At 66.4% G+C, this 55,177-nt stretch carries 57 protein-coding genes, 1 tRNA gene and 1 pseudogene (2 of these 59 only partly in view); 29 read left to right on the forward strand and 30 right to left on the reverse strand.

The window, feature by feature from the left end:
* The 5 genes in view from ftsY to ABC347_RS16610 are tightly spaced (at most 54 nt apart) and all read right to left on the reverse strand, a layout consistent with a single transcriptional unit that may run on beyond the window.
* Nucleotides 1-708, reverse strand: the 5' portion of a protein-coding gene (gene ftsY / locus ABC347_RS16590) for a signal recognition particle-docking protein FtsY (RefSeq protein WP_413246818.1). The gene continues 231 nt to the left of window position 1, outside the view; the window shows 708 of its 939 coding nt (coding positions 1-708); it begins with the start codon at nucleotides 706-708; the stop codon falls past the left edge of the window.
* Nucleotides 705-1,976: a MiaB/RimO family radical SAM methylthiotransferase gene (locus tag ABC347_RS16595; protein ID WP_413246819.1), complete on the reverse strand. Its 1,272-nt coding sequence runs from the start codon at nucleotides 1,974-1,976 to the stop codon at nucleotides 705-707. The genes ftsY and ABC347_RS16595 overlap by 4 nt, the downstream gene beginning before the upstream one ends.
* Nucleotides 1,973-2,761, reverse strand: a complete 789-nt coding sequence (gene dapF, locus ABC347_RS16600; protein ID WP_413246820.1) for a diaminopimelate epimerase — start codon at nucleotides 2,759-2,761, stop codon at nucleotides 1,973-1,975. The genes ABC347_RS16595 and dapF overlap by 4 nt, the downstream gene beginning before the upstream one ends.
* Before the next feature lie 54 nt (nucleotides 2,762-2,815).
* Nucleotides 2,816-3,577 carry a hypothetical protein gene (locus ABC347_RS16605; RefSeq protein WP_413246821.1) on the reverse strand — a complete coding sequence of 254 codons (762 nt, stop codon included), beginning with the start codon at nucleotides 3,575-3,577 and terminating at the stop codon, nucleotides 2,816-2,818.
* Between the two features lie 37 nt (nucleotides 3,578-3,614).
* A complete protein-coding gene (locus ABC347_RS16610; RefSeq protein WP_413246822.1) occupies nucleotides 3,615-5,231 on the reverse strand; it encodes a putative bifunctional diguanylate cyclase/phosphodiesterase in 1,617 nt (538 codons plus the stop codon).
* 226 nt (nucleotides 5,232-5,457) lie between these two features.
* On the opposite strand from ABC347_RS16610, the gene ffh reads away from it, so the two are divergent.
* The 3 genes from ffh (at nucleotide 5,458) to rimM (ending at nucleotide 7,914) form a co-directional block, all read left to right on the forward strand.
* The gene (gene ffh, locus ABC347_RS16615) at nucleotides 5,458-6,948 is read left to right on the forward strand and encodes a signal recognition particle protein (protein ID WP_413247088.1); all 1,491 of its coding nucleotides are present in this window, start codon (nucleotides 5,458-5,460) and stop codon (nucleotides 6,946-6,948) included.
* A 64-nt stretch (nucleotides 6,949-7,012) separates the two neighbouring features.
* Nucleotides 7,013-7,432 carry a 30S ribosomal protein S16 gene (gene rpsP, locus ABC347_RS16620; protein ID WP_413246823.1) on the forward strand — a complete coding sequence of 140 codons (420 nt, stop codon included), beginning with the start codon at nucleotides 7,013-7,015 and terminating at the stop codon, nucleotides 7,430-7,432.
* 2 nt (nucleotides 7,433-7,434) lie between these two features.
* Entirely contained in the window at nucleotides 7,435-7,914 is a 480-nt protein-coding gene (rimM, locus tag ABC347_RS16625) for a ribosome maturation factor RimM (protein WP_413247089.1), read from the forward strand.
* A gap of 1 nt (nucleotide 7,915) precedes the next feature.
* On the opposite strand, the gene ABC347_RS16630 is transcribed toward rimM, so the two are convergent.
* The gene (locus ABC347_RS16630) at nucleotides 7,916-8,833 is read right to left on the reverse strand and encodes an NAD(P)/FAD-dependent oxidoreductase (protein ID WP_413247090.1); all 918 of its coding nucleotides are present in this window, start codon (nucleotides 8,831-8,833) and stop codon (nucleotides 7,916-7,918) included.
* An 87-nt stretch (nucleotides 8,834-8,920) separates the two neighbouring features.
* Here ABC347_RS16630 and ABC347_RS16635 point away from each other — a divergent pair, with 87 nt between their 5' ends.
* The 4 genes from ABC347_RS16635 to rplS are packed head-to-tail and all read left to right on the forward strand — an operon-like array spanning nucleotide 8,921 to nucleotide 10,701.
* On the forward strand, nucleotides 8,921-9,214 hold the full coding sequence (locus tag ABC347_RS16635; RefSeq protein ID WP_413246824.1) for an AbrB/MazE/SpoVT family DNA-binding domain-containing protein: 294 nt from the start codon (nucleotides 8,921-8,923) through the stop codon (nucleotides 9,212-9,214).
* The gene (locus ABC347_RS16640) at nucleotides 9,211-9,585 is read left to right on the forward strand and encodes a type II toxin-antitoxin system VapC family toxin (protein WP_413246825.1); all 375 of its coding nucleotides are present in this window, start codon (nucleotides 9,211-9,213) and stop codon (nucleotides 9,583-9,585) included. The genes ABC347_RS16635 and ABC347_RS16640 overlap by 4 nt, the downstream gene beginning before the upstream one ends.
* Nucleotides 9,582-10,310: a tRNA (guanosine(37)-N1)-methyltransferase TrmD gene (trmD, locus tag ABC347_RS16645; protein ID WP_413246826.1), complete on the forward strand. Its 729-nt coding sequence runs from the start codon at nucleotides 9,582-9,584 to the stop codon at nucleotides 10,308-10,310. Before ABC347_RS16640 ends, trmD begins: the two co-directional genes overlap by 4 nt.
* A gap of 4 nt (nucleotides 10,311-10,314) precedes the next feature.
* A complete protein-coding gene (gene rplS, locus ABC347_RS16650; protein ID WP_413246827.1) occupies nucleotides 10,315-10,701 on the forward strand; it encodes a 50S ribosomal protein L19 in 387 nt (128 codons plus the stop codon).
* Nucleotides 10,702-10,758: 57 nt separating this feature from the next.
* On the opposite strand, the gene ABC347_RS16655 is transcribed toward rplS, so the two are convergent.
* A complete protein-coding gene (locus tag ABC347_RS16655) occupies nucleotides 10,759-11,565 on the reverse strand; it encodes a DUF2189 domain-containing protein (protein WP_413246828.1) in 807 nt (268 codons plus the stop codon).
* 168 nt (nucleotides 11,566-11,733) lie between these two features.
* Between ABC347_RS16655 and ABC347_RS16660 the strand changes: the two genes are divergently transcribed.
* The 9 genes from ABC347_RS16660 to ABC347_RS16700 all read left to right on the forward strand — a co-directional run bounded on the left by ABC347_RS16660 (nucleotide 11,734) and on the right by ABC347_RS16700 (nucleotide 20,278).
* A complete protein-coding gene (locus ABC347_RS16660; protein WP_413246829.1) occupies nucleotides 11,734-12,759 on the forward strand; it encodes an aspartate-semialdehyde dehydrogenase in 1,026 nt (341 codons plus the stop codon).
* Between the two features lie 112 nt (nucleotides 12,760-12,871).
* Nucleotides 12,872-13,540, forward strand: coding sequence for a DUF2238 domain-containing protein (locus ABC347_RS16665; protein WP_413246830.1), 669 nt, complete (start codon nucleotides 12,872-12,874; stop codon nucleotides 13,538-13,540).
* A complete protein-coding gene (locus tag ABC347_RS16670) occupies nucleotides 13,537-13,983 on the forward strand; it encodes a GFA family protein (protein ID WP_413246831.1) in 447 nt (148 codons plus the stop codon). Before ABC347_RS16665 ends, ABC347_RS16670 begins: the two co-directional genes overlap by 4 nt.
* Entirely contained in the window at nucleotides 13,980-14,750 is a 771-nt protein-coding gene (locus ABC347_RS16675; protein WP_413246832.1) for an alpha/beta fold hydrolase, read from the forward strand. The genes ABC347_RS16670 and ABC347_RS16675 overlap by 4 nt, the downstream gene beginning before the upstream one ends.
* A 111-nt stretch (nucleotides 14,751-14,861) precedes the next feature.
* Nucleotides 14,862-15,554, forward strand: coding sequence for a PEPxxWA-CTERM sorting domain-containing protein (locus ABC347_RS16680; RefSeq protein ID WP_413246833.1), 693 nt, complete (start codon nucleotides 14,862-14,864; stop codon nucleotides 15,552-15,554).
* A gap of 141 nt (nucleotides 15,555-15,695) precedes the next feature.
* The gene (locus ABC347_RS16685) at nucleotides 15,696-17,543 is read left to right on the forward strand and encodes a M2 family metallopeptidase (protein ID WP_413246834.1); all 1,848 of its coding nucleotides are present in this window, start codon (nucleotides 15,696-15,698) and stop codon (nucleotides 17,541-17,543) included.
* Nucleotides 17,544-17,616: 73 nt separating this feature from the next.
* The gene (locus tag ABC347_RS16690; protein WP_413246835.1) at nucleotides 17,617-18,786 is read left to right on the forward strand and encodes a GGDEF domain-containing protein; all 1,170 of its coding nucleotides are present in this window, start codon (nucleotides 17,617-17,619) and stop codon (nucleotides 18,784-18,786) included.
* Nucleotides 18,787-19,367: 581 nt separating this feature from the next.
* Entirely contained in the window at nucleotides 19,368-19,802 is a 435-nt protein-coding gene (locus ABC347_RS16695; RefSeq protein ID WP_413246836.1) for an antitoxin Xre-like helix-turn-helix domain-containing protein, read from the forward strand.
* A complete protein-coding gene (locus ABC347_RS16700; RefSeq protein WP_413246837.1) occupies nucleotides 19,799-20,278 on the forward strand; it encodes an RES family NAD+ phosphorylase in 480 nt (159 codons plus the stop codon). Before ABC347_RS16695 ends, ABC347_RS16700 begins: the two co-directional genes overlap by 4 nt.
* Nucleotides 20,279-20,569: 291 nt before the next feature.
* Here the strand turns inward: ABC347_RS16700 and ABC347_RS16705 are convergent, their stop codons facing one another.
* Nucleotides 20,570-25,792, reverse strand: a complete 5,223-nt coding sequence (locus tag ABC347_RS16705) for a phosphorylase family protein (RefSeq protein WP_413246838.1) — start codon at nucleotides 25,790-25,792, stop codon at nucleotides 20,570-20,572.
* Nucleotides 25,793-26,381: 589 nt separating this feature from the next.
* Between ABC347_RS16705 and ABC347_RS16710 the strand changes: the two genes are divergently transcribed.
* Complete coding sequence (locus ABC347_RS16710; protein WP_413246839.1) at nucleotides 26,382-26,669, forward strand: hypothetical protein; 288 nt, start codon at nucleotides 26,382-26,384, stop codon at nucleotides 26,667-26,669.
* Nucleotides 26,670-26,739: 70 nt separating this feature from the next.
* Nucleotides 26,740-26,883 carry a helix-turn-helix domain-containing protein gene (locus ABC347_RS16715; protein WP_413247091.1) on the forward strand — a complete coding sequence of 48 codons (144 nt, stop codon included), beginning with the start codon at nucleotides 26,740-26,742 and terminating at the stop codon, nucleotides 26,881-26,883.
* 206 nt (nucleotides 26,884-27,089) lie between these two features.
* Here ABC347_RS16715 and ABC347_RS16720 read toward each other — a convergent pair.
* Both ABC347_RS16720 and ABC347_RS16725 read right to left on the reverse strand, forming a co-directional pair.
* Nucleotides 27,090-28,037: pseudogene (locus tag ABC347_RS16720) on the reverse strand (tyrosine-type recombinase/integrase); the annotation flags it as partial.
* A gap of 147 nt (nucleotides 28,038-28,184) precedes the next feature.
* A tRNA-Ser gene (locus tag ABC347_RS16725) sits at nucleotides 28,185-28,275 on the reverse strand.
* A gap of 103 nt (nucleotides 28,276-28,378) precedes the next feature.
* On the opposite strand from ABC347_RS16725, the gene ABC347_RS16730 reads away from it, so the two are divergent.
* Nucleotides 28,379-29,275, forward strand: coding sequence for a peptidylprolyl isomerase (locus tag ABC347_RS16730; protein ID WP_413246840.1), 897 nt, complete (start codon nucleotides 28,379-28,381; stop codon nucleotides 29,273-29,275).
* Between the two features lie 12 nt (nucleotides 29,276-29,287).
* On the opposite strand, the gene ABC347_RS16735 is transcribed toward ABC347_RS16730, so the two are convergent.
* Nucleotides 29,288-29,488, reverse strand: coding sequence for a hypothetical protein (locus ABC347_RS16735; RefSeq protein ID WP_413246841.1), 201 nt, complete (start codon nucleotides 29,486-29,488; stop codon nucleotides 29,288-29,290).
* A 146-nt stretch (nucleotides 29,489-29,634) separates the two neighbouring features.
* A complete protein-coding gene (locus ABC347_RS16740) occupies nucleotides 29,635-30,309 on the reverse strand; it encodes a hypothetical protein (RefSeq protein ID WP_413246842.1) in 675 nt (224 codons plus the stop codon).
* Nucleotides 30,310-30,452: 143 nt separating this feature from the next.
* On the opposite strand from ABC347_RS16740, the gene ABC347_RS16745 reads away from it, so the two are divergent.
* Entirely contained in the window at nucleotides 30,453-30,842 is a 390-nt protein-coding gene (locus tag ABC347_RS16745; RefSeq protein WP_413246843.1) for a DUF1489 family protein, read from the forward strand.
* Between the two features lie 130 nt (nucleotides 30,843-30,972).
* Here ABC347_RS16745 and ABC347_RS16750 read toward each other — a convergent pair whose 3' ends face one another.
* The 6 genes from ABC347_RS16750 to ABC347_RS16775 all read right to left on the reverse strand — a co-directional run bounded on the left by ABC347_RS16750 (nucleotide 30,973) and on the right by ABC347_RS16775 (nucleotide 35,844).
* A complete protein-coding gene (locus ABC347_RS16750) occupies nucleotides 30,973-32,148 on the reverse strand; it encodes a hypothetical protein (protein ID WP_413246844.1) in 1,176 nt (391 codons plus the stop codon).
* Complete coding sequence (locus ABC347_RS16755) at nucleotides 32,145-32,456, reverse strand: PadR family transcriptional regulator (protein ID WP_413246845.1); 312 nt, start codon at nucleotides 32,454-32,456, stop codon at nucleotides 32,145-32,147. Before ABC347_RS16755 ends, ABC347_RS16750 begins: the two co-directional genes overlap by 4 nt.
* 68 nt (nucleotides 32,457-32,524) lie before the next feature.
* Complete coding sequence (locus ABC347_RS16760; protein WP_413246846.1) at nucleotides 32,525-33,232, reverse strand: head GIN domain-containing protein; 708 nt, start codon at nucleotides 33,230-33,232, stop codon at nucleotides 32,525-32,527.
* Complete coding sequence (locus ABC347_RS16765) at nucleotides 33,220-33,954, reverse strand: head GIN domain-containing protein (RefSeq protein ID WP_413246847.1); 735 nt, start codon at nucleotides 33,952-33,954, stop codon at nucleotides 33,220-33,222. The genes ABC347_RS16760 and ABC347_RS16765 overlap by 13 nt, the downstream gene beginning before the upstream one ends.
* Nucleotides 33,955-34,066: 112 nt before the next feature.
* Nucleotides 34,067-34,588, reverse strand: coding sequence for a CarD family transcriptional regulator (locus ABC347_RS16770; RefSeq protein WP_413246848.1), 522 nt, complete (start codon nucleotides 34,586-34,588; stop codon nucleotides 34,067-34,069).
* A 188-nt stretch (nucleotides 34,589-34,776) separates the two neighbouring features.
* Nucleotides 34,777-35,844: a GNAT family N-acetyltransferase gene (locus ABC347_RS16775; protein ID WP_413246849.1), complete on the reverse strand. Its 1,068-nt coding sequence runs from the start codon at nucleotides 35,842-35,844 to the stop codon at nucleotides 34,777-34,779.
* Between the two features lie 113 nt (nucleotides 35,845-35,957).
* Between ABC347_RS16775 and ABC347_RS16780 the strand changes: the two genes are divergently transcribed.
* The 5 genes from ABC347_RS16780 (at nucleotide 35,958) to ABC347_RS16800 (ending at nucleotide 38,394) form a co-directional block, all read left to right on the forward strand.
* On the forward strand, nucleotides 35,958-36,419 hold the full coding sequence (locus ABC347_RS16780; protein WP_413247092.1) for a DUF2721 domain-containing protein: 462 nt from the start codon (nucleotides 35,958-35,960) through the stop codon (nucleotides 36,417-36,419).
* A complete protein-coding gene (locus tag ABC347_RS16785; protein ID WP_413246850.1) occupies nucleotides 36,416-36,826 on the forward strand; it encodes a DUF4345 domain-containing protein in 411 nt (136 codons plus the stop codon). The genes ABC347_RS16780 and ABC347_RS16785 overlap by 4 nt, the downstream gene beginning before the upstream one ends.
* Complete coding sequence (locus tag ABC347_RS16790; RefSeq protein ID WP_413246851.1) at nucleotides 36,811-37,335, forward strand: hypothetical protein; 525 nt, start codon at nucleotides 36,811-36,813, stop codon at nucleotides 37,333-37,335. The genes ABC347_RS16785 and ABC347_RS16790 overlap by 16 nt, the downstream gene beginning before the upstream one ends.
* Nucleotides 37,332-37,730: a GFA family protein gene (locus tag ABC347_RS16795; RefSeq protein WP_413246852.1), complete on the forward strand. Its 399-nt coding sequence runs from the start codon at nucleotides 37,332-37,334 to the stop codon at nucleotides 37,728-37,730. Before ABC347_RS16790 ends, ABC347_RS16795 begins: the two co-directional genes overlap by 4 nt.
* A gap of 157 nt (nucleotides 37,731-37,887) precedes the next feature.
* Complete coding sequence (locus ABC347_RS16800) at nucleotides 37,888-38,394, forward strand: HIT family protein (protein ID WP_413246853.1); 507 nt, start codon at nucleotides 37,888-37,890, stop codon at nucleotides 38,392-38,394.
* 362 nt (nucleotides 38,395-38,756) lie between these two features.
* Here the strand turns inward: ABC347_RS16800 and ABC347_RS16805 are convergent, their stop codons facing one another.
* Nucleotides 38,757-39,281, reverse strand: coding sequence for a hypothetical protein (locus ABC347_RS16805; protein ID WP_413246854.1), 525 nt, complete (start codon nucleotides 39,279-39,281; stop codon nucleotides 38,757-38,759).
* Nucleotides 39,282-39,395: 114 nt separating this feature from the next.
* Here ABC347_RS16805 and ABC347_RS16810 point away from each other — a divergent pair, with 114 nt between their 5' ends.
* Complete coding sequence (locus ABC347_RS16810; protein ID WP_413246855.1) at nucleotides 39,396-40,700, forward strand: metal-dependent hydrolase family protein; 1,305 nt, start codon at nucleotides 39,396-39,398, stop codon at nucleotides 40,698-40,700.
* Nucleotides 40,701-40,704: 4 nt separating this feature from the next.
* On the opposite strand, the gene ABC347_RS16815 is transcribed toward ABC347_RS16810, so the two are convergent.
* The 3 genes from ABC347_RS16815 to acnA all read right to left on the reverse strand — a co-directional run bounded on the left by ABC347_RS16815 (nucleotide 40,705) and on the right by acnA (nucleotide 44,334).
* Nucleotides 40,705-40,959: a CBU_0592 family membrane protein gene (locus tag ABC347_RS16815; RefSeq protein WP_413246856.1), complete on the reverse strand. Its 255-nt coding sequence runs from the start codon at nucleotides 40,957-40,959 to the stop codon at nucleotides 40,705-40,707.
* Nucleotides 40,956-41,567 (reverse strand): hypothetical protein, encoded by a 612-nt coding sequence (locus ABC347_RS16820; RefSeq protein WP_413246857.1) that lies wholly within the window; start codon nucleotides 41,565-41,567, stop codon nucleotides 40,956-40,958. Before ABC347_RS16820 ends, ABC347_RS16815 begins: the two co-directional genes overlap by 4 nt.
* Nucleotides 41,568-41,649: 82 nt before the next feature.
* Nucleotides 41,650-44,334, reverse strand: coding sequence for an aconitate hydratase AcnA (gene acnA / locus ABC347_RS16825; protein ID WP_413246858.1), 2,685 nt, complete (start codon nucleotides 44,332-44,334; stop codon nucleotides 41,650-41,652).
* Nucleotides 44,335-44,562: 228 nt separating this feature from the next.
* Here acnA and ABC347_RS16830 point away from each other — a divergent pair, with 228 nt between their 5' ends.
* Together ABC347_RS16830 and ABC347_RS16835 are read left to right on the forward strand one after the other, a co-directional pair.
* On the forward strand, nucleotides 44,563-45,078 hold the full coding sequence (locus ABC347_RS16830; protein WP_413246859.1) for an ECF-type sigma factor: 516 nt from the start codon (nucleotides 44,563-44,565) through the stop codon (nucleotides 45,076-45,078).
* A complete protein-coding gene (locus ABC347_RS16835; RefSeq protein WP_413246860.1) occupies nucleotides 45,065-47,446 on the forward strand; it encodes a serine/threonine-protein kinase in 2,382 nt (793 codons plus the stop codon). Before ABC347_RS16830 ends, ABC347_RS16835 begins: the two co-directional genes overlap by 14 nt.
* 73 nt (nucleotides 47,447-47,519) lie before the next feature.
* Here the strand turns inward: ABC347_RS16835 and ABC347_RS16840 are convergent, their stop codons facing one another.
* From ABC347_RS16840 to ABC347_RS16850, 3 genes are all read right to left on the reverse strand, one after another.
* A complete protein-coding gene (locus ABC347_RS16840) occupies nucleotides 47,520-48,023 on the reverse strand; it encodes a YxiG-like protein (protein ID WP_413246861.1) in 504 nt (167 codons plus the stop codon).
* 110 nt (nucleotides 48,024-48,133) lie between these two features.
* Nucleotides 48,134-48,460 (reverse strand): hypothetical protein, encoded by a 327-nt coding sequence (locus tag ABC347_RS16845; RefSeq protein ID WP_413246862.1) that lies wholly within the window; start codon nucleotides 48,458-48,460, stop codon nucleotides 48,134-48,136.
* Between the two features lie 85 nt (nucleotides 48,461-48,545).
* Entirely contained in the window at nucleotides 48,546-50,627 is a 2,082-nt protein-coding gene (locus ABC347_RS16850; protein WP_413246863.1) for a transglycosylase domain-containing protein, read from the reverse strand.
* A 358-nt stretch (nucleotides 50,628-50,985) separates the two neighbouring features.
* Here ABC347_RS16850 and ABC347_RS16855 point away from each other — a divergent pair, with 358 nt between their 5' ends.
* Entirely contained in the window at nucleotides 50,986-51,348 is a 363-nt protein-coding gene (locus ABC347_RS16855) for a UrcA family protein (protein ID WP_413246864.1), read from the forward strand.
* Between the two features lie 143 nt (nucleotides 51,349-51,491).
* Here ABC347_RS16855 and ABC347_RS16860 read toward each other — a convergent pair whose 3' ends face one another.
* The 5 genes from ABC347_RS16860 to ABC347_RS16880 form a co-directional block, all read right to left on the reverse strand.
* Complete coding sequence (locus ABC347_RS16860) at nucleotides 51,492-52,523, reverse strand: potassium channel family protein (protein WP_413246865.1); 1,032 nt, start codon at nucleotides 52,521-52,523, stop codon at nucleotides 51,492-51,494.
* A 119-nt stretch (nucleotides 52,524-52,642) separates the two neighbouring features.
* Nucleotides 52,643-53,206 carry a 30S ribosomal protein S9 gene (gene rpsI / locus ABC347_RS16865; protein WP_413246866.1) on the reverse strand — a complete coding sequence of 188 codons (564 nt, stop codon included), beginning with the start codon at nucleotides 53,204-53,206 and terminating at the stop codon, nucleotides 52,643-52,645.
* Nucleotides 53,206-53,685, reverse strand: coding sequence for a 50S ribosomal protein L13 (gene rplM / locus ABC347_RS16870; protein ID WP_413246867.1), 480 nt, complete (start codon nucleotides 53,683-53,685; stop codon nucleotides 53,206-53,208). Before rplM ends, rpsI begins: the two co-directional genes overlap by 1 nt.
* A gap of 142 nt (nucleotides 53,686-53,827) precedes the next feature.
* A complete protein-coding gene (locus tag ABC347_RS16875) occupies nucleotides 53,828-54,583 on the reverse strand; it encodes a hypothetical protein (protein ID WP_413246868.1) in 756 nt (251 codons plus the stop codon).
* Nucleotides 54,583-55,177: the 3' portion of a COX15/CtaA family protein gene (locus ABC347_RS16880; protein WP_413246869.1), read on the reverse strand. 455 nt of this gene lie beyond the right edge of the window; the window shows 595 of its 1,050 coding nt (coding positions 456-1,050); its start codon lies beyond the right edge, outside the window — the gene reads right to left on this strand; it ends in the stop codon at nucleotides 54,583-54,585. Before ABC347_RS16880 ends, ABC347_RS16875 begins: the two co-directional genes overlap by 1 nt.

The raw sequence follows: 55,177 nt of genomic DNA on the forward strand, positions 1-55,177 counted from the left end.
CTGACCGGTGGTGGCATCGAGCACGAGGATCACGTTATGCGGGGCTTCCGGATTGAGGCGGCCTAGGACCCGCCTTATCTTCGCCAGTTCGTCCATCAGGCCAGCCTTGTTCTGCAGGCGACCGGCGGTATCGACGATCAGCACGTCGGTGCCGATCGCGGTGCCGCGCTTGACGCCTTCGAACACCAGGCTGGCGGCATCGCCGCCCTCGCGCCCGGTGATGATCGGCACGCCGATCCGATCCGCCCAGACCTGGAGCTGGCCGATCGCGGCGGCGCGGAACGTATCGCCCGCCACCAGCATGGCGGCATAATCCTGCTCGGTGAATAGATGCGCGAGCTTGGCGATGGTGGTGGTCTTGCCCGATCCGTTGACCCCGATCACCAGCACGACCTGCGGCCGGGGGAAGGCATCGATCAGCAGCGGTCTAGCCACCGGCGTCAGGATCTTCGCGATCTCCTCGGCGGCCACGGCGCGCACGCCGGCTTCGTCGATACCGCGATCATAGCGTTCGTCGGCCAGCCGCTCGCGGATGCGCGCAGCGGTGGCGGGGCCGAGATCGGAGGCGATCAGCGCTTCCTCGATCCCGTCAAGCGTCTCATCGTCGAGCGCGGCCTTGGTGAACAGGCCGGCGAGATTGTCGCCCAGCCGGTCGGAGGTGCGGCGGAAGCCGCCGATGAGGCGATCGCCCCAGCTTGGTTCGGTCATGCGGATATTCCGATGAGAGTGTCGCCGTCGCGCGCGGCGATGCGGACGGGGAGGAGGGTGTTGGCGAGGTTTGCCTCGCCATCCCGGCCAGCGCCGGGATCCAGAGCCACAGGCGGTGTCATTCGGGGCTCTGGATCCCGGCTTTCGCCGGGATGACGGACGAGCACTTTCGCGAAATTGGCGGCATGGTCGGTGTGGCCGTCACGCTCGACCAGGACCATCTGCCGACTGCTGATCAGCGTATCGAGCCAGGCGTGGCGGCGGGCTTCGGCCAGCGCGCGCAAGGCAGCGGCGCGCGCCTTGATGGTGGCGCGATCGAGCTGCGGCATCCGCGCGGCCGGCGTGCCGGGGCGCGGCGAATAGGGGAAGATGTGGCCGAACACGATATCGCAATCGGCGATCAGCGCGCGGCTGTTGGCGGCCATCGCCTCGGTTTCGGTCGGGAAGCCGGCGATCAGATCGGCGCCGATCGCGATTTCGGGTCGGGCGGTCTTGAGACGATCGACGATGGCAACCGATTGCGCGCGGGAGTGACGGCGCTTCATCCGCTTCAGGATCATTTCGTCGCCGGCCTGCAGCGACAGATGGAGATGCGGCGCGATGCGCGGCTCCTGCGTCACCAGTTCGAACAGGCGATCGTCGATCTCGATCGAATCGAGCGAGGACAGGCGGAGCCGCGGCAGCGCCGGCACATGCGCCAGGATACGCTCAACCAGCCGGCCGAGCGTCGGCTGGCCGGGAAGGTCCGGGCCGTAGCTGGTGAGATCGACCCCGGTCAGCACTACTTCGCGCGCGCCTGCATCGACCGCGGCGGCCACGGCGTCGATCACCGCGCCTGCGGGCAGCGATCGGCTGGGGCCGCGGCCGGCGGGGATGATGCAGAAGGTGCACGCATGGTCGCAGCCATTCTGGACGGGGATGTGCGCGCGGGTGTGGGTGGTGCGCTGCAGCGCAGCGGCGGGCAGGGCGATGCCCCAGGTTTCAGCATCGGTCTTGCGCAGATTGTCGATCAGGCCATCGACTTCGGGCATGGCGGAAAAGGACGCCGGATCGATCCGCGCGGCACAGCCGGTGACGAGCAGCCGCGCAGCGGGGCGGGTGCGGCGCGCGCGGCGGATCGCCTTCCGGGTTTCGGCTACGGCTTCTGCGGTGACCGCGCAGCTGTTGACGACGACGAGATTGGTTTCTGCCGCCAGCAACCGGCCGATCGCGTCGCTTTCGGCGATGTTGAGCCGGCAGCCGAGGGTGACGAGTTCGACTCCGCTCACAGATCGGTCTCGCCGGTGAAGACGGTGACGGCGGGGCCACGCATCAGCAGATGGCCGTCCGCGGTTTCCGACAGGTGCAGCGTGCCGCCGGGCAGATCGATTTGCACCGCCGCATCGACCAGCCCGCGCCGCCGGGCGGCTGCGAAGGTGGCGCAGGCACCGGTGCCGCAGGCGAGCGTGAGGCCGGCGCCGCGTTCCCATGTGCGCATCGCCAGATGATCGCGCGCGCGAACCTCGGCGATGTTGACGTTGATGCGTTCGGGGAAGGCGGGATCGGTTTCGATTCCCAGGCCGATCTCGCCCAGCGGGACGGCGGCGATATCGGGGACGAAGAAGACGAGATGCGGGTTGCCGACGTTGACGGCAGCCGGCGCTTCCAGCCCGTCCCACGCCAGCGGCAGCCGCAGCGTATCCATTGGATAGGCGAGCGGGATCGCATCCCAGTCAAAGCGCGGCGCGCCCATGTCGACCGCAGCCCCGCCATCGTCGAGCCGGGCATCGAGCAGGCCGGCGGCGGTGCGCACGGTGACGTCGCGGCCGACGAGCACGGGCACGCAGCGCGTCGCGTTGCCGCAAGCCGAGACTTCGGAGCCATCGGCATTCCAGATCCGCATCGTCACATCGCTGCGGTCGCCCGGGCCGATCAGGATGAGCTGATCGCAGCCGATGCCAGTGCGGCGATCGGCGATCGCGCGGGCGCGGGGCGCATCGATCGCGACGGGCGCGTCGCGCGCATCGATCACGACGAAATCATTGCCCAGCCCATGCATCTTGGTGAAGCGCATGGCGCGCGATCTAGGGGGCGCGGCAAGCGAAGTCCATGCGCGGCGGGCCCAGCGTCAAGCTAGGTCTGCGGCAAGTCGGGCGAGCGCATCCGCCCGGCAGATCACGAGACGATCGAACGCCAGCTGTGAGCCGCCGCCCAATTCGAAGTTCATCGCCAAGAGGGGATGGCGGGCGCGCCTGATCTGCACCGAGCAATGATACAGGTCGGTCGTCTGCGTGCCTTTATGATGATAGAGCCGGCTGGAGAGGCGGTCGGGCGCGTAATCGTTGAGGAACCCGAAAATATGGCCGGGTGGACGGGCGGGCAGCGCGGTAAAAGTGATGCACGCGCGCGGGTCCGCGTCATCGCGATGACAGACCAGAGTGTCGGACAGCCGGCCTTCGAACCATTCGCCCCAATAGGCATAGCTTGACTGGCCCGGTTCCGGGCGCGGCATCGGCAGCGCGCGGCGTTCGCCGACGATCCGATCGAACGTCTTTCCGCGCATCCCCGCCATCGCGGCGCGCGTATCGGTCCCAAGCGTCATCAGCAGGGTTCGCGGCCGGGGCGCGATCACCATCCGATCCGATTGCTGCGCCTCGAGGCTGGCCGGGCCGACATCCCACGACCCCAGCCACCGCCAGCCGACCAATCCGACCATCGCGGCCCCGGCCAGCAGCGCGAGCGCGCCGACGATCATCAGTGGAGCGCCGTTCCGCAAACCGTTGAACAGCAAGCCGACGCCGGACATTCCGGCGGTGCCGACCATGGCCAGCAGGATGAACGGCAGCGCAAGCAGCAGGATGAACGCAGCATAGGCGAGGAGGACAGACATCGATGGTCATGCGAGCGGTGGGATCAGGTGGCGCTGTTCAGGCCACGTCGCGCGCTTCGCCGCGGCCGGTGAGCATCTGATCGCGGCCGGCGAGCAGCGTGCGGACCTGGCCGATCGACATCGGCCTGCCGAAATGCCAGCCCTGGCCCTTCGCGCAGCCGAGCTCGACCAGGCGGGCTTCGATCCCCGCATTCTCGATGCCCTCGGCCGTGATCGGCAGGCCCAGACTTTCGCCGAGCTTCGTGATCGCGCCGACGATCGCGGCGCTTTCGCTGTTTTCGATCATCGATGTGACGAAGCTTTTGTCGATCTTGATCCGGTCGAACGGCATCGCGCGCAGATGGGCGAGGCTGGAATAGCCGGTGCCGAAATCATCGAGCGCCAGGCGGATGCCCTGGTTCTTGAGGCTGCCGACGATCGACTGGGCGAGCCCGAGATTTTCGTAGAGCGAGCTTTCGGTGATCTCGATTTCCAGCCGCGAGGGCGGAAAGCCGGTTTCGACGAGGAGCTTGACGATCTTCTGCGCGAGCCACGGATCGCGCAGCTGCGCAGGACTGATGTTGACCGACAATGTCAGCGACGGATCCCAGCCGCGCGCCTGTTCGAACGCCTGCCGCATGATCGACACCGACAGATCGCCGATCAGGCCGCATTCCTCAGCGATCGGGATGAACAGATCGGGCATGATCAACCCGCGGGTGGGATGGTTCCAGCGTGCCAGCACCTCGAACCCGTTGAGGACGCCTGTCGCCAGATCGATCTGTTGTTCGTAGAAGGGGACGATCTCGCCCGCGGGAATGCCGCGGCGCAGACCTTCCTCGATCGCGTTGCGCGCTTCCACCTCGCGTTCCATGCTGGCATCGAACCAGGTGTAGCGGTTCCGGCCGGCCTTCTTGGCGGCGTACATCGCGATATCGGCACGGCGCAGCATCGCTTCGATCGAGCCGCAATCATGATCAGAACGGGCAACGCCGACCGACGCGCCGACATGGGCTGCGGTCGCGCCGAATTCGAACGGGCGTGCCAGCTGGGTGACGATGCGTTCGGCGGCCAACGACACGATATCGGGATGGCCGGGATCGAACACGAACGCGCAGGCGAACTCGTCTCCCCCAAGGCGTGCGACGATGGCATTGGGCGGCAGCAGGCTTTCGATCATGGCGGCGCATTCGCGCAACAGCAGATCGCCCATGCTGTGACCGTGCATGTCGTTGACATGCTTGAACTGATCGAGATCGATCAGCAGCAGCGCGATCGCCTTGCCGCGGCGTTCGGCCTGGGCCATCGCGCCGCCCGCCAGCTCGATCAGCGCGCGGCGGTTGTGGAGCCCGGTCAGCGCATCGCGCGAGGCAAGGGTCTGGGCGCGATCCTCGGCGGCGGTGCGATCGCACACCTCGCGCTTCAGATCGCGGTAGCGACGCCATCCGAACAGCAGCAGCGCGACGTTGAGTAGCAGTGCGGAACTGAGGATCCCATCCAATTCGACGCCGACGCCGCGGGCGAGGTGGACCGCCGAGCGCATCGCTTCGCCGCCGGTGCCGACGAACAGCAGGATGGCGGCGATGGTGACCCCGCCTGCGACCAGATCGTGGCGCGCGATCACGACCGCGGAACGCCGCTCAATCCCGCGCGCCGTTCCGATCGGCGATCGCATCCACATCCTCCGCATGATTCACCGCCGTAATGACGGGGGAAAGTGCAGATCGGGTTAATATGCGCGGGGCCGCCGCCGCTTGCGTTTCTGCCCGCTTCGCGCTAGGCGGCTGCCCGATCGACCCGACAGGATCGTGATGAACCCCGCGTCCAAGGACGCCCGCCGGCCAGCGAGTTTTCGCCCGCCGGCGCGTTTTGCGTTGCGGGGATGAGGAGTTTCGGTGCCCATGTTCGAAAGCCTGAGCGATCGGCTTGGCGGCGTCTTCGACCGCCTGCGCGGCCGCGGCGCGCTGAACGAGGCGGACGTGCGTGCAGCGATGCGCGAGGTGCGGATCGCGCTGCTCGAGGCGGACGTGGCGCTGCCGGTGGTGCGCGAGTTCGTAGACAAGGCAACCGAGCAGGCGGTCGGCCAGAATGTGCTGCGCTCGATCACGCCGGGCCAGCAGGTCATCAAGATCGTCAACGACGCGCTGGTCGAGATGCTGGGCGCGGAAGCGAGCGATCTCGAGATCGACGTGACGCCGCCGGCGGTGGTGATGATGGTCGGCCTGCAGGGGTCGGGCAAGACGACCACGACCGCCAAGATTGCCAAGCGGCTGAGCGAGAAGAGCGGCAAGAAGGTGCTGATGGCGTCGCTGGACGTCAATCGCCCGGCCGCGCAGGAACAGCTGGCGACGCTGGGCACGCAGGCGAAGGTGGCGACGCTGCCGATCGTGCAGGGCCAGCAGCCCGTGGAGATCGCACGGCGCGCACTGCAATCGGCGAAGCTGCAGGGCTATGACGTCGTCATGCTCGACACCGCCGGCCGACTGCATGTCGACCAGGCGCTGATGGCCGAGATGCAGGCGGTGGCCGGCATCGCGCAGCCGCACGAGATCCTCCTGGTGGTCGATGCGCTGACCGGCCAGGACGCGGTGAACGTCGCGCGCGACTTTTCCGAGCATGTCGCGCTGTCAGGCGTGGTGCTGACGCGGATGGACGGCGATGCGCGCGGCGGCGCGGCGCTGTCGATGCGGGCGGTAACGGGCAAACCGATCAAGTTCGTCGGCACCGGCGAGAAGCTGGACGGCATCGAGCTGTTCCAGCCGGCGCGCGTGGCTGGCCGCATCCTGGGCATGGGCGACGTGGTGTCGCTGGTCGAACGCGCGGCCGAGACGATCAAGGTCGAAGATGCCGAGCGGATGGCCGAACGGCTGGCAAAGGGCCAGTTCGACCTGAACGACCTGCGCAGCCAGCTGGCCCAGATGAAGCGGATGGGGGGGCTGGGTGCGCTCGCCTCGATGCTGCCAGGTGTGAAGCAGGTGAAGCAGGCGATGGCCAGCGGCGCCGCCGACGACAAGACGCTGGTGCATCTCGATGCGATCATCGGATCGATGACGCCCAAGGAACGCGCCAAGCCCGAGATCGTGAACGCCAAGCGCAAGATCCGGATCGCCAAGGGGTCCGGCCGCACCGTGCAAGAGGTCAACAAGCTCCTGAAGATGCATCAGGAGATGGCGACCATGATGAAGAAGATGAAGAAGATGGGCGGCCTGAAGGGGCTCGGCGCCATGCTCGGCAAGGCCGGCGGCCTGGGTGGCCTGGGCGGGATGATGGGCGGCGGCGCGCTGCCGCCCGGCGGCGCGGCCGGCGGCGGCCTGCCCGGCATCCCCACCGGCGGATTCGGCGGCCCGGGCGGGCTGCCGCCGGGGTTCGACAAGTTTCTGAAGAAGAAGTGACACCGCGCCGCCGGCATCGGCCGGACGGCGCATCCAAACGAAGATCAAGAGAAGGAAGACCTACATGTCCGTTTCCATCCGTCTGGCCCGTGGCGGCAGCAAGAAGCGCCCCTATTACCGGATCGTCGTGTCCAATTCGCGCAGCCCGCGCGATGGCCGCTTCATCGAAAAGATCGGCAGCTACAACCCGCTGCTTGCCAAGGACGATGCCCAGCGCGTGGTGCTGGACGCGGATCGCGCCAAGCATTGGCTGTCGGTGGGCGCGCAGCCGACCGACCGCGTCGCACGCTTCCTGGATGCGGCCGGCGTGAAGGAGCGGACCGCTTCGAACAACCCGAAGAAGGGTGAGCCCGGCGAGAAGGCCAAGGAGCGTGCCGAAGAGCGCGCCGAGAAGGCGAAGGCCGCGGCCGAGGCCGCCAATCCGCCGGCGGCCGAAGAGCCTGCGGCCGAGGAAACCGCCACCGAAGAGTCTGCCGAGGCTTGAGCCTGGACCCGGATCGCCCCGTCACGCTGGCCGCCGTCATCGGCGCGCACGGCGTGACGGGCGAAGTGCGGCTGAAGCTGTTCGCCGAGGACCTCGCGCGCTATCCGGCGCTCGCGGCCGGCGGCCGCATGCTCACGCTGAAATCGGTGCGACCGGGATCGAACGGGGCGGTCGCCCGCTTCGCCGAGATCGGCGATCGCAACGCGGCCGAGGCGCTGCGCGGCACCGCGCTGACGGTGCCGCGATCGGCGCTGCCGCCGCTGGGCGACGATGAATATTATCATGCCGACCTGCTGGGCCGTGCCTGCGTGTCGAGCACGGGCGAGACGCTGGGCACGGTCGTCTCGGTCGATGATTTCGGCGCGGGCGACGTGATCGAGATCGAACGACCCGGCGGCAAGCGCTTCATGGTGCCGATGCGGCCCGATGTGGTGACGTGGGGCGATCCGCTGGTGATCGAGGCGGCGTTCGCGGCCGACTGACTTAGCGCCGAAGCGGCCGCCGTTCGGCCAGGTCGTTGCGGATCGTGGTCGCAGCGATGCCGGCGGCGCCCATGGCGTGGCTGATCTGATCGAGCCCGATCACGACATCGCCCGCCGCGAACAGGCCGGGCACATCGGTGCGCTGGTGAGCATCGACCGCGATGCAGCCGCCTTCGCCCGCTGCAGCGCCGATCGCGACGGCGAGTTCGGACCGGATATCCGAACCCAAAGCGGGATAAACGCTGTCGAACGTCAGCCGGCCATCCGCGGTCGGCACCGCCAATGCATCACCCTCGATCTCGAGCGCGTGGCAGGGCCCGTCATGCAGTGCGATGCCCGCGGCGGCGAGCTCGGCGCGCTGGGCGTCGTCGAGATCGTGGCAGCTGTCGGGTGAGATCAGGGTGACGTCGCGCGTGAAGCCGCGCAAGAACAGCGCCTCGTTCAGCCCGTGCCCGCCGGTGCCGATCACGCCCACGCGCTTGTCGGTAACCTCATAGCCGTCGCAAATTGGGCAATAGCGAAGTAGGCCGCGGGCGAGCGCTTCGTCATGCACCGCATCGTCGATGGCTGGGCGACGATTCACCACGCCGGTCGCCAGCAGCACGGCGCGGGCGTGGATGGTGTCGCCGTCGGCCAGCGTGGCGATGAAATCCTTGCCGTTGCGCGCCAGCGCCGCGACCGTGCCGGTGCGGACCAGCGCGCCATAATCCTCCCCCTGACGCCGCATCCGCGCCAGCAGGTCGACACCGGCGATGCCGCCCGGATGGCCCGCGTGATTATGGCTGACCGGGATCAGCGCGGCGCGGCTATGCCCGGCATCGACCACCGCGACCGCGAGATGGAAGCGCGCGAGATAGATAGCGGCGGTGAGCCCCGCGGGGCCGCCGCCGATGACGAGGGCATCGATCGTTTCCGTCATAGGCTTCATTCGCATGGATGAGGCAGGCGTTCAAATTGCGCAGATCAAGAATCGCATATATACATCCCGTATATACGGAGACGGCGCGTGACGCGGGAATGGACCACCAAGAGCTTCAAGTCCGGCAATTCGATGGCACTACGCGTGCCTGCTGCGGTTGGCATAGCCCCCGGTGAAGAATGGCGGCTGGTGGAGGATGGTGACGGCTACCGGCTGGAAAAGGTCGACAGGCCGAAGCGCAAGTTCAATATCGACAAGGTCTGGGGGATCGGCCGCGATTCCGGCATGCAACTCATCAAGCCCGAGGATCGCGTTTTCGAGCATCGACCGCTGCTGTGGGACGACCCGGATTGGCTTGAGCGCAACGGTTTGACCGAGTGAAATTCCTGCTCGATTCGAATATCGTCATTGCCGCGGTCTTGGGTTTGAGTGGTCCGCTGCGGTCGCGGATGGCTGCGTGCGAAGAGGGTGACATGGTCACGTCGGCGATCGTCTACGCCGAAGTGGTTTTCGGCTCTGCCCGCGGCAAGCCACACCCGCTCGACAAGCTGCATTTGCTCCTTGAGGAAGTCGCCGTGCTCGATTTCGACCGGGCCGCTGCAACTGCCTATGCGGCCATGGCCTTCAGACGAGGAAGCTATGACCAGCTGATTGCGGCGCATGCGATGGCGTGCGGCCTGACAGTGGTCACGGACAATGTCGCGCATTTCAGCACCATACCCGGCCTCACAGTCGAGAATTGGACCCAATGAGCTTCGCGGCGACCATCCTCACCCTGTATCCCGAGATGTTTCCCGGGCCGCTGGGGGCGTCGCTGGCGGGGCGGGCGCTGGGGGAGGGGCGGTGGTCGCTGGAGACGGTGCAGATCCGCGACTTCGCGACCGACCGGCATCGTTCTGTGGACGACACGCCGGCGGGCGGCGGGGCGGGCATGGTGCTGCGGGCAGACGTGGTGGCGGCGGCAGTCGATTCGGTGGCGGACGGGCGGCCGCTGATCGCGTTGACGCCGCGCGGCGCGCCGCTGACCCAGGCGCGGGTGCGGACGCTGGCGGCGGGGCCGGGCGCGATCCTGCTGTGCGGGCGGTTCGAGGGGTTCGACGAGCGGCTGTTCGAGGGGCGGGCGATCGAGGAAATCTCGATCGGCGACTATATATTGTCGGGCGGCGAGATGGGCGCGCTGGTGCTGCTGGATGCTTGCATTCGGCTGCTTCCCGGCGTAATGGGCGCGGCTTCCAGCGGGGATGACGAGAGCTTCGAGACGGGGCTGCTCGAATATCCGCATTATACCCGACCAGTCGACTGGGAAGGGCGCACGATCCCCGAAGTGCTGCGATCGGGGGATCATGCGAAGATCGCCGCCTGGCGGAAGCTGAAGGCGGAGACGGACACACGGCTAAGGCGGCCGGATCTTTGGGAGCGCCATGAGGGCGCTCGGGTCCATCCGCCCTCTGGCGCGCGGCGCGAAGACGAAGGCTGAGACCATGAACCTGATCCAGACGCTCGAAGCCGAGCAGATCGCCAAGTTCAATGAGACGAAGAAGATCCCCGATTTCCGCCCCGGCGATACGCTGAAGGTCGGCGTGAAGGTGGTCGAGGGTGAGCGTACCCGCGTGCAGAACTATGAAGGCGTCTGCATCGCGCGGGCCAACAAGGGCATGGGTTCGTCGTTCACCGTGCGCAAGATCAGCTTCGGCGAGGGCGTCGAGCGCGTCTTCCCGCTCTATTCGCCGAACATCGATTCGATCGAGGTGGTGCGTCGCGGCGTCGTGCGTCGCGCCAAGCTCTATTATCTGCGCGGCCGCACCGGCAAGTCGGCGCGTATCGCCGAGCGCCGCGATCCGCGCGCCGGGGATGCCGCCAAGGGCTGAGCCCCGCTATCCGACCGAAGAACGAAGGGCGGTCCCGCCGGGGCCGCCCTTTTCGTATCAGCGCGCCGCAGCCCCGCGATCGACCAGGCGGGTGTAGAGATGCCAGGTCGCATAGCCGAGGACGGGCAGCACCACCGCCAACCCCACGAACGCCGGCAGCGCACCCAGCACCAGCAGCGCGGCGACGGTGGCGCCCCAGCGCAGCATCAGCCCGGGATTGGCGCGGAACGCGGCCAGCGAGGTGGCGACCGCCTGGCGCGCATCGCCGCGGCCATCGACCAGCATCGGCAGCGACACGGTCGCCACCGCCAGCACCAGCAGCGCGAAGCCCAGGCCGACGAGGTTGCCGACCGCCATCATCGCCCAGCCTTCGGGTGTGGTGAGGGTGCGGTGGACCAGATCGCCGATCGATGCGGGTAGCTGGCTGCCCATGAAGATATCATAGATCACGGCGCCCGCGATCATCCAGGCGACGAACAGCCCGAGCAGCATTGCGCCAACCACGACGATCGAATCGCGCGCCGGGCCGCGCAGCACGTCTGCGAAATGAGTCCAGTGCGCGTCGCGGCCTTCATCGCGCCGACGGGCGATCTCGTAGAAGCCGGTCGCGACCAGCGGCCCGAGCAGCGAGAGACCCGCGATCGCGGGAAACAGCAGCGGCAGCAGCGCGCCGCCGCTGGCGGCATAGGCCGCCGCCAGGCCGATCGCGGGATAGAGCAGCCCGGCAAAGACCATATCGAGCCGGTTGGTGGAAAAATCACGCCAGGCATCGGCGAGCGATGCCGAGATGTCGTGCGCGTCGATCGTACGGACGGGCAGGGGTGGGCGGGTGTCGATGCGTCCCGCGGTGCCGGCTTGTGCCATAAACGCCTCCTTGCGGCTGGCCGCCATCCGGGCCGGTCGCTGGGCGCGAAAGCGCGCCCGCGGGCGGCCTTGGCTTTAGCGTGGCCAATCTATCCTTGTTGGCGGTCCGAGCGCAATGGGCTAACCGCCGCCGGCAACACGAGCGGCGGCGCAAGGAAGGGACGGACAGTGGGGTATCGCGTGGTAGTGGCCGGGGCGACGGGCAATGTCGGCCGCGAGATGCTGAACATCCTGGCGGAGCGCGAATTCCCGATCGACGAGATCGCGGCGGTGGCATCGTCGCGCTCGACTGGTGACGAGATCGAGTTCGGCGAGACCGGCCGGATGCTGAAGGTCAAGAATATCGAGCATTTCGACTGGTCCGGCTGGGATCTCGCGCTGTTCGCGATCGGATCGGAGGCGACCAAGGTCTATGCCCCGATCGCGGCGGCCGCGGGCTGCACCGTGATCGACAATTCGTCGCTGTACCGGATGGATCCGGACGTGCCCCTGATCGTGCCCGAGGTGAATCCGGAGGCGATCGACGGCTACCGGAAGCGCAACATCATCGCCAACCCCAACTGCTCCACCGCGCAGATGGTGGTGGCGCTGAAGCCGCTGCACGACCGCGCGAAGATCACGCGCGTCGTCGTGTCGACCTATCAGTCGGTATCCGGGGCGGGCAAGGCGGGGATGGACGAGCTGTTCGAGCAGAGCCGCAATATCTTCGTCGGCGATCCGGCCGAGCCGAAGAAGTTCACCAAGCAGATCGCGTTCAACGTGATCCCGCACATCGATAGCTTCCTGGACGATGGCTATACCAAGGAAGAATGGAAGATGGTCGTCGAGACCAAGAAGATCCTCGATCCCAAGATCAAGGTGACCGCGACCTGCGTGCGCGTGCCCGTGTTCGTCGGCCATTCGGAAGCGATCAACATCGAGTTCGAGAACGAGATTTCGGCCAAGGAAGCGCAGGATATCCTGCGGGAGTCGCCGGGCATCATGCTCGTCGACAAGCGCGAGGACGGCGGATACGTGACCCCGATCGAATGTGTCGGCGAGTTCGCGACCTACATCAGCCGCGTGCGCGAGGACCCGACCGTCGACAATGGCCTGGCCCTGTGGTGCGTCAGCGACAATCTGCGCAAGGGTGCGGCGCTGAACGCGGTGCAGATCGCCGAACTGCTGGGGCGCCGGCACCTGAAGAAGGATTAGGTCAGGGCTTTCCCCGGCGAAGGTCGGGGTCGGGTCATGATGCGTTCGAAGCAGGCGCAACGTCGTGCAGGTCCGATGCTGGACCCGGGCATGCGCCCGGGTACAGTGGCGCATGACGCTGTGGACCAGTCTGCCCACCGGGCAACGCGCGTGGATCGCGACCCTCGGTTTCGTAGTACTGATCGCGCAGATCGAACCGCCGTTTCCCGAGACCGCTTATCTCCATCATGTGCCGACGGCGATGCTGGTTGCCGCGGCGCCGTGGCTGCTGTGGCGCTGGCCGCTTTCGACCGGATCTGTCGCGCGGATCGCCGTCTTCCTGCTGCTGCACACGCTGGGCGGGCGATACACCTATTCCAACGTGCCGTATGACGAGTGGGCGGCTGCGCTGACCGGCGGCACGATCAGCGAGGCGATGGGGTGGACGCGCAACCATTATGATCGGCTGGTGCATCTGGCATTCGGGCTGTGCATCGCGGGGCCGGCGGCGGAAGTGCTGGAGCGGCGGCTGGGAATGACGCCAGCCCGGGCGGCGTGGTTCGCGCTCGAGTTCATCCTGGCGGCGAGTTGCGTCTATGAGCTGTTCGAATGGGCGCTGACCCTGATCGCGGCTGGGCCCATCGCGAATGAGTATAACGGCCAGCAGGGCGACCTGTGGGACGCACAGAAAGACATGGCGCTCGCCGCGGCCGGGGCCGCCATGGCGATTGGTTGGCAAGCCATGGCGGAATCGGCATTACGTCGCGAGTTGGACCCAAAGGCGGAACGGACCCGAGAATGACCCGCACGATGACCGGCGGCTGCCAGTGCGGCCGCATCCGTTACACCGCCGCGATCGAGGACGACGAGGCGTATCTGTGCCACTGCGGCTATTGCCGGCGCGCGACCGGGGGCGTTTCGATCGCATTCAAGAGCGTACGGCGCGATGCGGTGACCTGGGACGGGGAGCCGGACTGGTATCAGTCCTCGCCGATCGGCAAGCGGCCGTTCTGCTCCGCGTGCGGAACGCCGCTTGGCTATCAGTTCATCGAGGGTGGTCAGCATATGGACCTGACGGTGGGATCGTTCGACGAGCCCGGCTATTTCCGGCCGACCAGCAATTGTTCGGTGGAAACGATGCTGGATGCCTGGGCGGACGTGCGCGCGCTGCCGGGCGTGCGGCTGGACGAGAATCCATCGACACGGGATCGCTGGATCGCAGCGACCGGGGCGATCCCGGAATGAGCGATCCGACCCCGCATCGCTTTACCGCCACCGACGGCACCGGGCTGGTATGGCACGAGGCGGGGGCGGCCGACGGCCGGCCGACCATCCTGATCCACGGCTATGTCTCCAATGCGCAGACCAACTGGATCCGCTATGGCCACGCCGCCAAGGTCGCGGCCCTAGGCCGGCGTGTGATCATGCCGGATCTGCGCGGGCATGGGCAGAGCGACAAGCCGCACGAGGCCGCCGCCTATCCGCCCGATGTGCTGGCGGCGGACGGGTTCGCGCTGCTGGATGCGCTGGGCCTGGTGCCGGATGGCGGCGGGTACGACCTCGTCGGATATTCGCTGGGTGCGCGGACCGCGGTGCGGATCATGGCGCAGGGGGCGCGGCCGGGGCGGGCGGTGCTAGCGGGCATGGGCCTGGCCGGCATTCTCGATACGCAGGGGCGGGGCGGCTATTTCCGGCGGGTCCTATCCAACCCCGGCAGCTTCGCGCGCGGCACCAGCGAATGGATGACCGAAGCGTTCGTGAAGACCACCAAGGGCGATCCACAGGCGCTGATCGGCATCCTCGACACGTTTGTCGATACGCCGCGGGCTGCGCTGGACGCGATCGACCTGCCGATCCTGGTCGTCGCGGGGGAGGAGGATGACGACAACGGCCCCGCCGCGGATCTGGCCGATGCGCTGCCCGATGCGCGCTTCCAGGCGATCCCCGGCAACCACATGAGCGCGGTGATGCGGCCCGAGCTGTGCGATGCCATCGTCGGGTTCCTCGGCTGATATCGTCGCGGCTGTTCCCGATCGGGACGTTGCCCTTCACCGAGCTCGCTTGACGACAATGCACGGACAGGCGAGCGGATCGGCGGGGATATCAGATCAGGGATTATCGACATGAAGATGCTGGCGCTTGGCCTGATGGCTGCAATGACGGTCGCCACTCCGGCGTTCGCCGCCGAACTGGTCGTCAATGGCGGCTTCGACAATGATGCGGTGCCGTCGGGTGGGTTCATCGTCTATGACGCCGGGCAGACGATCGGCGGCGGCGGCTGGACCGTGGTGGGGAATGGCGGCAATTCCGGCCTGAACCTCAGCACCGGCTACACCGAGTTCGCGGTCTCGTTCGTGTCGCAGGCGGGGCCGAATTCGTTCGACCTGACGGCGGCGGGCAACACCGGGCCGGCGAGCGGCATCTATCAGGATATCGCCACGATCGCGGGCCAGCAGTATCAGCTGAGCTTCTGGCTGGGCAATGCCGATGGCAGCACCAACGGCAACTACACCCAGCCGAGCGCGCTGACGCTGACGATCGGCAATGGCGGTCCGACGCTGTTCACCAATTCCGATACCACGTTCGAATCGATCAACTGGCAGCAGAACAGCCTGTTGTTCACCGCCACCGATGCCACCACCCGCATCCAGTTCAACAACGCCACGGTGGGCGACAATTTCGCCGGGCTCGACAGCGTTTCGGTGACGGCGGTGACCGCCGTGCCCGAGCCGGCGGCCTGGGCGCTGATGATCGGTGGCTTCGGCCTGGTCGGCGGCACGCTGCGCCGCCGCGGGCGCGTCGCGCACTTCGCCTGAACCGGGTTTCCGGCAGGATCGGCGGCCCGGGCGACATCGTTGCCCGGGCCGTTTGTGTTGAGGGACGACAGCCTGCGCTTGACCAGCGCCGCGCGACGCGCTTGATCGTCTGCAACAGAAGATTTCCCGGAGTCCGCCCCTATGCAATCGAAGCTCGCGCTGGCCGCGTTGCCGCTCGTCGCCCTCATGGTCGCCGTCCCCTCCACCGCGCAGAAGGCGCGCAAGGCCGCTCCCGCCGCCACCGGCGCGGTGCCGACAGCGGGTGACGCTGCCAAGTTCGTTGCCGATGCCGAAAAGGAGCTGTTCGACTTCTCGGTGTTCGGCAGCCGGGTCGCCTGGATCAATTCGACCTATCTGACCGAGGACACCGACGCCGTGGCCGCCAAGATCGGCGCGGACGGCACCGAGATGTCGGTGCGGCTGGCCAAGCAGGCCGCCCGGTTCGACCGGACCAACGGCCTGGATCCCGATGTCGCGCGCAAGCTGGGTATCCTGAAGCAGGGCATCGTGCTGCCCGCACCCGAGACGCCGGGCGCCGCGGCCGAGCTCAACACGATCGCGACCCGCCTGCAATCCAGCTACGGCAAGGGCCGCGGTCTGCTCGATGGCAAGCCGATCAACGGATCGGACATCGAGGAGAAGATGGGCACGGTGCGCGATCCCAAGCAGCTGGCCGAGATGTGGACCAGCTGGCACGACAATGTCGGCAAGCCGATGAAGCCCGATTATGTGCGGCTGGTGCAGATCGCCAACCAGGGCGCGAAGGATCTGGGCTACAAGGATCTCGGATCGATGTGGCGCGCGGGTTACGACATGACCCCGGAGGAGTTCGCCGCGCTGACCGACAAGCTGTGGGGGCAGGTGAAGCCGCTCTACGACCAGCTGCACTGCTACACCCGCGGCAAGCTGGCGGCCAAATATGGCCCGTCCGTGCAGAAGGATACGGGTCCGATCCGTGCCGACCTGCTGGGCAATATGTGGGCGCAGGAATGGGGCAACATCTATGATGTCGTCGCGCCCAAGGGTGCCGGCGACCTGGGCTATGACGTGACCGACCTGCTGGTCGCCAAGAAATATGATCCGGTGAAGATGGTGAAGGCGGGCGAGGGTTTCTACAGCTCGCTTGGCTTCGCACCGCTGCCCGATACGTTCTGGACCCGGTCGCAGATCACCAAGCCGGCAGATCGCGAGGTGGTCTGTCATGCTTCCGCCTGGGATATCGACAACAAGGACGATATCCGCATCAAGATGTGCACCAAGGTGAACGGCGACGATTTCGTCACCATCCATCACGAGTTGGGCCACAACTATTATCAGCGCGCCTATAACAAGCAGAGCTACCTCTACCTGAACGGCGCCAACGATGGGTTCCACGAAGCGATCGGTGATTTCGTCGCGCTGTCGATCACGCCCGATTACCTCGTGTCGATCGGCCTGCTCGACCAATCGAAGGTGCCCTCGCCCGACAAGGACACCGGCCTGCTGCTGCGCCAGGCGATGGACAAGGTGGCTTTCCTGCCGTTCGGCCTGCTGATGGACAAGTGGCGTTGGGGCGTGTTCAACGGATCGATCAAGCCCGCCGACTATCAGGGCGCCTGGGATGCGCTGCGACTGCAATATCAGGGGGTGAAGGCGCCGGGAGAGCGGCCGGCGGACGGGTTCGACCCGGGCGGCAAGTTCCACATCCCCGGCAACACGCCCTATGCGCGCTATTTCCTCGCGCGCATCCTGCAGTTCCAGTTCTATCAGGCGGCCTGCAAGCAGGCCGGCTGGACCGGGCCGCTGCACCGCTGCAGCTTCTACGGGAACAAGGAAGTCGGCGCGCGGCTGAACGCCATGCTGGAGATGGGCGCGTCCAAGCCATGGCCCGATGCGCTGGAAGCCTTCACCGGCAGCCGCGAGATGGATGGCACCGCGATGCTCGCCTATTTCGCGCCGCTGCAGACATGGCTGGAAGAACAGAACAAGGGCAAACAATGCGGCTGGTAAGAAAATCCGCATTATATTGATTGCCACCTGCCATCCGGCATAAGCGGATCACGCTTGGGGGAGCGATGATCCGATGAATGCCGCGCTGCTGATCCTGCCGGTGCTGTTCATGACGAGCATCGTCATGGGCACGGCGATGACGCTGGCATGGCGGATGTTCGGCCGCCCGCGCCATGCGCTGACCTGGGCCGTGGCATTCTGGCTGGGTGCAGCGCAGTGGGTGCTCACCGCGCTCACCGCGCTGCTGGGTGTCCCGCGCGCGGTGCAGCTGCCGCTGACCACCGGGCCCGTGCTGGCGATCGTCACGCTGGTGGCGATCGGCTGCATGCAGCGCACGGGGCGCGAGGCGCGGGGGCGCTGGCTGCCGGGTGTGGCGATCGGTGTCTGGGTCGTCTGCCTGGCGCTGGCGGTGGTGCGCCCGCATATCGGGCTGCAGACCGCGATCCCGCTGGCCTATGCCGCGGCGCTGCTGGCGCTGGGCGCGGCGGCGACCTGGCCGGTGCGCGGACGGCCCAATCCGGCCGAGCTGTTCCTGGTGGGGATGATCGCGCTCTTCGCGCTGTTCGAAATGGGTGCGACGATCGTGGCGCTCGGGCTCGGCCCGGCCGGCAGCGGCGGTGCGCTGGCGATCTACCGGGTGCTGATCGCGGTCGGCCTGCCGGCAGGCTATGTCGGCATGGGGATTGCCGCCTGCTTCGTGATGGCGGCCGATCTGAGCACGCAGTTGCAGGCATTGGTGACGCGCGACCCGCTGACCGGGGTGCTGAACCGACGCGGTTTCGAGCAGATGGCCGCGACGCTGATCGCCAACGCCCATCGCCACCAGCGCCCGCTGGCGCTGGTGCTGACCGATATCGACCGGTTCAAGGCAGTCAACGACAGCCACGGCCACCCCGCCGGCGACGAGACGCTGCGTGCCTTCGCGACCATGATCGACCAGGCCGTGCGCGACGAGGATCTGCTCGGCCGGCTGGGTGGTGACGAGTTCTGCCTGCTGATGGCCGAGACCAGCGAGGCCGATGCGGTGCGCGCGGTGGAGCGGATCCGCAACACCTTGCTGCGCTGCCGCCCGCTTGGACCGGATCGCCCGGTCACCGCCAGTTTCGGCATCGCGATGCTGGCGACCGGCGGCACGCTGGCCGACATGCTCGACCAGGCCGACGCCGCGCTCTACGCATCGAAGGAGGCCGGTCGCGACCGAGTGACGCAGTCGAGCGTGCTGAAACTGGTCGCGAGCGGTTGACACCGGTCGGGTACGATCAGTCGCGGCATTGACGCATCGATATGTACTGCCGGCGCCTCGTCGGATCAGGCGATGGGGTGAGGGTGGCGGTCCGCATTTCTGGGGAAGGGCGGCGGCCCTGCTAGCTCACCAGCCTCGAGTTGCCGTTATCCGATTAACAAAAGGTCGGCGCTTGGCGGACGATCGCTCGTTCGTGCCGCGCGGCTGATCATGCCGAAGATGCAGCTCAATTCTTGCCTGAGATCCCAAGCGAGATCATCCCCGAGCGGCGTGCTCTACTACCCTGAAGCCTCCGCCACGCCCGAGTGGATAACCCAGCTGCGCAGGACAGGGTGGCTATGAGCCGAGATCATGGTGGCGGAGCGGGAGGTTGCCTGAAAATTTTGTTAAGTAGCTGACAATGCGCGCTAATCACCGAGCTCCTTATCGGCTAGCCCACAATCTTTCCCACCGGGTACGACAATAATCCGCCGCCATCCACTCGCGTGCGCCTCCCATCCCGCCCGCAGTGCCGAGCTTAAGCAACCTTGCTTCCATCTCACATGAGGCTTATATCGGCATCACTTGAGACGAGGAACGGCATGGCTACTCAACCCGCATCGATCGAAGCGCTCTTGGGTGTGCCGGTAGGCAAGCAGGCTTCCCGGCTCGCCTTGGCCTACTCCATTGAGGATGGCCTACCCGTAGCAGCGCTCGACCGCCTTGCCGACACCGTGGCGCCCGACGACGCCCGCTTCAAGTTCCGCCTGATCCCGAAAGCCACGCTGGAGCGGCGGCGCAAGTCGCCCTCCAAGCGGCTGACCAGCGAGGAAGGCGACCGGCTGGCGCGCCTCGCCAAGGTGTTCAGCTTCGCGCTCGACATCTACCAGGCGCCCGAGAAGGCGCGCGAGTTCCTGACCCGCCCGCACCCTATGCTCGACAGCAAGCCGCCACTGGACGTGGCGCTCGCCACCGGACCCGGCGCCGACCTCGTCATCAACCTGCTGGGGCGGGCGGCCTACGGTGGCGGCGCGTGAAGGGCGGCAGGACCGATCGCGTCCTCACCGCCTTCCGCATCGGCGACCCGGACGGAGCCCACCCGATCTACGACAGCGAGGGCGCGCGCCTGTACCCCGGCCGCTGGAACACGCCGGCAAGCCCCATCATCTACACGTCCGAGCACTACTCCACCGCGATGCTGGAGAAGCTGGTCCACGCCAACAGCGTGCTGCCACCGAACCAGCACTATATTCGCATCACGATCCCGAACGGTACCAGCTACGAAGTTTTCCAGCCGGCAGCGCATCCCGGATGGGACGGCAAGGATGAAGGCGTCTGCAAAGCCGTCGGCACCGCTTGGTACGAGGAGCAGCGCAGCGCACTTTTGTTAGTGCCATCCATTCCGGCGCGGGTCGAACGTAACATCCTGATCAACCCGACGCACGCGGACGCCTCTGGCATCTCTTATGACTTGCCAGAGCCGGTATGGTGGGACGAGCGCCTATACGGTTGAACGATGGCTCTTCGCGCTCCGCAACAGAATGCCGTATTTCGCGAGACTTCATCCAAACGCGTCAATTCGTTGAAGTACGGCCCAGGCACTTTCGAGTGCTGCTGTTACGACTCTTGCGGCTAGTTCAGCGAGTTAGCAGCTGCTTGGACGCAAGGCGAGAACACCGGTCCAAAGATGATGAGCCGCGGATCGCGATTGCCGATGATGGATGACGATCGCCACTGTTTCTTGCCAGAAAGTTTTCACCGCGCCTCCTAAACGCGTCTCCCATCCTCGTATGAAGGCACTATCTCAGGCGGCGCGACGCCTGCGTCGCGCCTCCCTCTGGCGACGCTGTAGACGCGGACGTCTGACCGAGGTCGTGGGTCGGAATCGGTTGTCAATTTGGTCTAGAGTGGATCGTGCCTCATAGGCGTTGATGTCGAGAAGCATCTCGAACAGGCGAGTCCCATCTTCGCGTGTCGCCGGCCCTAGTCGGTGCAATGTGATCGCCAGGTCGACCAGCTCGGACGCGTGAGCCGCCGTGCCTGTCCGAATGTCACCAAGATCATTATGCCACTTGCCCACCAAGATCGTCGCTAACCGCGCCACAAGCGGCGCCTCATGCGGCAGCAGCGATTGCAACCGCTCGACGATGAAAGTTGCGCCCACGGTTGGCGCATTGGCAGCGTTGTCGGCTATCGCCTCCAAGAGGAGAGCGGTGCTTTCGTCCGGAAGCAATTCATCAGCGATGCGGAACAGATCGAAGATCGCCTTCCATTCGGCATCGCTGGCACCAGGAATCAGGCGAATAAGAAAGCCGGTGGCTGCTGAACGATGTGCCACGTCGCTCCACAAGTTGACTGCGGTGGTCGCGGCGCCGGCCTTCGCGAACGTGTCGTCGCTCCTCTCAATCTCGTTTAGAGCTTTTTTTGGCCACTCTCGATCAGGATGGAGAATCGCGAGCAGTGCAACGAGTTCGCCGTAGCCTTGACGCGCAGACTTTCGGTCGGAGCTGGACCAGCGGGGTAGCTCGCTCTCGACGAGGTCCGGCGCCCACCAATGAATGTGGCCGAACAGGATTGCGAGTTCGTGCGTGCCGACCAATGTGGGAAAGTGCCGCACGATGTCCGCGAGCAGCTCAATCGATGGCGTGGCGTCTACTCCTTCGCTGGGCCGGAGATAGCGAAGCAGTGGAAGCAGGTGCGCCCATACTTTAGTCTCGAAGTTCTGCCGGAGGCACGCCGACAGTAGGGCGCGCAGAGCGTCATGGTCAGCGGTCACGAGATAGTGGCGCGCAAGAGCGTGCAGAACAGGAAACGAGCCGCCGGGCACCATTGAGAAGCCGCCGTGGCCCCAAAGCAAACTGCGACCCTCCGGATCGTCTTCGGAATCCGGTTCGGCGTCGCTCTCGGGTGTCAGCTCCTCTCTTTCATTCTCGTCGTCGCACTCCGAGCGATCCGATCCATTGAGCAACCAGCCTTGCATCATTTCGACCATCGTGCCGGTCAAATGGCCATCGTTGTTCATGATCGTCTCGGTCGCCATTGCGACAGACTGCTGAAACTCCGAGCTGTTAAATGCACGGCCAGCCAGATCGACGACCATCTCTTGCAGCACGGTTGGTTCCACCACCGAAGCCAGTTCCGCGAGCGCATTACCAGCGGCTCTCTCGCCAAATTCGGGCTCGAACCGCGATATGAGCCTCATCGCCCGCTCCGGATGTTCCTTCGCGAAACTCGCGAATTCCCGCGAGAGCTGGATATTGCCGCCCTTCCGATGGTATTTCGGATGATCCCAGCGCGTAGCGTCCGGCAGCGTTCGGAAAGCGTTGATGATGTCATCATCTTTGGCGCGCGCCATCTCTGCCGCGCTCATGATCGATGACGGCGAGTAGACCCCGCTAAACCTGACTCCGAGGTGCCCGTCACCGATCGCGCGCTCCTCCGTCCGCACGAGATCGGCCACTTCACGCGTTCTCTGATTGGTCGGAAGGGCGCGGAGCAACCGTAGGCGCTGACTGCGCTGAATTCGACTCCACGATCTACGGCCCTCGGGGTGGTCGAGGTCCGCCGGAACAGCTGGACTATAGGAGCGAACTCGATCTTCGTAAGCTTTGATCTGCTCGGCGCTCCAGAACGGCGCCACCGAAGAGACCAACGTTGTCGTCGTTCCGCTATGATCCTCAAGCCCACCAAGCGACCAGCGGCGCTCGTCTGCCAGCAGATACGAATGGGCGTCAAGCGCGAACGTCTCTGGGTCGGTGCTAAGAACGTGCGCAATCAGCCGGTGAATCGGATGAAGCTCGAAATGTGCTGCCGTCGACACCCAGTGTCGGAAGGCGTCTGGTGAGGATGATGCGAGTTGTTCGAGGGCGACGCGCAGCGCGGATGGAAGCGATGGCTCCGGCAGGTCAAGGCCGTTCTCCCCTGAAAGACGAAAGTCCGCTTCATATTCTAAGGCATATAGGGGCCGGTCCCGCGTTTCCCGATGGACCTCCAGAAGTGACGAGAGCGCCTCGACAAACCATGGCCAGAGAATCTCGACCGTCTCCGCAGGCGCGCGCTCGGCAAGCGCGCGGAGCATGTCCCATTCATTTGAGGTCTCAAGCAGGTTCTTGATCGGGCGGCGAGGATCGTTGTTCACCCGCCATATCGCTGCGCCAGTAACATCGCCATCTTCCGGCGCAATCTGCGCGGCAAGCGCTTTCGACTCCGCAACAGCAATGCTTAGGCTTCGATCGAGCGCTGCCCGGATCAGCAATAGAGCCGTCCGTGGCTGGTCCACGCCTAACGTCCCAGCGAGATGATCGAGGTACATCGGCGCAACTTGCGACCGATTGAGGATCATCACCCCCATCTCAAGCATGGGCTCGGTCCACGTCGGCGCCTGTTGAAGAATTGACCAAGCCCGATAATCGTCCTCGTGCCGTGGCAGCCAATGCTCCGAAATCAACGCTGCGACATCATCTGTGGCAAACTCCACAGCCGCAGTCAGGACTTGGGATACCCAATCGCGCGCGGGGCCTTCGCTTGTCATCGCTTTCGCAATCGCGCTGCTACGCAGGCGCTCGAACCACCCAGGGCTGCCTGCGATCGCGCGAAGGGCTAGAGCTTGCTCGTCATCTCGTTGGAAGGCTGACAGCAATAAGGCCTCTTCGGCATCAGTCGGTTCCCGCTGCTGCCCGAGGAACTCGATCTGAAGAAGTCGCAGATGTCGTCTCAGACCTTGAGCGCGCCAAAGGATGCCAATTTCTTCCTCGTAACCCGACGGGTTTGCACCACGGAGGTAGGTAAGCGCGGCCCAGACTTTCGGGCGGCAAAAGATGGAGGCTTGGCGCTCCAGAACGAACGACGCCAAGCGGCCAGCTTCCTTCGCGAACGCTCGCGCGAGCGCGTAGTCGAACATTGTCTGGTGCGCGAAACCCACGCTTGATCCTGCCGCGTTTGGCGTCAGAACGCCTGCGGCCAAGAGCCAATCGATTTCCGGCTTAACGTCGTCGAGGCGCGCTCTGGGCAGCCAAAGGCTTTCCTCGTCTGCCATGCGATCCGCTAAGTCGATCGCGGTTTTCGAGCGCTTCGCACCGTCAGCACCAGCCAGAACGCGCTCGTCCCACAGTCGATCGAGCATAGACTGATAGCTCAGGAGAGGCTCCGATCGGACCTTTTCGTCAAGCTGCAGATATATCGCAAGCGCCTGTGGCGATCGAAGCACCTCTTGTGCGTCAGTCGGCCATCCAGCAGCCGCTATGTTCTTGCTCTCGAGTAACTCGAGGACTTGGCTCCAGCCCGGCAATTGAAGCTGGAGACTTTCAGCCGAAATTGCACGGAGGCGAACATCATGTTCATACTCGAAACGCCTCGCTGATAGGACAATGTGGATATTGTCAGTCTTTCCGAGCCGCCGCACGAGGTTGAGAAGGGCGCTCAACCGCCCAGTGCGAAGGTCCAGATACCCAGCCAGTGCGTCGAGTTGATCAATCAGCAGGTAGGTTGGACGGAGAGCTGCCGAGCGAGCCAACAGCGTCGAGGGTCGGTCGGACAGTCCAAGCCGATCCTTCAAATCGACCTCGTTGTTGACGTCGGTGTCGAGATGGTCCGCCTTGATCGCGAGCACTGGGTGGCCAGCCTCGACTAGACGTTTGCCGAGCATTGCAAGGAGAGCCGATTTCCCGGACCCAGGGTCTCCTATGACAGCCGTTACCGTTTGCTGGCGGTCGGCAGACAATCCGAGAAGCTGCTCCAGCTCAGGTCGCGCGAATTGCTCGCCGTCTGGCAATGTGTCGGGCCAATTCAGCAAATCATAGGACGCGAGCCGCAATTCCTCGGCAACTTCGTTCAGCTCTTCGAGGCTGTGCTCGGGCACAAGCCCAAATAGATGCAGATTGAAGTGAGCCTCTAGGACGTCCCGCAGCTTGGAAGGGCCAACGGCTTCCAACGCCGCCGACGGGTCTTTCACGATCAGCCGAAGCGAACCTTCCTCAATTCCGTCGACCGTTATGCCGGGCTCGCCCGTGAGTTCGCGAAGCAGAGCCTCGATCTCCGCTACCCTTTGGGCCGAGACCGTTCCGACATCGGCATCGATATTAAGCACGTATCTGGCACCGCCGCCGCCCGTTGGTACCAAAGCCGCTTCGGGACTTACAGCACCTGCTGGCCCGTGGTCGATCGCGGCCGTCGCGGGGGGGGCAGGTTGAGCAGGGTAAAGCGCGGACCACCAGCTAATCAGCTCAAACGCGAACGCTGCCGCGTGAGCGGCCGCGACTGGCTGCCTGATCTGATCGGTCTCCGCGTCTTTATGCTCGGCCATGTCGGAAACGCCGCGAATGACGATTGCCGGCGTGTCTTCTCGCGCAGCCGCAAAGAGCGAGCCGTAGCCTTCCATCTCAACGATGCACGCGTCGCCGTAGTGCGTCGCGATCAGCGCTTCGAGATCGCTCACCTTACTAGCCGAGACTGCCTCGGTCGAGATCGCAGGTGCGACTTCGGCAAGCGGAGGAAAGCCGCACGGATATTCCGCTAATACGGGCAGCTTGCGATCCGCAAGATCCTTGATCCTCTCGGACCATTTCTTATCGCGGCGGACCTTGCGCGCAACCTCCAGCAATCGGCTGTGCGCGTGGAACTCGCGAGGGCGTGCCGAGAAGCCCTTCTCATCATACTTCCCCCCATATGGGCTGTAGACGAGGCTGGCCGCAACGACACTGCCGATAGGAACATCCTTCTTTCGAGAGCCAGCAACCCCGACGAAGATTTGGAGATCAGGCTCCAATAGGATGTGCGCGTTGGTTACTGCATTCTGCGCAGCGTGATTGCCAGCACCGGTCTCGACCAAGACCACTAGCCATTCCTGGCCGACATCGCGAAATATGCCGCATTCGTATATTGTGCCGTCGCGTCCCACGACCGATTTCACGTCAACGAGGTGCGCCAAGACGGCCTGCAATTCGAGATCGAGCGCCGTCAGCACGAGGGCGGTGCGCCACCCCCAGGCTTTCGCCTCCGACAAAAGCTCACCGATCCCCTGCAGCGCCATGCAGCCGGAGATAAGGAATTGCGAAGGGAATTGCACCGACTGAATGCTCCACGCGCAACGTCAACTAGAGCTCAGGGCTTTACCCCCCTGGTGCCCTTCGAATCGGCTTCAGCCCAGCGTCCTCCACGCTGCCCCAACCCTACCAAATCGTCGTTTGCCGCCGCCGTCGCTCCGCTTGTCATTTGCATCGAGGGCACTGCTTCAAGCACTGAAAGAGCGCACTTGAGACGAGGCCGACCGTCGAGCTGGTCCGCCAAACAGGGGCGCTGCCGGTCCTACCGGAAAAACTCGGCACGGCTCAATGAGGGGGCTGTGGCTGCCACTAGCTCGACCAACTTCAAAGGGAGAATTTCGGCACACCCTATGCGGCGAGCCCGCAGGGTAAGTAGTTGAAACAGTTCGCCAAAAGCAGTCTCACAGCCATGTGCATTTCGTGGTTCTTTGTGGGACATGTGCTAAGTCATTGTTATGGATAGCTTTGTTGGTCGCAGTGGCCGAGCACAAAGCGCTTTCCTACAGGCTCGTTGGATTGCTAGATCAGCCCTGCCTTGCGTAGCGCGACCATGCTCCTCCGGTTTGGAGATGAAGCATGTTCTACGACTATCTGACGATCCGTATCAGCTCGAGGATGCGCGCGGAGCTGCGCGCGCATGTCGCCAAAATCGACTCCGATCCGAACAAATTTGTGCGGGAGCTCATCGCTCGCGCGCTGTCGACAGCGCGCGATGTCGAGCGTGAGATGCAGCACCATATGCTCTTCTGCGCGCTCGCGCTGGACTACCTTCTTAGCGCGCACCCGGACGCTGATCTGCGAAAGCTGGTGATCGAAGATTTCAAGGAGACGATCAAGGATTGGGAGCGGCCCCTTGTCGATTGAGCGCACTCCCAAGGCCTTGAAGGCAGGTGCAACGGCGTTCCCAATCGAGCCGCTGACGGTCCGCATACCGGTGGCCGTTCAGCTCACTGGCATCGGCCGATCCAAGCTCTATGAACTCATCAAATCGGGCGATCTGAAGACGGTGAAGATTGGCACCGCGACGCTCGTCACCATGGCCAGCCTGCGGCGGCTGGTGGAGCGTGGATCAGCCTGAGGGAAGAACGAGACTGGTGCAGAAGGCGGCCCACTCGCGCATGAGGGAGCGACGCTTCTCGAGAAAGTCGGTGCGGCGATATGCCGCCTCGACTTTGTTTGGGATCGCACTGCGAGGGCGGCTTCGGCGACCTCTCCGGGGTAGCTGGTTTCCTCCGCAACCCAATCGCGAAAGGCCGAGCGGAAGCCGTGTACGGTGACGCCCGTTTCCATATCGCGCATGACCTTGAGCAGGGTCATGTCGGAGAGCTCGTTCTTCAGCCGTTGGCCGGGGAAGACCAGATCGCTGCACGGCACACGGAGGGCTTCAGCGCGCCGGAACACGTCGACAGCTTCGGGAGCGAGGGGCACGTGATGGACCCGGCCCATCTTCATACGGTCGGCCGGAATGGTCCACATGCCGGCTTCCAGATCGACCTCGCTCCAGGTCGCGCCACGTATCTCGCCGGAGCGCGCCGCCGTGAGGATCAGGGCTTCCATGGCGAGCCTTCCCACCGACGATCGCTCCCGCAAACGGGCGATCAGCTTGGGCACATCGGTGAACGGCATGGCGGCGAAATGGCCGTCCTTGCGGGGCTGGCGGGGCAGCCCTTTCGACAGGGAACGCATCGGTGCTTCGGTCGGGCGATAGCCCTTCGCGTAACTCCAATCGAGGACGGCGCCGATGCGCTGGCGGACGCGCCGGGCTGTCTCCGGCTTGGCGAGCCAGATTGGCGCCAGCACGTCGCGGATGATCGGCCCTTCGATGTCGTTGACCAGCCGATCGCCGAGCTTCGGAAAGGCGTAGGTGGTCAGCGTATTGATCCACTGATCCTGATGCTTGCCGTTCTTCCAAGCGGCCTTGTGCTCCTCGTGCACGAGCGCCGCGGCCTCGCGGAAGTTGGGGACCGGGTCTTCGACCTTCTTGCGCTCGGCTATGGGATCGATGCCTTGCGCGATCTGCCGCCGCAGCTCGGTTGCCTTGGCTCGCGCTTCGGCGAGCGTCAGCACCTTGAGCGATCCAAGTCCGATGTCGCGGCGCTTTCCGTCGATCCGCGCGCGAAGCATCCAGCTCCGTGCGCCGCCGGTCGCCACGATCAGCATGAGTCCGTCGCCGTCCGTGTACCGGCCCGGCTCCGTCAGTGTCTTGATCTTCATGGCAGTGAGCTGACCCATCGCACCTCTCCTTGCCCACCATTTTTCCCACCAACGGTGGTGGGAACGGGTGGATGGCTGCGGATGCGAGCGGACGCCCCAACAGCCAAGAACTGGCTGTTTTTAGCGGGTTTAGCTAGATTTTAGAAGGCCCGAAAAGGGCGTAAGTGGCGGAGCGGGAGGGATTCGAACCCTCGATACGGTTTTGCCGTATACTCACTTTCCAGGCGAGCGCCTTCGACCACTCGGCCACCGCTCCGCATTCGGGTATGCCCGGAAGCGGCTGGCCCTATCGCGCGCGTCGCGGGGACGCAAGCGCGCCGGTGCTTCCTTCGTTGCGATCGACATGGCATGACCCCGTCATGTCATTGATCCTCGCCTTCGCCGCCTTGCAGGCTGCAGCGCATGCCTCCGCCGCGGGTACGCCGCCCGCGCCGTCCACGCCATCGGGAATCGTTGCCGCGGCGCCGGACGGCGATTGGGCCGAGGTCCCGGCGGGTCAGCTCTTGATCGTCGATGCGGCTGGCGGGCGGCGGCTGGTGATCGAACTCGCGCCCGACTGGGCGCCGGTGCATGTCGCCAATATCAGGACGCTGGCGAAGGCCGGCTGGTGGGACGGCACCTCGATCAACCGGGTGCAGGACAATTACGTCGTGCAATGGGGCGATGCGACCGAACGGAAGCCGCTGCCGCCCGGCATCGCGGCGAAGCCACCGGCCGAGTATGAGCGGCCTTCGCGCGGTCTCGCGATCCGGCCGCTCGGCGGGCGCGATGCCTATGCCGATGCGACCGGTCATGCGGCGGGCGGATGGCCGGTGGCGCGCGACACCCGGGCGGGTACGGCGTGGCTGCCGCATTGCTATGGCATGGTCGGGGTCGGCCGGAACGTGGCACCGGATACCGGCACGGGCGCCGAACTCTACACCGTGATCGGACACGCGCCGCGGCATCTGGATCGCAACATCACGGTCGTCGGGCGGGTGCTGTCGGGGATCGAAAGTGTCGCCGGCCTGCCGCGGGGGACGGAGGCGTTGGGCTTCTATGCGGACCCGGCTCAACGCACTGCCATCGAGCGGATCAGGCTGGCATCGGATCTGCCGGAGGCTGAGCGGCCACGGTTCCAGGTCATGCGGACGGATAGTCGCAGCTTTGCGGCCTGGGTGAAGGCGCGCGCGAACCGGAAGGATGATTTCTTCGTCCGGCCGGCGGGCGCGGTAGACATCTGCAACGCGCAGGCACCGGTGCGCGCCAAGCCCTAAACCACTCGATTGTCAGGCGGCGCGCATCGCCCAGCCATCATTGCCGTGGGAGGCGATCGGCAGCGCGGTCGCGCAAAAGGCACATTCCGCGGTCAGCCGGCCAACATACCAGTGGCTGTGACCACAGCCCGGGCAGGGGTTCTGGGCACCCGGGCGATACATGACCTGATAGCCGCGCAGCCCGGGATCGAACGGATCATGAACTTTACGCATCGCATCGTCCCCCATCCACAACGCTTCAACGCGCTTTCGTGAAGACGGTTTCCACTTTGTTCGATTTCTATGGGAAACGATAGGATGGATGCGGCATCGGCCGGGCCATTGCCCGGCCGATCTGTCCCGAAATGAATCGAGCAGGACTAATTCGGTCGCACCGGCCCACCCGGATCGCGGCTCGAGCGCACCGGCGCGCCAACCCGTCCACCCGCCGGTGACTGCCTGAAGGCCGGAGCGGATCGCACTGCCGGAGCCTGGCGGATCGCGCTGCCCGGCTGGCCGCTGAACCCGCTCTGGCCGCGGCCCTGCCGGAACGCGCGCCGATCATCGCGCCGCTCCTGCCGGAATTCGCGCCGGTCGCCGCGGCGATCCTGACGGAAATCCGCGCGATCCTGCTGGCGATCGGCGCGGAACTGGTCGCGCGTCACATCGCCATCGCGGAAGGCTCGTCGATCATCGCGGCGTTCGCGACGGAAATCACCGCGGTCGTCGCGCCGTTCGGCCCGGTAATCGCGACGGTCGTTGCGGCGATCACGCCAATAGGCCTGCTCGCGATCGCTCCACCGACGGCGATTGCCGCCACGATCATAGACGTAATAGCCGTTACCCGGATAATAGAAGCCGTCGTACCAGCCATAGCCGATCCCGCCATAGCCGCCGAGGCCGCCGCCATAATAGGGATCGTAGTAATCATCATAATAGCCGCTGGAGCCGTAACCGACGCCGATGCCGCCGCCATAACCGTAACCACAGCCAGTGAGTGCCAGGCCGCCCGCCAGCGCGAGCAGGATGGCTGACCTGCGTCCGAACAACTTCATGATCTCTCTCCGAAAACCGGGGTCTACCGGATCTAGCCCAAGCAACGCACGATCCGCTTGAATGGCTGCTTAACTGGCGCTCCCGCGCTTGACGGGCGCGATCATCTTCCCACATCGGGACAGCGATGGCCGATCCGCTGAGCATGACCAAGGTGGCCGTCGGCTGCGCGGAGCCGGATATCCTGCGCGATCGGCTGATGGCGCGCGCGGCCAATGGCGAAGTGACCATCACCACGCGCTACAAGCCCACGCGATCGGCCGAGATGATCGGCGGGTCGCTCTATTGGATCATCCGCCACACGCTTGTCGCGCGGCAGCGGATCCTGGGCTTTACCGAGGCCGAGGACGGCCGCTGGCTGATCAGACTGGAAGCGTCGCTGGTGCCGGTCGCAGCGCGGCGCAAGCGCGCGCACCAGGGCTGGCGGTATCTGAAGGCGGCCGACGCGCCGGCCGATCTTGCGGCGGGTGGCGGGGACACCGGGGCGCTACCCGATGCCATGCTGCGCGAACTGGTGGCGATCGGCCTGCTTTAGAAGAGCCGGAGCGCCGAAAGCGGCGGACGCAGTGCTGCTGGTCAGTCGTGCGACGGCCGAATTGATCGACGATGGAACGAGCGCGTGCATCATGGCGCTTCGGGAGGCCGCACGAAAATCGGTTCGCGAGTCAGGTGGGTTGGATCCGAAGGGCCTGATCATGTGGCGGAGCCGGGATTGATGCAGGCTGGGCTCCGGCAACACCCATGCGGGTGCAGGCGCGGCGGGGCAGGGCGATGAGGCTGAGCGCATAGCCGAGGATCGCGCTGCCACCATAGCCCAGGACCGGGGTCGGATAATTTCCGATCGCCGCGGCGGCGATCGCCGCGAGCCAGACCGTAGCGAACACCAGCGCGACATCGCGCCCCTGCGGATCGAGACGCCAGAGGGCGAGCGCAGGCAGGAGAATGAGCAGCGCGCCACCCCAGACCGCCGCCCCGGCGAGCGGATGGACGTGGAATGAGGACAGGAAGACGCCGTCCACCCAAGGCATCGCGGGCAGCATATCGGGTTGCAGGAGCGTCGCCAGCAGTCCGAGCAGGCTGGCCGCGAAGGCGGTGCGCGTGACGCCATCGACTCGCCGCAACAGCATCATGCCGAGCCCGGCCACGAGCATCGCCGCCATCGCGCGATCGGGCTGGATTGCCAGCGCCACAGCGGCGACGATCATGCCAGCCGCGCCGAGGCCGCTGCGCATGCGGGCGAAGCCGAGGATCAGCGCCGGCAGCAGGATCAGGCTCGGCTGGATCGACAGGCCGCCGAGCGTAACCCAGCGCGCCGCGCCGGCGACCGGGCGACCGAGCAAGGCGGTTGCCAGAAGCACGCCAGCCAGCAGCAGCGTCAGGCCGCCAGGATAGGTACGGAACAGCGGTGCTCGACCGGCGCAAGCGAGCATGGCCAGGCCCAACAGCAGCGAGGCGGCGTTGATGCCGAGATAGCGGAGCGGCGCGCCGGCCGCGGCCAGATAGACGAGCCCGAGCAGCATCGCCCCCGTCAGGCAGGCCGCGCCGATCGCGCGGGGGCTCCGCGTGGCATGCTGTAGCGATGTCATTTCGAATGCGGCTTCCGATTGGGAGGGGGGATCAACGGCAGGATCGACCAGCGGCTGGCTCAGGCGGGCGGCGAAGGCGGACGGCAGCAGCCCCGCGCAGCTGCTCAGGACGAAGCGAAGTGCGGCCGTGTCGTCGGCTATGGCCGCGCTTTCCTGGCGGATCGCATCGGCCCAGCCACGGGTATGTTCCGGTAGCGTGAACGCCAGCGCATCGCACGCGCGCCCGGCGAGCCGGCGTCGCAGCGACGATTTCAAGCGCGGACCCCCAAGACGCGTGTCGCGACGGGCGCGGCCGGAAGTGGCGGGTTGTCGTGTGCCAGCTGCATACCGCTGGCCGTCAAGCGATAGGCGTGGCGGGGCGGGCGTCCGCCGGCGGGAGGCTGCTGCCATTCCGCCTCGAGATATCCCTGCCGTTCCAGCCGGATCAGCAGCGGATAGAGTGTCCCCGACTTCACATCGGCCCGGCGCGCAAGATCATAGCCGTGCGACCATTCCCGGCCGGCTTGCAGCAGCACCGCGAGAATCGCGCGGGCGTGGGACGAGAGTGATCGGGGGCGGGTCACGCGCCTTAAATCTACCTAAGTAGACTTTGTGTCAATCCATCTCGTTGACCGATGCAGGCCGTTCAAGCTCAGCGCGCCGGGCCGCACGCCACGTTGCCAGCGCCCGAAGCGCGCACCGTGCAAACCGGCTTTCCGAGAACGGTCACATCACCGGCGCCGCGCGCATCGACCTTGGCGGTGCGGGTGGCGGCCAGCGTGACGTTGGACGAGCCGGAGACGCTGATATCCGCATCCTGTGCGACGAGGCCGCCGGCATCGACATCGCCCGAGCCCTGCACGATGATCCGCGCCTGCGCGACCTTTCCGCCAAGCGCGACGTCCCCGGAGCCGTTGATGCCGACGATCACGCGATCGGCGGTAAGTGCGGCCAAGCGGATATCACCCGACCCGGCGAGCGTGAGATCGAACCGTGCCGCCTTGGCCCGATCGATCGCCAGCGATCCCGAACCGTTGATCGCGGCGGCGATCAGTTGGGGGACCGTGATCGCGATGCGGACCTTGCCTTCGCCGCGATCCTGCCAGCCGCTGTCGGTGCGGTCGGTGCGGATCGACAGGGTGCGGGCGTTGACCTCGATCCGCAGTCGATCGAGCGCCTGCGGGCTGCCCTCTGCGCGGGCCGCGGCAGCGGGGCCGGTGCGCACGACCACTTCGTACGGGCCGGACACGCGGATGCGATCGAAATCGGTGACGGTGAAGCCGCGGCTCGCCGCCTGGGAAGCGCCGGGCAGCGCGATCGCCAGGGCTGCGAGCAGCGGGCCTGCGCTCAGGCGCCGCACGTCACGTCGCCGGACCCGAGCTTGGACACCGAGCATTTCGGCCGGCCCTTGATCGAGACGTCACCCGATCCGACGATCGAGACGTCGGCCGCATCGCGCGCGGCCGCGGCGATATTGCCGGACCCGGCGATCGAGGCGCTGATCGTCTCGCTGGCCAGACCATCGGCGGCGATATCGCCCGAGCCCGCGATCGAATATTTGGCGGTGCGCGCAGTGCCGGCGACATTGAGATCGCCAGATCCCGCGACCGAAAAGACCGCATCTTCCGCCTGCAGACGGCCGACGGTGAGATCGCCCGACCCGGCGACCGAGCCGGCGAAGCGCGGCGTGCGCACGGCATCCACCTTCATGTCGCCGGAGCCAGCCACGCTGGCCGCCACCAGCGCAGGGAGGGTGACCGTGACCGTGGCGTAGCCCTTGTCGCCGCTCCAGTTCCAGTTGCCCTTCTGCCGGCCGATCCGCAGCCGCCCGTTTTCGACCAGGATCTCGAGCTTGTCGAGGATCGCGCTATCGCCGGTGGCGCTGACCGAGAAGGCGGGGCCGACCCGCACGGTGACATTGTCGGCGCCGCGCAGCTCGACCTTGTCGAACCCGGTCAGCGGGAAATCGCGCGTGCCGGAGACGCCGCTGAGCTTGGCTTCGCGGCCGCCGGCGGCGTTACCCGCGCCGTTGCACGCCGCCAGCGCCACGATCGCGCAGCCCATCAGAATTCTCGCCAGCATCGTCCGTCCTCCCATACTGTGTTAGGTGAATACTACACCGGGCGGGTGCGCTCCGCAAACGAAAAGGGCGGCCCCGCGGGACCGCCCAGAACGTTGTGCGAAGACCTGCCGATCAGGCCTTGTTGTAGAGCACCGCCGCCTTGCGGAGGATATCAAGGATCTCCTCCTGCGCAGTCGGCTCGTCCACTTCGCGCATCGCGGCGAGCTCGCGCGCGAGACGGCTGGTGGCGGCCTCGAAGATCTGGCGCTCCGAATAGCTCTGCTCGGGCTGGTCCTCGGCACGGAACAGATCGCGCACGACTTCCGCGATCGAGACGAGATCGCCCGAATTGATCTTGGCTTCATATTCCTGCGCGCGGCGCGACCACATGGTGCGCTTGACGCGGGGCTTGCCCTTCAGCGTGGTCAGCGCTTCCGTCATCGTGACGTTCGACGACAGCTTGCGCATGCCGACCGATTCCGCCTTGTTGGTGGGCACGCGGAGCGTCATCCGCTCCTTTTCGAAGCGCAGCACATAGAGTTCGAGTTTGGCGCCCGCGATTTCCTGGCTTTGCAGCTCGATCACACGGCCGACGCCATGCTTGGGATATACGACATAATCGCCGACGTCGAAGCTCAGCGCCTTGGCAGCCATCAATGTTTCGCCTTTTTTCGTGAAACACCGAGCACCCGGACCAGTCCTGCGCGCCTGGAAGGCGTCGGCAAGGTGGTGAGTGTCGAATGCTTCTCCGTTTGCTGGACCCTGGGAAAAGAGAATTCCCGTTCGAAGCGCCGCCTATAACAGATTCGTCACGCTTTTTCCAGCTTTGCGACTCGTTGGCGTCAAACCCTTGCGGAGCGCCGCCAGAGCGCGGTGGCGAGTGCGCGTATCGGGCCGGGGATAACGGCGCGCATCACCAGGCAGTCAATCAGGTCCGGCCCGGCTTCCGCGCCGATCGTGGCCTTGTAGCCGCTGTCGCCCGCGCCCCAATCAACGCGGGTGATCCCGGCCGCCATCGCGCGCACCAGGCTGCGATACTGGAGGCACTTGCCCGGGCTGTGCTTGGCGAAGGCGGGATCATAGCTGTTGGCGATCGCATAGCGCGTATCGCCGCAATCGAGATCGAACGAAAAGGCGATCGGCACGCCGGCGACGTAGAGGATCGCGGCATGGAGGCGCGCGGCGGCGGCGGGATCGGCGATCAGCGCCTGCCAGTGGGCGCGGTTGGCGGGCGCCAGGAACTTCGCGTCGCGGCTGCCGGCATGCCAGCTCTTCGCCTCGATCGAGGCAAGATCGTCGAGGATTGCGGGCGACCAATCCGCACCGGTGACATGACGCCAGTCCAGCCCGCCGTGCTGGGCGAGATGCTTTTCGTGGAAGCGGTTCTTGCGCAGCGTACTGCCGCGCGGCCAGCCGCCATCCGCTGCCAGCGCACCCATGTCGAGGATGTGGGTGGTGGCGATGCGGCGCTCCGCGATCCGCCAGCCGGCCATGGGCGCCGCCCGGCGCAGCGCGGCGAGCGCGGGATCGTCTTCGGGCAGCGGGCCGATCCGCCAGGCGATGCCCAGCGCGGCGCGCGCGGCGCGATCGGCCAGCAGCGCCTCCAGCGCGCCGGCGGATGCCGCACCTGCGATCGTGAAGCTGCGGAACGGCCAGTAATGGCCGATGACTTCCTGGATCCCGCCGCGGCCGCGCGCGATGGGCAATGCGACCTGTCCGGTGCCCGCGGCATCCCGCACGACGATCGTGCGTGGGCGGCTGCCCGGCGCGGCGGCGGCGCGATACCAGGCGGCATCGAGGAAGCGGTGGCGCGGCGGGGCGATCAGCGCGACATCAGTCGCCGCCGGATCGATCCCGTCGCAGACCGTGATCTCGATCGCCGCCGGTTGCGCCGGCGCGAAGGGCTTCATGTCCATCCTGCTCACGCCGTGGTTACGCGCAGCCTTGTGGCAGGCGGCGGTTGCGATGCGGTTAAGTGTAGAGCCGCTTGACGGCGCCACCGGTGCGACCACACGGTATCGCGATGGAACTGACCGTGCCTGCCGTGAGCCAGCTCGCCCACACCATCCAGCTTGCGGTGGCGCCGGTGTTCCTGCTGGCCGGGATCAGCGGCTTCCTTAACGTGGCCGCGGGGCGGCTGGCCCGCGTAGTCGACCGGGCCCGCGTGCTTGAGCGCGAATTCACCGCGGCCGACCATCCCGAACATGGCCGGCAGGTATGGGAGCTGCGGCTGCTGGACAAGCGGATCAGCCTGGCGAACTGGGCGATCTTCCTGTGCACTGCCAGCGCGGTGATGATCTGCGCTGTGGTGGCGGGGCTGTTCGTGACGTCGCTTGCCGGGCTGGGCTTCGGCCGCACGATGGCAGTGATGTTCATCGTGGCGATGCTGCTGCTGATCTTCGGGCTTGCACTGTTCCTGGTCGAGGTGCGCTACGCATCCTACACGATCCGCGTGCGCGACGAGCTGCTGGAGCGGCGGCGTTGATCGCCCCCGCCACCGAACGCCGGCTGCTGCAGATCGCGGTCGCGATCGCGTGCCTGGTGCCGCTGTCGATGGGATCGCAGAGCGTCATCCGCGGCGTCGCGGTGCTGAAGGGCGCGCCGCTGCCGCCGCCGCCCGATCTCGACAGCCATTTCCGCTATGTCTCGGGCATCTTCCTGGCGCTGGGGATCGCCTTTGCCACCACCTTGCCGCGGATCGAGGCGATGGGCGAACGTTTCCGTCTGCTGGGGCTGATGGTGGTGGCGGGCGGGCTGGCGCGAGCGCTGTCGTGGGCGATGGTCGGCGCGCCATCGGCGGGGCACCGGTTCGGGCTGGTAATGGAACTGGGCGTGGTGCCGCTGCTAATGTGGTGGCAGGCGCGGGTGGCGCGGACGTGCGGCGCGCGCTGATCGCCGCCTTGCTGCTTGCCGCGCCCGGGCCGGCGCTGGCCGATCGCACCACCATGATCCGCCCGATCCAGCCGGCGGCGCGCGGTCAGGCGGCGGATGCGGTGGCGGTGGCGATCAGCGGCAGCGCCGCCACTTCGATCGCCGACGATACCGAGATCGCCCGCTACCGAACGGTCGTGGCCGATGCGGTTCGCGCGGCGCTGGCGGCGGGCGAGACGCCGGGCATCGAGATCGCGATCACCATCGACACGCTGGTCGTCGCCGATGGCGGCGCCGCCTTCCTGAATGCGCCCGACCGGATCGCCGGGCTGGTGGAGCTGTTCGAGACGCCGGAGCGGCGCCCGATCGGCATGCTCTACATCGACATCGAGAACCGGCATCCCGGGCTCGTCGGCGTGGCGCTGCGCGGCGTGAAGGTGCGCGAGACGCTGGCGCGCGAGTTCGCCGTGCGGCTGGCGAAGGCGATGGGCGTCAAGGCCAAGCGCGCACCGGGGGGGAAGGGCAGATGACAGAGCGAACGGCCATGTGCAGCTGCGGCCAGCTGCGGCTGACGGTAACGGGCGATCCGGTGCGGATCTCGATCTGCCACTGCCTCGAATGCCAGAAGCGCACCGGCAGCGTGTTCGCCGCCCAGGCCCGGTTCCGGCGCGCGGACGTGGCGGCCACCGGGCGATCGACGCTCTGGTCGCGGACCGGGGACAGCGGTGGCACGGCGACCTTCCATTTCTGCCCGGACTGCGGATCGACCGTCTGGTGGGAGCCGGCGGAGATGCCGGATTACGTACTAGTGGCGGCGGGCGCGTTCGCTGATCCGACCTTCCCGCCGCCGACCGTGTCGGTCTACGAAGGCCGGATGCACGCATGGGTCATGGCGGCGGAGACTCTGCCGATGATTCACGACTGAGCGCAATTCCTGAAAGCCTGCCCAGGATCGACGTTGCTCGCGACGGAGATGAATCTATGCCGAAGCCGCTTCTTTCGCTTCTCTCTGTAGAGCTGGCGCGACAACGCCGCCATCCTGTGGCGATCACGCATGGCAGCGGGTTTCTATGAGGTTCGCAATGATCCGTCTTCTGCCAGTCCTTGTCGTCGCGCTGGCAGTTGATCCGGTCGGCGTCGGCATCGGCAAGGCACAAGTTGCAACGCTGCCCTGTCCGCTCACCGCATCTTACCGGAAGGACAATGCCTTTGCGCGGATCATCCGCGGCGAATTGCCTGCCTCCCTGATCGCCGCGGACAAGCGCGTCATCGCAATCATCCCGCTGGATTGGGAGCATCCGGGGCATGCGCTCGTGATCCCCAAAGCAGCCGTGCGCAATCTGGACGACTTGAGCGACCGCGACGCTCTTGCGATGCTGCACATGATCAAGCGGGTTGCCGCCGCGCAGCAGCGCGCGCTGGGCAGTAGCGGCTATTCGTTGCAGCAGAACAATGGCAGTCGGCAGGACGTCTGCCATCTGCACGTTCACGTCATCCCCAACACTGCCGCAGTTCCGAGGGTCCGTGCCACGCGCGCCGAGATGGATGCGATGGCGGAGCGGCTGCGGGCCGCCCTCCCATCACGCTGAGCGCAGTGCGTCCAACTTCGAGCGCGCGAACGCCCACGGAAGAACAAGGATTACACCCGCGCCATGCGAGAAGGGCAATCGCGTCAGGCAGATCCCTCCAAAACAAGTAAGACCGCCGGGGCGGGTGCCCCGACGGTCTCGCATGGTCAGCGGCCGGAGGTCCGGCCCGGGAGACCTTGGGTCAGCGGTTTACCGCGACATCCCCCGAACGAACTGCACCGACTTCCCAACTGAACCATGAGACATCGGATCACCTCCTTTCGCCATGTTGAAGACAGAGGGAACATGAGTCGTCCGCGGCTTGCGAACAAGACTTGTTCTTCTTTTTTTCGACGATAAGATTCTGCGCTTCGCCGTGCGGATCAGCCGCGGCAATCCTCGATCACGCGCGCCATCGCCGGCCAGGCCGGCAACGCCATCCGCGCGCCATTGCCCAGCCGCACCACGATCCGCCCCTGGCTGAAGGCGATGCGATCGAGAAACGGATCCCGCGCGGTCAGGACGACCGCGGCGCGCGGGCCGGGGGCCACATCGAAGCGGCGCTCGGCAGACGAAGTGGTGATCGTGAGCGGGGTGGCGGCGGCGACCGCGCCCGCGCGCGACAGGGTGACGCTGCGCTGGCCAAGATCGCAGCGCAGCAGGAAATCGGAATCGGCGCCGGGGCGACCGAACAGCGCCGTGGTGCCGCCGGCATCGCGGACATAGACCCAGTCGCCTGCCGCCAGCGGCAGATCGCGCCAGTCCTGCGGTTCGGGCGGCGGCGGGGGCGGGGCGGGAGCGGGCGCCGGTGCAGGCGGCGGGGCCACCGGTTTCGGCACCGGCGCGCAAGTCGCCAGCACGGCAAGCGGCGCGGCGACGATCCAGCGGGGCAGGCGGAAAGGCTTCATTGCCGCCACGCCTAGCGGTTCGCCGGCGCTGCTGTCACCCCTTGGCATGCAAGCGGACTGGCGGTCGGTCGCGATGCGGCTATGGTCCGCCGCAAACAAGGGGAGCTTCCGCCGATGTCGCGCACTGCCATTCTCGCCGCCCTGCTGACGGCAACGCCGCTGGCCGCTCAAGTGCCCACCGCATCCGCGCCGCTGATCGCAGTGCAGGCCGGCACGCTGATCGACCGGCCGGGCAAGCCGCCGCGGCGGAACGCCACCGTGCTGGTGCGTGGCGGCCGGATCGAGGCAGTGCAGGACGGTTTCCAGGCGCCGGAGGGTGCCACCGTGATCGACCTGCGCGACCGCACGGTGCTGCCCGGCTTGATCGATTCGCATGTCCATCTGAGCTCCGACCGTGCGGGCAACGAGGGCGCGCTGGCCGAATTTACCGACAGTCCGCAGCTGGCGGCGTACGAGACGCTGTGGAACGCACGCAAGACGCTGGAGGCGGGGTTCACCACCGTGCGCAACCTGGGCGATGCCGGCGGCACGCTGGCGCTGCGCGATGCGATCGCGCGCGGCTGGGCGGTCGGGCCGCGCATCATGGATGCCGGGCGATCCATCTCCACCACCTCCGGCCATATGGACGGGCGGCTGGGGCTCTCCGACGAGATCGTCGAGCATTTCCCCGCGCCCGAAAATCTGTGCGACGGGGCTGAGGATTGCCGCAAGGCGGTGCGCCGCCAGATCGGCCGCGGCGCCGACGTGATCAAGATCGCGACCACCGGCGGCGTGAACAGCCGGATCGGTGCCGGGCTGGGCCAGCAGATGTTCGACGACGAGGCCAAGGCGATCGTTGATACCGCGCACCTCTATGGCAAGAAGGTGGCGGTGCATGCGCACGGCGCGGACGGCATCGCGGTGGCACTGCGCGCGGGCGCGGATTCGATCGAGCATGGCACGCTGATGAACGACGAGGACATCCGGCTCTTCAAGCAGACCGGCGCCTATTACGTGCCGACGCTATCGACCGTGAACGGCTATCTGGAACGGATCGCCAAGGACCCCAACGCTTATTCGCCCGAGGTGCGCGCCAAGATCGACTGGCGGATCTCGATCACCGGCAAGGCGCTGGAAAAGGCGGTGCCGGCGGGCGTGAAGATCGCCTTCGGCACCGATGCCGGCGTGTCCAAGCATGGCCGAAACGCGGACGAGTTCGAACTGATGGTAAAGCACGGGATGACGCCTGCGGGCGCGATCCAGGCGGCAACGGTGAACGCCGCGGACCTGCTGGGTCTGGCCAAGGAGATCGGCACGCTGGAGCCGGGCAAGGCCGCGGACCTGATCGCAGTGGCGGGCGATCCGCTGGGCGACGTACGCGTACTGAAGCAGGTGGGCTTCGTGATGAAGGGCGGCGCGGTGGTGAAGGACCTGCGCTGATCGGTCAGGGGAGCGCGCGGCGACCTTTCGCGATCCGCCACAGCCCCCACAGCCCGATGCCGGCCCATGCCACGTTCAGCGTGGCGGACGGCATCGCGCCGTTCCAGCCGCTGTTCAAGACGAAGCAGAGCGCGGCGACGACGTTCATCGCCTGATAGCGGCTGCTGTCGGCCCCCAGCCGCCCGGTTGACAGCAGCAGATAGGCAGCGAGGATCAGCGCCGCGCCGAACCAGCCGATGATCTCGATCGCGAGGGTCATGGCAGGATGCCCGCCCATTCGGCGCTGTGATCGCCGTCGTGATTGGGCATGCCCGGACGCGTCAGGATGCGGGGCCCGCCAGGGATGTAGCTGGATATGATCCGTGCGGGCTGCTCGTGCCAGCTAATGTTGAACGCCCAGCGCACGGGGAAGAATTCGAGCGACGAGTAGGGGAGATGATCATGGATCCACCAAGCTAGTCGCTGCCAATCCCCTTCATCCGCAAAGCGCGCGTAGAAGGACGGCACGACGATGCAGGCGGTGGCTCCGCAGTGTCCGTTAGCATCGCGCAGATCCCAGATATGGCTGGCCGCATTGGCCTCGTTCGACGCGCAATTATAGCCGCGTGCGTTGCCGAGCGCGTTCACGTCGGCCGAGCGATAGGCGGATCGGATCGCAAGCCGACCGAACTTGTCCTGTAGTGGTTCCAAAAGCTCTTCGCAGAGGCGTTTGCCCGTGGCGATCGCGAGTTCGGGATTGTCCGGAATGTTAGACAGGCCATGAATGGCGGCGATGTCCGAGTAAAGGAAATCACGCATGAAGAACGTGCTGGAAAGCTGAACCCGTCCCAGATCCACGAGTTTAGCGACACTGGCCGGCTTGCGCATCGCCGATCCTGAAGGCCCTATGGTTGGCTCTTGGTCGTCACCCCGGTTTTCACCGGGGTGATGAGGCGGAGGAGCCGGCTTCCTAAGCGGCCAGCTTGCGCAGGACGTACTGGAGGATGCCGCCGTTCAGGAAATATTCCAGCTCGTTGACGGTATCGATCCGGCAGCGGGTGAGGAAGGTTTCGGTCGAGCCGTCGGCGCGGGTGAGCGTGACTTCGACATCCTGGCGCGGGCGGAGACCCGCAACATCAGCGATCGAGAAGGTCTCGGTGCCGTCGAGGTTCAGCGTACGGCGATCGACATCGAGCGCGAACTGCAGCGGCAGCACGCCCATGCCGACCAGGTTGGAGCGATGAATACGCTCGAAGCTTTCGGCGATCACCGCGCGCACACCCAGCAGGTTGGTGCCCTTCGCCGCCCAGTCGCGCGACGATCCGGTGCCATATTCCTTGCCTGCGATCACCACCAGCGGGGTGCCATCGGCCTTGTACTTCATGGCCGCATCGTAGATCGCCATCACCTCGCCGGTGGGAATATACTTCGTCATCCCGCCTTCGATGCCGGGGATCATCTCGTTCTTGATGCGGATGTTGGCGAAGGTACCGCGCATCATCACTTCATGATTGCCGCGGCGCGCGCCGTAGCTGTTGAAATCGGCCTTGGCGACCTGATGCTCGCTGAGATAGCGGCCGGCCGGGCTGTCGAGCTTGATCGAGCCTGCCGGGCTGATGTGATCGGTGGTGATCGAATCGGCGAAGATCGACAGCGGCCGCGCGTCGACAATATCGGCGACGGGCGCCGGAGTCATCGAGAGGCCCTCAAAATAGGGCGGGTTCTGGACATAGGTGGAGCCGGCGGACCAGCCATAGGTGTCCGACCCTTCCACCGCGATCGCCTGCCACTTGTCGTCGCCCAGGAAGACGTTGGCGTAGCGCGAGCGATACATGTCGCTGTCGATCACGGAGGCGATGGTGCTCGCGACTTCCTGATTGGTCGGCCAGATATCCTTCAGGAACACGTCCTGCCCGTCCTTGCTGGTGCCGATCGGGGTGTTGACGATATCGTCGCGGACCGTGCCCTTCAGCGCATAGGCGACGACCAGCGGCGGCGAGGCGAGGAAGTTCGCGCGCACGTCCGGCGAGACGCGGCCTTCGAAGTTGCGGTTGCCCGAGAGCACCGAAGCGGCGACGAGATCATTCTCGTTGATCGCCTTGCTGATCGGCGCGGGCAGCGGGCCCGAATTGCCGATGCAGGTGGTGCAGCCATAGCCGACGAGGTTGAAGCCGACCGCGTTCAGATCCGCGGTCAGCCCCGCCTTGTCGAGATAGTCGGTCACGACCTGCGAGCCGGGGGCGAGGCTGGTCTTCACCCAGGGCTTGGGGGTGAGGCCGAGCGCGTTGGCCTTGCGTGCGACCAGGCCAGCGGCGACGAGCACCGAAGGGTTGGAGGTGTTGGTGCACGAGGTGATCGCGGCGATCACGACATCGCCATGGCCGACCTGATAGTCCGCGCCGTCGACCGCGACACGGGCGTCGCTGGCGCCTTCCTTCTTGTAGCCGCTGATCAGCTCGGCATTGAACTGATCATCGAGATCGGTGAGCAGCACGCGATCCTGCGGGCGCTTGGGGCCGGCGAGCGACGGCTTCACGCTCGACATGTCGAGCTCCAGCGTGTCGGTGAACACCGGATCGACCGCATCGACCTCGCGCCACAGCCCCTGCGCCTTGGCATAGGCCTCGACCAGCTGGACGGTCCATTCGTCGCGCCCGGTGAGCTTGAGATACTCGATCGTCTGGTGATCGACCGGGAAGAAGCCGCAGGTGGCGCCATATTCGGGCGCCATGTTGGCGATGGTCGCGCGATCGGCGAGGCTGAGATCGGCGAGGCCCGGGCCGTAGAACTCGACGAAGCGGCCGACAACGCCCTTCTTGCGCAGCATCTGGGTTACGGTCAGCACCAGATCGGTGGCGGTGATGCCTTCGGCCAGCGTGCCGGTGAGCTTGAAGCCGACGACTTCGGGAATCAGCATCGAGACCGGCTGGCCGAGCATCGCGGCTTCGGCCTCGATCCCGCCGACGCCCCAGCCGAGCACGCCCAGGCCGTTGATCATCGTGGTATGGCTATCGGTGCCGACCAGCGTATCGGGATAGGCGACAGTGGCGCCGCTCTCGTCGGCCGAATGCCAGACGGCGAGCGCGAGATTTTCCAGGTTGACCTGATGGCAGATGCCCGTGCCGGGGGGCACAACCTTGAAATTGTCGAGCGCCTTCGATCCCCAGCGCAGGAATTCGTAGCGCTCGATGTTGCGCGCATATTCGAGATCGACGTTCTGCTGGAACGCCTGCGGCGTGCCGAACTCGTCCACCATCACCGAATGGTCGATCACGAGATGGACGGGGACCAGCGGGTTGATCTTCTGCGCATCGCCGCCCAGCGCGTTCATCGCATCGCGCATCGCTGCCAGATCGACGACGCAGGGCACGCCGGTGAAATCCTGCATCAGCACGCGCGCCGGGCGATACTGGATCTCGCGTTCGGACGAAGGCGTCGACAGCCAGTCGATCATCGCGGTCAGATCGTCGGTGGTGACGGTCTTGCCGTCTTCGAAGCGGAGCAGATTCTCCAGCAGCACCTTCATCGAGAAGGGCAGGCGCGAGATGTCCCCCAACGTCTCCGCCGCCTTCGGAAGCGAGTAATAATGGACGGTCTTTCCGCCAACCTCGAGGGTCGTGCGGGTGCCAAGCGTATCGTGTCCGACAGCGGTCATGGTCTGCCCCCTATGCTGCAAATGCGAGACTCGGGCGGGCTATAGCGAGGGGGCGGGGTTGGGGGAAGGGACGCGCGTGCGACCACCCCCGGTTGATCCGAGCAGTCCCGCAGGCCGACATGACTGTCCCGTTTCGGCACCGGATGCGGGCTGGACTTGGCGCGCGCAATATCCATTGTCTGTTTTGGGGGTAAGCACTTGGGCAAAGCGCAAGTCGATACGCAAAGCTTGTTGGACGGATGGCGGGCCGGCGACGCCCGCGCTCGCGATGCGTTGTTCGCCGAAGTCTATCCCGAAATGGAACTGGCCGCCGCCGCGCTGCTGCGACGCGAGGGGCGGATCTCGCTTTCCACCGGCGATCTGGTGCACGAGGCTTTCCTGCGGCTGGTGCGGCTGGACCGGATCGCCTGGGCGGACCGGCCGCATTTCCTGGCGATGGCGGCGCGCTTCATGCGGCGCGTGCTGGTCGATCATGCCCGCGGACGATCGGCAGGCAAGCGCGCGCACCAGCGGGTCGGGCTGACCACGCGGTTCGACGCGGCAGGCGCGATCGATCTAGATGAACTCGATCATGCGCTGATCCGGCTGGCCGCGATCGACCCCGGCATGGGCGACCTGGTCGAGATGCGCTATTTCGGCGGCATGACGCTGGCCGAGGTCGGCAAGGTGCTCGCGATATCGGAAGCGACCGCGCTGCGCCGCTGGCGGGTGGCGCGGGCGTGGCTGCTCGATGCCCTCGGCTGACGATTTCGAAGCGCGCGTGCTGGCGCTGCTGGATGCGGCGCTTGGCGAACCATCGCCGGCGCGGGAGGCGTTCGTGCGCGCCACCGCCGGCGCGGACGAGGCGCTGGTGGCGCGCGTGCTGGCGATGCTGGCGATCGATTCAGCGCAGGACCATCTGCTGGCGACGGGTGGCGCGGCGCGCGGGCTGATCGGCGATGCCATGCCGGAGCGGATCGGCGGCTACCGGATCACCGGGCTGATCGGACAGGGCGGCATGGGCGCGGTCTATCGGGCCGAGCGCGAGGGTGGCGATTTCGACCATGTCGTGGCGATCAAGCTGATCCGCCCGGGCGTGCTTTCGGATGCGCTGGTCGAGCGGTTCCGCCGCGAACGGCAGATCCTGGCGCGGCTGGCGCATCCGCATATCGCGCGGCTGTTCGGCGGCGGCGAGACGGCGGACGGGCTGCCCTTCTTCATCATGGAATATGTCGATGGGGAGCCGATCATCGCCTGGTGCGATGCGCGCGGGCTGGACCTGCGCACGCGGCTGCGGCTGTTCCTGGATGCCAGCGCAGCGGTGCGCTTCGCCCACCAGAACCTGATCGTCCACCGTGACATCACGCCATCCAACATCCTGGTGACCGATGACGGCGTGGTGAAGCTGATCGATTTCGGCATCGCTCGCCCGCCCGAGGCGGAAGGCGGCGAAGCGCCGTCGCGCGGATCGCTGAGCAAGCTGAGCCTGACGCCGGGCTATGCCGCGCCCGAGCGGATGACGGGGGCCGCGCCATCGACGCTGGCCGACATCTATTCGCTGGGCAAGCTGCTTGACGCTCTAACCGCCGCGTGCGCCCGCTGCACCGACCTGACCGCGATCATCGCACAGTCGACAGCAGAGGATCCGGCGGATCGCTATCCATCCGCCGATGCGCTGATCGCCGACCTGCAGGCGCTGCTGGCCGATCGGCCGGTGGCGGCGCGGCGCGGCGGCGCCCGCTATGCGATCGGCCGGTTCGTGGCGCGGCACCGGTTCGGCGTATCGGCGGCGGGGATCGCGATCGCGCTGCTGATCGGGGCACTGGCGGTGTCGATCGCTTCCTATGCCGCGGCCGAACGCGCGCGGGCGGCCGAGACGCGACGATTGGGCGAGGTGCGCGCGCTGGCCAATTATCTGCTGTTCGAACTCGACGGGCGGCTGCGACGGGTGGCGGGCAATGCCGCGATCCGCGCCGATATCGCCGCGCGCGCACAACGCTATCTGGCGGCGCTGGCGGCGGTGCCGGGGGCCGATCCGGCGCTGCGGCGGGAAGTGGCGGACGGCTATATCCGGCTGGCGCGGGTGCAGGGCGTGCCGAGCGAGCCCAACCTTGGCGACAAGGATGCCGCGATCGCCAACCTGGCGGCGGCGGCGCGTGTGCTGGACGGGCCGCCCTCGCTGAACGATCCGGCGGCGCTGGCGGCGCGCGCGCGGATTCACGCGCAGGATGCGGTCGTGGCGGCGCACGGGAAGAGCGATCCGGCGCGTGCGGCCAAGGCGCTGGCGGATGCCGGAGCCGCTTTGGCACAGGTGCCGCCCGCGGCGCGCGATGCCGGCTGGCACGATGCCCGCCGCACCTTGCGCAAGGCCGAACTCGACGATGCCGACGTGAACAACAAGTTTCCGCAGATGGTGGCGGCGGCGCGGCGGCTGGAGGCGGAGATCGCCGAATGGCCCGCGCCGATGCGGGCGGGCCGGGCGGCCGCGCTCGATCGCGCGACCGCGCTCTATTACCGGGGCTATGCCGCCTCGATGGACGAAGGCGGGCCGGGCGGGCTTGCGGAACTGGTCGAGGCGCGGCGCCGGCTGCTCGCGCTCGACGCCGCGCAGCCCAACGATCCGGTGGTGCTCTCGCTGCTGGCGTGGAACGGCTATAGCGGCTTCGCGGCGGCATCGCGGGCGGGACAGGAGCCGCTGTCGACCCGGTTCCTCGACGAAGCCGTGGCGACGATTGCCCGGTTGCGCGCGATCGAGCCGCGCGACGATGCCGTGCGCACGCTGGCCTTCAATCTGCGCGAGGCGCGATCGCAGAATCTGCGCGACGCCGATCGCTTTGCAGAGGCGATCGCGATGCAGCGCGGCGTAGTGGCGGATCGGCGCGCGGCACTCAGCAGTTCCATCGGACAGGGCGATCTCGGCTTCTCGCTGATGATCCTGGGCGTGATCGCGCGCGACGCGAAGGACCGGGCACTGACCTGCGACAGCTGGCGCGAAGCGCTCGCAATCTGGCAGCAGATGCAGGCCGCGAAGACCATCGTCGGCTTCCACGCCGATTTCATTCCCGGCGTGGCGCGCAATGTGGCCAAGTGCGATGCGGGTCTGCCGGTGAGCGTGTTCGGGCCGCTGCGCTAGGTGAGGCCTGCCGAAGCGGTATAGGCCGGTTCATTGAGTTGGAGGAATGTCCACTTTCGCCGAAGAGCGGACATTAGCTGCTGACAGCCGGAGGCAGCGGAACGAAGACCTGCGATACTGTCGGGGCGTGGTCGTTGACCTGCTCTAACCGCACGTCGTGAAATACCAACCCGATCTCGAAGCGGTCGGTTCCGATGGTGGCCTTATACATGGAGCGATCAAGTCGCGCCGACCAAGTGGAGGCTACGGGGTCATCGTTGACGGCCTCAAAGCCCGGATAGGCAAGCGACCAGTTAGTTCCGAAAACGTAGCCGTCGGGTTCCCCAGCATCCTCCCACGCTTTGTAATCGGTGAATGGGTCTGACCACGATCGTTGCCACACATCATCAGTCACTGATGTTGTATGGTTGAGTTCGACCACATGGGTAAAGGTCAGCCGATATGTGCCCGGCTCTGGCCCAAATGCGTTTTCCAGAACGAACACATAGTCGCGGCCATGTGCAGCGAAGCCATGCGACATCACGCCAGCATCTATGGCGGGCAGCCGATCTTCGAGCAGGCGTGATAGCGGGTTCACTACCCTCAACTACGCCAAGCGAGCGACCGCGCCAACGTCCGCGATCTACCAACACCGGACGTGCCAGCCGCCGACTGAGGGAATGTCCGCTATCGCCCAATAGCGGACACTCAGGGCGCGGGAGTCGGCCAGCACATGAAACGGGCGGTCTCGCCCGAGTTCATCCCCCGCACCTCAAAACCGGGGAGTTGTCGCAACCGTTCGAGCGCCGCGTCTTCACCGGTCGCCAGTTGCGGAAACGCCACGCGTGTCTGTCCAGTGTCATCGTTTAGAAGCCACCAAACGTCCGCTCCCCAAGGACCGCTGTCGTTTGTCTCGACATAGACGGAAGCAATCTCATCAATCCTGATGCGCTGATCCGCCTGCCTCGGTGCTCGGCAGATAATCTCATCATTTGCCGTGACCTCGACGACGAACTGTGCTTCCGGGTGCCGCATACTGCGATGCTGCTCTGTTTTTAGTTCTCGCACAATGTCCGCTACCCACCAACCTTGGACATTCCTAATTGCAGTAGCGACAGGATCAGAACTCGCCCTCCGGTGCGACATCCTGTTCGCGCGGTGGGAGGGCGGCTTCGTCCGGGGGCGGCGGACCGCGTTCGGGGTCGCGGGGGCGGGGGTCGGCGTCGACGCGCAGGCCGTCTGGGCCCATCTCGACGCCGAAGCGGACATCGCCGATCTCGGCATCGAAGTTCACGCCTTCGGGCAGCTGGATGTCGATCGCGTTGACGTCGATCTCCTCTTCCGGCGCGGGTGGGGCGGGGGCGAGCTTGGCGGGGGCCTCGTTCAGCGCCTGCGCCATGAAATCGCGCCAGATCCGCGCCGGCACGCCGCCGCCGGCCGAGCCGCCCGGCAGCGGTGTATTGTCGTCATTGCCGATCCACACGCCCGTCACGAGCCCGCCGGCGAAGCCGATGAAGATCGCATCGCGACCGCCTTGGGTGGTGCCGGTCTTGCCGAACGTATCGGTGCGCAGCGCAGCCGAGCGGCCGGTGCCGCTGCCGACCGAGGCGGCCAGCAGCTCGAGCATGTCCTCGCGCACGCGGCGGTCGAAGCGCTTGGGCCCCTTCCACACCCGTTCGAGCCAGCCCTGTTCGGGCCGGGCGAGGCCGTGCGCGCGGATCGGATAGGCGTCCGCCGCTAGCGCCGCATAGGCGGACGTCAGTTGCAGCAGGCTGATCTCCGACGTGCCGAGCGCGACCGACAGATTATCACCGATCGGCGCGGTGACACCGAGATCGCGTGCGGCACGCTTCACGTCACGCAGCCCGACCTGCTGGGCAAGGCGGACGGCAGCGACATTGCTGGAACGGGCGAACGCCTCGCGCAGCGGAATTTCCCCGCGGTAGCGACCGTCACTGTTGCGCGGGCTCCACCCGTCAATCGTAAGCGGACGATCGGTGACGGGATCGTCGGGGCGCAGGCCCGAGCGCAGCGCAGCCAGGTAGACGAACAGCTTGAAGGTCGAGCCGGCCTGGCGGCGGGCCTGGGTGGCGCGGTTGAACGGGCTCTTCTCGTAATTGCGGCCGCCGATCATCGCGACGACTTCACCATCCGGCCGCATCGCGACGAGCGCCACCTGCGCGCGGCCGAGCGGGGCGCGGTTGACCGCGCGCCAGGCCGCGCGCTGGAGCCCGCGATCGAGCGTGGTGCGGACATCTTCCTCCGAATAGACCGCGCCGACCTGGGCGCGCGCTGCGGGCAGCGCCCAATCGGCGAAATAGGTGCCGGTCGGCAGCGTCTTCACCTTGCGCTCGTCCAGCACGGCGGGCCGCACGCGGCGCGCCTCGGCAGCGTTCAGCAACCCGGCATCGACCATCGCGCCGACCACGATCTTCTGCCGCGCCCGCGCGCCGGCCAGATTGTCGGTGGGGGCAAGGCGCGAGGGTGCCTTCAGCAGGCCGGCCAGCATCGCCGCCTGCGCGACCGTCAAACGTTCGGGCTGGCGATTGAAATAATGGAGCGAGGCCGCGCGCAGGCCATAGACATTGTCGCCGAAATACACGTTCGACAGATAGCGCTGCAGGATCTCGTCCTTGCTGAGCCGCGCTTCCAGCCAGAAGGCGATCAGCACTTCGCGCAGCTTGCGCGCGGCGGTGCGATCCGAATCGAGGAAGGCGACCTTCGCCAGTTGCTGGGTGATGGTGCTGCCGCCTTCGCGGACGCCGCCCGCCACCGTATTGCGCCAGGCCGCGCGCGCGATGCCGCGCGGATCGAGCCCGAGATGATCGTAGAAGCGGCGATCCTCGATCGCGATGAACGCGTTCGGGACATGTTTGGGCAGATCGGCAATCGCGACCGGGCGATCGACGATGGCCCCGCGACGCGCGATCGGCTGGCCGTCCGCGGCCAGCAGCGTGATGCCAGCGGGCGCAACCGGACGCAGCGAGCGTGACAGCGGCGCGGTGACCAGCAGCCAGCCGACCAGCGCCACGAACAGCAGGCCCGTGATCAACGTCAGCCGCCGGGCAACACGCCAGGTCAGCCAACGGCGGCGGCGGCGGGCGGGCGGATCGGGCGGCAGCGCGGGATCGAGCCGGGGATCGACCCAACCCGGCGGCGGGGCGGCCGGATCGGCGGTGGCGTAAGGGTCGTCGTAACGCATCGCGGGCTGTGGCTCGTCCCAGAAACGCCGCGCCCGATACCCGCGCGGCTGTCCTATCGCTGTAATACAGCGTGACCCGTATCGCCAGCGGGAATCGGCCAGTCGGCTTCCTGAACGCCCATTCATGCCCTTTGTCGATGGGGCCGTAACGTTCGTCGCCAGTCGTGATCCTCGTCGATGGCGCGCCGCATCCGGTCGAGCATGGCATGAGAACGGCGGCGGGTGCGCCTATCCCGAAATCAGCGGCGGGGCGGATCGGCACCCAGGGATCCGACCCCGCCGCAACCGGCGACATGGTTCTCCGACAGAGAGGCTCCAGCCGCCGACCCATGGATAACCAAGGTTCAGGAGACCGATCATGTTCAGCCGTTTTGCCCGCAAGGCCAGTATCGCCACGCTCGCCGCCGCCGCGACCATCGCCACGGTCGGCATCGCCGTTCCCGCTCAGGCCGCCCCGCGTCAGATGACGGTGAGCTTCGCCGACCTCGATCTGGCCAGCAGTGCCGGCGCCGCCGAACTCGACAAGCGGATCGGCCGGGCGGCCCGCGCGGTGTGCGCGGTTAGCGATCCGGGCGCCGCCGCCGCGGCCGCACAATCACGCTGCCGCAACGCCGCTCTGGTTGCAGCGGCCCCTCAGATGGAAACTGCGCTGGCCAACGCCCGTAGCGGCGAAGCCTATGCCGCGACGACGACCGGGGTATCGGTCGCCAGCGCACGCTGATCCGGATCCACCGGATGCGCCGGATCGGCGCGACCACCGATCCAGCGCTGTAACGGCGCCCCCGGGGTCCCCTTTGCCCCGGGGGCGTTTCCGTCCGCTGCAACGCGTGTTCAAACTGCGCCAGCGTGCCGAGACCGTCGTAATCAGCTCTTGGCAGTACGCGGGATCACCTCGAGGATCGTGTCGCCGGGTTCGAGCCGGCCGGCATCGGCTTCCCAGAAGCCAATCGAACGATCGCCGCGATAGATGCGGTGGCCGAGCCCGGTGCGGATGCCCGAGAGCGGCTTGCCGATCTCGTCACCCGTCACTGCGCGCTCGCGCAGGGCGACCCGCCCGCCGACTTCGGCCAGATCCGCCATATAATCCGCCAGATGCGGACCGTGCGTCGATCCCGCCAGCAGCAGCCCGGCAAAGCTGGCCGGATTGATCACGGTATCGGCGCCGGCCTGCTTGGCGATCGCCTCGTTATCCTCCGATCGGATGATCACGCTGATCGGCACGTCGGGCGCGATCCGGCGCGCGGTTAGCACGATCAGGATCGAAGTATCGTCTCGGCCTGCCGAGACGATGAGCGCGCGGGCATTGCCCACGCGTGCCGCCTCCAGCGCAGCGTTGCGGGTCGCATCGCCTTCCATCACCGTCGTGCCGCACTGTTCGGCAGCACGCAGCGCGGTCTCGCGCTCGTCGATCACCACGATATGTTCGGGCTCTGCGCCGCGACAGACGAGCTCGCGCACCGCCTCCGCTCCGCTGGTGCCATAGCCTGCCACCACCACATGGCCTTCGAGACGCTTCTGGATCGATGCCATTCGCCACTTCTCCCAAACCCCCCTCAGCAGGAAATCATAGGCGGTGCCAAGGAAGATCAGCCAGACGAACAGGCGGATCGGAGTGACGACGAACGTATCGAATAGCCGCGCCTGCTGCGTCACCGGCACGATATCGCCATAGCCGACCGTGGTGACGGTGATCATCGTGAAGTAGAGGATGTCCGCGAAGGTGACGGGCTCGCCCGAATTCTGGCGGAGTCCGTCGCGATCGAACCAGTGGACCGCCAGCGCGATCCCGATCAGCGCCAGCGCCAGCAGGGCGCGCCACGACAGCTGGAGCCAGGCCGGCGTGCGGCTCTTGCGGCGCAATCCATAATGGGCGGGCTCGTGATCGCGCGTGCGCATGGCATGTCATCGCCGGGCGGCAGGCGCGGGGCAAGCGGCGCGATTGCGGCTACACGCAAAAGAGAAGGGCGGCCCCGGCATCCCGGGACCGCCCTTCGGTTCGATCGATCGGCTGAGGATCAGCGCTTCGAGAACTGGAAGCTGCGGCGGGCCTTGGCCTTGCCATACTTCTTGCGCTCGACCGCGCGGGGATCGCGGGTCAGGAAGCCGGCCGCCTTCACGGGCGCACGCAGCACCGGCTCATAGCGGGTCAGCGCCTGGCTGATGCCGTGCTTGACCGCGCCGGCCTGGCCCGAAAGGCCACCGCCCTTGACGGTGCAGACGATGTCGTACTGGCCGGTACGCTCCGCCACTTCGAACGGCTGGTTGATCACCAGGCGCAGCGTGGGACGCGCGAAATAGACTTCCTGATCGCGGCCGTTGATCGTGATCTTGCCCGAGCCCGGCTTGAGCCAGACGCGCGCGACTGCATCCTTGCGGCGGCCGGTGGCATAGGAACGGCCCTGGGCATCGATGATCTGCTCGCGCAGCGGCATCGGCGCAGGCGCCGGGCCGGACTGCGACGGAGCTTCCTCGGCAGCGGCGGCCGGGGCGGCAGACGCCTCTGCAGTCGGCGCGGGGGCGGGGGCCTGCGCGCCGGTCAGCGCGGCGAGATCGGCGAGGGACTGGCGAGTGTCGGACATTATGCGCCCACCTTGTTCTTGCGGTTCATGGCCGCGACGTCGAGGACCTGCGGATCCTGCGCAGCATGCGGGTGATCGGTGCCGGCGAAGATGCGCAGGTTACGCATCTGCTGGCGGCCGAGCGGGCCGCGCGGGATCATCCGCTCCACGGCCTTTTCAAGCACGCGCTCCGGAAAGCGACCGTCGAGCACCTTGGCCGCGGTCACGCCCTTGATGCCGCCGGCATAGCCAGTGTGCTTGTAATAGATCTTCTGCTGGGTCTTGCGGCCAGTGAAGCGCACCTTGTCCGCATTGACGATGACGACATTGTCGCCGCAATCGATGTGGGGCGTGAAGCTGGGCTTGTGCTTGCCACGCAGGATGTTGGCGACGATCGACGCAAGCCGGCCGACGACCAGGCCTTCAGCATCGATCAGGTGCCACTTCTTTTCCACCGTCGCCGGGGTCGCCGACTTGGTGGTCTTCATGAGCGCTTTCATGGCTCTTCGACCTTCTGTTCGCAAAAAAAGCCGCGCCGCCCGTTTCCGGACGGCGCTGATGGCGGCCCCAATGCCGATCGTGGGCCTGCGAGTCAAGCAAAAGCGCGGGTTTGACGACGGGTATCCAGATACCCGACGATATTCAGCGCCTGCTTATCGTCCGTTCGGCGATCACGATATTGTCCGATGGCGAACGTGTGAGGCTGTGGATCCGGCGAGTCAGTCCGGTCGCTCGGTCGATCGTCAGCAGGCGCTCGCGCCGGGCCTGATCCAGCATGTCGACCATGCGATAGGTCAGCGTGTCGGCGGTCGATGCCTGCAGGTGCGCCTTGCTGCCGTCGGCGGTAACCGAGCCGGTGGGGGACAGGGCGGGGAGCGCCGCACCGAGCAGTTCGCGGGCGAATTCGCCCATGATCCGATCGCGCTCGGCCGGATCGGCGGCGGCGACGCTGGCGAGGTGTGCCCGGATCGGCGCCAGCCGCGGCGCATCCGCACCATGGCGCGCCTCGAGCCGATCGAGCAGCGCGCGGTGCGATGCCATGATCCGCGCCCAGACCTGATCACCATCTAGCACGGCGCCGGGCTGGCCATCGGCGGCCACGAACAGGCTGGTGGTGATGTCGTCGAACGCGCCGACGCCAGTCTTGAACATTTCGGCGACGGGGGCGGGGGCATCGGTCCCATGCCCGATCTGGGTCACGTCCATCCGATATCCCTGGCCGACGCGCGTAAAGCGTACGCGGCTGACCAAAGTGAAATCGCGTGCGCGATCGCCGACGATGCGCCGGTCCGTCATCGCATAGACCATCGGCACATCGACCGGCGGCGCGAACTGCAGCGCGGCAGTGGCGGACGCTGCAAGCGCGGGGGGCGCCATCAGCAGCGCCACCGCAAGCATCACGCGCGGACCGACCCGAGGCGGTGCGCGGTCGCGACCAAGATCCCGAGCAGCAGCGCCCCCACTGCCTGGTGGAGCGCCGCGATCGGCAGCGCCATGCCGCTAAGCAGCGTGGCGATGCCAAGCGTGATCTGGCAGCCGATCGCCACGAGGATGGCGGGTAGCGCCCAGCCGGCACCGGCGCGCCGCGCGGCGATGCCGAGCAGGACCGCGCCGGCCGCCGCGATCCAGGCGAACCAGCGGTGGATGAACTGCACCACCACCGGATTGTCGATCAGGTTGGCCGGCACGCTGAGCGCAGCCTGCCAGCCACCGGCGGGAAACCAGTCCTCACCCATCTTCGGCCAGCTCGAGAAGGCATAGCCGGCATCGAGCCCCGCGACGAACGCGCCGAGGATGATCTGCACCGCCAGCAAGGCCAGCGCGATCACCGCTGGGCGGCGCAGCCGGGCCGGTCGCTGGACGCCGCGGGCAAGCGCGCGCAGGTCGAGTGCGGTCCAGATCAGTCCGGACATGATGAACAGGGCGGCAGACAGGTGGATCGCCAGCCGGACATGGCTGACATCGGGCCGATCGACCAGGCCAGAGGCGACC

Source organism: Sphingomonas canaveralia (genome assembly GCF_047238125.1).
Classification (GTDB): Bacteria; Pseudomonadota; Alphaproteobacteria; order Sphingomonadales; family Sphingomonadaceae; genus JBDFMH01.

Coding starts and splice junctions, on each gene's coding strand:
- dapF (WP_413246820.1), bottom strand. CDS start 2,761: ATGCGCTTCACCAAGATGCATGGGCTGGGCAATGATTTCGTCGTGATC.
- ABC347_RS16605 (WP_413246821.1), bottom strand. CDS start 3,577: ATGTCTGTCCTCCTCGCCTATGCTGCGTTCATCCTGCTGCTTGCGCTG.
- ABC347_RS16610 (WP_413246822.1), bottom strand. CDS start 5,231: ATGCGATCGCCGATCGGAACGGCGCGCGGGATTGAGCGGCGTTCCGCG.
- ffh (WP_413247088.1), top strand. CDS start 5,458: ATGTTCGAAAGCCTGAGCGATCGGCTTGGCGGCGTCTTCGACCGCCTG.
- rpsP (WP_413246823.1), top strand. CDS start 7,013: ATGTCCGTTTCCATCCGTCTGGCCCGTGGCGGCAGCAAGAAGCGCCCC.
- ABC347_RS16630 (WP_413247090.1), bottom strand. CDS start 8,833: ATGACGGAAACGATCGATGCCCTCGTCATCGGCGGCGGCCCCGCGGGG.
- trmD (WP_413246826.1), top strand. CDS start 9,582: ATGAGCTTCGCGGCGACCATCCTCACCCTGTATCCCGAGATGTTTCCC.
- rplS (WP_413246827.1), top strand. CDS start 10,315: ATGAACCTGATCCAGACGCTCGAAGCCGAGCAGATCGCCAAGTTCAAT.
- ABC347_RS16655 (WP_413246828.1), bottom strand. CDS start 11,565: ATGGCACAAGCCGGCACCGCGGGACGCATCGACACCCGCCCACCCCTG.
- ABC347_RS16665 (WP_413246830.1), top strand. CDS start 12,872: ATGACGCTGTGGACCAGTCTGCCCACCGGGCAACGCGCGTGGATCGCG.
- ABC347_RS16670 (WP_413246831.1), top strand. CDS start 13,537: ATGACCCGCACGATGACCGGCGGCTGCCAGTGCGGCCGCATCCGTTAC.
- ABC347_RS16675 (WP_413246832.1), top strand. CDS start 13,980: ATGAGCGATCCGACCCCGCATCGCTTTACCGCCACCGACGGCACCGGG.
- ABC347_RS16680 (WP_413246833.1), top strand. CDS start 14,862: ATGAAGATGCTGGCGCTTGGCCTGATGGCTGCAATGACGGTCGCCACT.
- ABC347_RS16685 (WP_413246834.1), top strand. CDS start 15,696: ATGCAATCGAAGCTCGCGCTGGCCGCGTTGCCGCTCGTCGCCCTCATG.
- ABC347_RS16690 (WP_413246835.1), top strand. CDS start 17,617: ATGAATGCCGCGCTGCTGATCCTGCCGGTGCTGTTCATGACGAGCATC.
- ABC347_RS16695 (WP_413246836.1), top strand. CDS start 19,368: ATGGCTACTCAACCCGCATCGATCGAAGCGCTCTTGGGTGTGCCGGTA.
- ABC347_RS16705 (WP_413246838.1), bottom strand. CDS start 25,792: ATGGCGCTGCAGGGGATCGGTGAGCTTTTGTCGGAGGCGAAAGCCTGG.
- ABC347_RS16710 (WP_413246839.1), top strand. CDS start 26,382: ATGTTCTACGACTATCTGACGATCCGTATCAGCTCGAGGATGCGCGCG.
- ABC347_RS16730 (WP_413246840.1), top strand. CDS start 28,379: ATGTCATTGATCCTCGCCTTCGCCGCCTTGCAGGCTGCAGCGCATGCC.
- ABC347_RS16735 (WP_413246841.1), bottom strand. CDS start 29,488: ATGCGTAAAGTTCATGATCCGTTCGATCCCGGGCTGCGCGGCTATCAG.
- ABC347_RS16740 (WP_413246842.1), bottom strand. CDS start 30,309: ATGAAGTTGTTCGGACGCAGGTCAGCCATCCTGCTCGCGCTGGCGGGC.
- ABC347_RS16745 (WP_413246843.1), top strand. CDS start 30,453: ATGACCAAGGTGGCCGTCGGCTGCGCGGAGCCGGATATCCTGCGCGAT.
- ABC347_RS16765 (WP_413246847.1), bottom strand. CDS start 33,954: ATGCTGGCGAGAATTCTGATGGGCTGCGCGATCGTGGCGCTGGCGGCG.
- ABC347_RS16770 (WP_413246848.1), bottom strand. CDS start 34,588: ATGGCTGCCAAGGCGCTGAGCTTCGACGTCGGCGATTATGTCGTATAT.
- ABC347_RS16775 (WP_413246849.1), bottom strand. CDS start 35,844: ATGAAGCCCTTCGCGCCGGCGCAACCGGCGGCGATCGAGATCACGGTC.
- ABC347_RS16780 (WP_413247092.1), top strand. CDS start 35,958: ATGGAACTGACCGTGCCTGCCGTGAGCCAGCTCGCCCACACCATCCAG.
- ABC347_RS16795 (WP_413246852.1), top strand. CDS start 37,332: ATGACAGAGCGAACGGCCATGTGCAGCTGCGGCCAGCTGCGGCTGACG.
- ABC347_RS16800 (WP_413246853.1), top strand. CDS start 37,888: ATGATCCGTCTTCTGCCAGTCCTTGTCGTCGCGCTGGCAGTTGATCCG.
- ABC347_RS16805 (WP_413246854.1), bottom strand. CDS start 39,281: ATGAAGCCTTTCCGCCTGCCCCGCTGGATCGTCGCCGCGCCGCTTGCC.
- ABC347_RS16810 (WP_413246855.1), top strand. CDS start 39,396: ATGTCGCGCACTGCCATTCTCGCCGCCCTGCTGACGGCAACGCCGCTG.
- ABC347_RS16815 (WP_413246856.1), bottom strand. CDS start 40,959: ATGACCCTCGCGATCGAGATCATCGGCTGGTTCGGCGCGGCGCTGATC.
- ABC347_RS16820 (WP_413246857.1), bottom strand. CDS start 41,567: ATGCGCAAGCCGGCCAGTGTCGCTAAACTCGTGGATCTGGGACGGGTT.
- acnA (WP_413246858.1), bottom strand. CDS start 44,334: ATGACCGCTGTCGGACACGATACGCTTGGCACCCGCACGACCCTCGAG.
- ABC347_RS16835 (WP_413246860.1), top strand. CDS start 45,065: ATGCCCTCGGCTGACGATTTCGAAGCGCGCGTGCTGGCGCTGCTGGAT.
- ABC347_RS16845 (WP_413246862.1), bottom strand. CDS start 48,460: ATGCGGCACCCGGAAGCACAGTTCGTCGTCGAGGTCACGGCAAATGAT.
- ABC347_RS16850 (WP_413246863.1), bottom strand. CDS start 50,627: ATGCGTTACGACGACCCTTACGCCACCGCCGATCCGGCCGCCCCGCCG.
- ABC347_RS16855 (WP_413246864.1), top strand. CDS start 50,986: ATGTTCAGCCGTTTTGCCCGCAAGGCCAGTATCGCCACGCTCGCCGCC.
- ABC347_RS16860 (WP_413246865.1), bottom strand. CDS start 52,523: ATGCGCACGCGCGATCACGAGCCCGCCCATTATGGATTGCGCCGCAAG.
- rpsI (WP_413246866.1), bottom strand. CDS start 53,206: ATGTCCGACACTCGCCAGTCCCTCGCCGATCTCGCCGCGCTGACCGGC.
- rplM (WP_413246867.1), bottom strand. CDS start 53,685: ATGAAAGCGCTCATGAAGACCACCAAGTCGGCGACCCCGGCGACGGTG.
- ABC347_RS16875 (WP_413246868.1), bottom strand. CDS start 54,583: ATGCTTGCGGTGGCGCTGCTGATGGCGCCCCCCGCGCTTGCAGCGTCC.